The sequence below is a fragment of the Parashewanella sp. 2304DJ23-3 genome (assembly GCF_056591695.1).
Genome location: NZ_JBWQOH010000009.1, coordinates 57,672 through 115,342, shown reverse-complemented (window position 1 = coordinate 115,342; position 57,671 = coordinate 57,672). Strand labels below are relative to the sequence as shown.

Annotated in this window: 36 protein-coding genes and 1 pseudogene (1 of these 37 only partly in view); 14 read left to right on the top strand and 23 right to left on the bottom strand. The window is 39.1% G+C overall.

Features of this window, described 5'->3' with window-relative positions:
• Positions 1-527 carry the start of a curlin gene (locus AC1EU2_RS15195; protein WP_480299132.1) on the bottom strand. 1,345 nt of this gene lie to the left of the window's left edge, so 527 of the gene's 1,872 nt are visible here — the first part of the coding sequence; it begins with the start codon at positions 525-527; the stop codon falls past the left edge of the window.
• Between the two features lie 11 nt (positions 528-538).
• Positions 539-1,006 carry a curlin gene (locus AC1EU2_RS15190; RefSeq protein ID WP_480299131.1) on the bottom strand — a complete coding sequence of 156 codons (468 nt, stop codon included), beginning with the start codon at positions 1,004-1,006 and terminating at the stop codon, positions 539-541.
• Positions 1,007-1,425: 419 nt separating this feature from the next.
• On the opposite strand from AC1EU2_RS15190, the gene AC1EU2_RS15185 reads away from it, so the two are divergent.
• Entirely contained in the window at positions 1,426-3,930 is a 2,505-nt protein-coding gene (locus tag AC1EU2_RS15185; protein ID WP_480299130.1) for a S8 family serine peptidase, read from the top strand.
• A gap of 95 nt (positions 3,931-4,025) precedes the next feature.
• On the opposite strand, the gene msrQ is transcribed toward AC1EU2_RS15185, so the two are convergent.
• Together msrQ and msrP are read right to left on the bottom strand one after the other, a co-directional pair.
• A complete protein-coding gene (gene msrQ / locus AC1EU2_RS15180) occupies positions 4,026-4,637 on the bottom strand; it encodes a protein-methionine-sulfoxide reductase heme-binding subunit MsrQ (RefSeq protein WP_480299129.1) in 612 nt (203 codons plus the stop codon).
• Positions 4,634-5,671 carry a protein-methionine-sulfoxide reductase catalytic subunit MsrP gene (msrP, locus tag AC1EU2_RS15175; RefSeq protein WP_480299128.1) on the bottom strand — a complete coding sequence of 346 codons (1,038 nt, stop codon included), beginning with the start codon at positions 5,669-5,671 and terminating at the stop codon, positions 4,634-4,636. Before msrP ends, msrQ begins: the two co-directional genes overlap by 4 nt.
• 163 nt (positions 5,672-5,834) lie before the next feature.
• Here msrP and rmuC point away from each other — a divergent pair, with 163 nt between their 5' ends.
• Positions 5,835-7,295, top strand: coding sequence for a DNA recombination protein RmuC (gene rmuC, locus AC1EU2_RS15170; RefSeq protein ID WP_480299127.1), 1,461 nt, complete (start codon positions 5,835-5,837; stop codon positions 7,293-7,295).
• 130 nt (positions 7,296-7,425) lie between these two features.
• Here the strand turns inward: rmuC and asd are convergent.
• Positions 7,426-8,304, bottom strand: a pseudogene (gene asd / locus AC1EU2_RS15165) (archaetidylserine decarboxylase); the annotation flags it as partial.
• A gap of 1,829 nt (positions 8,305-10,133) precedes the next feature.
• A complete protein-coding gene (locus AC1EU2_RS15160) occupies positions 10,134-10,805 on the bottom strand; it encodes a cupin domain-containing protein (protein WP_480299126.1) in 672 nt (223 codons plus the stop codon).
• 273 nt (positions 10,806-11,078) lie between these two features.
• Here AC1EU2_RS15160 and AC1EU2_RS15155 point away from each other — a divergent pair, with 273 nt between their 5' ends.
• A complete protein-coding gene (locus AC1EU2_RS15155; RefSeq protein WP_480299125.1) occupies positions 11,079-13,754 on the top strand; it encodes an EAL domain-containing protein in 2,676 nt (891 codons plus the stop codon).
• A 60-nt stretch (positions 13,755-13,814) separates the two neighbouring features.
• Here AC1EU2_RS15155 and AC1EU2_RS15150 read toward each other — a convergent pair whose 3' ends face one another.
• Both AC1EU2_RS15150 and AC1EU2_RS15145 read right to left on the bottom strand, forming a co-directional pair.
• On the bottom strand, positions 13,815-15,023 hold the full coding sequence (locus tag AC1EU2_RS15150) for a glycoside hydrolase family 18 protein (RefSeq protein ID WP_480299124.1): 1,209 nt from the start codon (positions 15,021-15,023) through the stop codon (positions 13,815-13,817).
• Positions 15,020-15,325 carry a hypothetical protein gene (locus AC1EU2_RS15145; RefSeq protein WP_480299123.1) on the bottom strand — a complete coding sequence of 102 codons (306 nt, stop codon included), beginning with the start codon at positions 15,323-15,325 and terminating at the stop codon, positions 15,020-15,022. Before AC1EU2_RS15145 ends, AC1EU2_RS15150 begins: the two co-directional genes overlap by 4 nt.
• Positions 15,326-15,566: 241 nt before the next feature.
• On the opposite strand from AC1EU2_RS15145, the gene AC1EU2_RS15140 reads away from it, so the two are divergent.
• The 5 genes from AC1EU2_RS15140 (at position 15,567) to AC1EU2_RS15120 (ending at position 25,621) form a co-directional block, all read left to right on the top strand.
• Positions 15,567-16,202: a MarC family protein gene (locus tag AC1EU2_RS15140; RefSeq protein ID WP_480299122.1), complete on the top strand. Its 636-nt coding sequence runs from the start codon at positions 15,567-15,569 to the stop codon at positions 16,200-16,202.
• A 90-nt stretch (positions 16,203-16,292) separates the two neighbouring features.
• Positions 16,293-19,682: an exodeoxyribonuclease V subunit gamma gene (gene recC / locus AC1EU2_RS15135; protein ID WP_480299121.1), complete on the top strand. Its 3,390-nt coding sequence runs from the start codon at positions 16,293-16,295 to the stop codon at positions 19,680-19,682.
• Positions 19,679-23,254 carry an exodeoxyribonuclease V subunit beta gene (gene recB, locus AC1EU2_RS15130; protein ID WP_480299120.1) on the top strand — a complete coding sequence of 1,192 codons (3,576 nt, stop codon included), beginning with the start codon at positions 19,679-19,681 and terminating at the stop codon, positions 23,252-23,254. The genes recC and recB overlap by 4 nt, the downstream gene beginning before the upstream one ends.
• Positions 23,251-25,224, top strand: a complete 1,974-nt coding sequence (gene recD / locus AC1EU2_RS15125; protein ID WP_480299119.1) for an exodeoxyribonuclease V subunit alpha — start codon at positions 23,251-23,253, stop codon at positions 25,222-25,224. Before recB ends, recD begins: the two co-directional genes overlap by 4 nt.
• 79 nt (positions 25,225-25,303) lie before the next feature.
• Positions 25,304-25,621 carry a hypothetical protein gene (locus AC1EU2_RS15120; RefSeq protein WP_480299118.1) on the top strand — a complete coding sequence of 106 codons (318 nt, stop codon included), beginning with the start codon at positions 25,304-25,306 and terminating at the stop codon, positions 25,619-25,621.
• A 19-nt stretch (positions 25,622-25,640) separates the two neighbouring features.
• Here the strand turns inward: AC1EU2_RS15120 and AC1EU2_RS15115 are convergent, their stop codons facing one another.
• From AC1EU2_RS15115 to AC1EU2_RS15105, 3 genes are all read right to left on the bottom strand, one after another.
• Positions 25,641-28,088 carry a hypothetical protein gene (locus AC1EU2_RS15115; protein WP_480299117.1) on the bottom strand — a complete coding sequence of 816 codons (2,448 nt, stop codon included), beginning with the start codon at positions 28,086-28,088 and terminating at the stop codon, positions 25,641-25,643.
• Positions 28,089-28,130: 42 nt separating this feature from the next.
• The gene (locus AC1EU2_RS15110) at positions 28,131-28,961 is read right to left on the bottom strand and encodes a hypothetical protein (protein WP_480299116.1); all 831 of its coding nucleotides are present in this window, start codon (positions 28,959-28,961) and stop codon (positions 28,131-28,133) included.
• A 63-nt stretch (positions 28,962-29,024) separates the two neighbouring features.
• On the bottom strand, positions 29,025-32,399 hold the full coding sequence (locus tag AC1EU2_RS15105; protein WP_480299115.1) for a hypothetical protein: 3,375 nt from the start codon (positions 32,397-32,399) through the stop codon (positions 29,025-29,027).
• A 214-nt stretch (positions 32,400-32,613) separates the two neighbouring features.
• Here AC1EU2_RS15105 and AC1EU2_RS15100 point away from each other — a divergent pair, with 214 nt between their 5' ends.
• Positions 32,614-33,615: a D-alanine--D-alanine ligase gene (locus tag AC1EU2_RS15100; RefSeq protein WP_480299114.1), complete on the top strand. Its 1,002-nt coding sequence runs from the start codon at positions 32,614-32,616 to the stop codon at positions 33,613-33,615.
• A gap of 5 nt (positions 33,616-33,620) precedes the next feature.
• On the opposite strand, the gene AC1EU2_RS15095 is transcribed toward AC1EU2_RS15100, so the two are convergent.
• Together AC1EU2_RS15095 and AC1EU2_RS15090 are read right to left on the bottom strand one after the other, a co-directional pair.
• Complete coding sequence (locus AC1EU2_RS15095) at positions 33,621-33,899, bottom strand: peptidylprolyl isomerase (protein ID WP_480299113.1); 279 nt, start codon at positions 33,897-33,899, stop codon at positions 33,621-33,623.
• Positions 33,900-34,337: 438 nt separating this feature from the next.
• Entirely contained in the window at positions 34,338-35,561 is a 1,224-nt protein-coding gene (locus AC1EU2_RS15090) for an RsmB/NOP family class I SAM-dependent RNA methyltransferase (protein WP_480299112.1), read from the bottom strand.
• A 192-nt stretch (positions 35,562-35,753) separates the two neighbouring features.
• Here AC1EU2_RS15090 and AC1EU2_RS15085 point away from each other — a divergent pair, with 192 nt between their 5' ends.
• Complete coding sequence (locus AC1EU2_RS15085; protein WP_480299111.1) at positions 35,754-36,188, top strand: hypothetical protein; 435 nt, start codon at positions 35,754-35,756, stop codon at positions 36,186-36,188.
• Between the two features lie 53 nt (positions 36,189-36,241).
• Here the strand turns inward: AC1EU2_RS15085 and AC1EU2_RS15080 are convergent, their stop codons facing one another.
• From AC1EU2_RS15080 to AC1EU2_RS15050, 7 genes are all read right to left on the bottom strand, one after another.
• Positions 36,242-36,829 (bottom strand): cytochrome c3 family protein, encoded by a 588-nt coding sequence (locus AC1EU2_RS15080; RefSeq protein WP_480299110.1) that lies wholly within the window; start codon positions 36,827-36,829, stop codon positions 36,242-36,244.
• An 8-nt stretch (positions 36,830-36,837) separates the two neighbouring features.
• Positions 36,838-37,338 carry a nitrate reductase cytochrome c-type subunit gene (locus tag AC1EU2_RS15075; RefSeq protein WP_480299109.1) on the bottom strand — a complete coding sequence of 167 codons (501 nt, stop codon included), beginning with the start codon at positions 37,336-37,338 and terminating at the stop codon, positions 36,838-36,840.
• 10 nt (positions 37,339-37,348) lie between these two features.
• On the bottom strand, positions 37,349-39,838 hold the full coding sequence (gene napA, locus AC1EU2_RS15070; RefSeq protein ID WP_480299163.1) for a nitrate reductase catalytic subunit NapA: 2,490 nt from the start codon (positions 39,836-39,838) through the stop codon (positions 37,349-37,351).
• Positions 39,839-39,840: 2 nt separating this feature from the next.
• The gene (locus AC1EU2_RS15065; protein ID WP_129946333.1) at positions 39,841-40,098 is read right to left on the bottom strand and encodes a chaperone NapD; all 258 of its coding nucleotides are present in this window, start codon (positions 40,096-40,098) and stop codon (positions 39,841-39,843) included.
• 56 nt (positions 40,099-40,154) lie between these two features.
• Positions 40,155-40,313 (bottom strand): periplasmic nitrate reductase, NapE protein, encoded by a 159-nt coding sequence (gene napE / locus AC1EU2_RS15060; protein ID WP_129946332.1) that lies wholly within the window; start codon positions 40,311-40,313, stop codon positions 40,155-40,157.
• Positions 40,314-40,590: 277 nt separating this feature from the next.
• Complete coding sequence (locus AC1EU2_RS15055; protein WP_480299108.1) at positions 40,591-41,160, bottom strand: pyridoxamine 5'-phosphate oxidase family protein; 570 nt, start codon at positions 41,158-41,160, stop codon at positions 40,591-40,593.
• 22 nt (positions 41,161-41,182) lie between these two features.
• Complete coding sequence (locus tag AC1EU2_RS15050; RefSeq protein ID WP_480299107.1) at positions 41,183-42,844, bottom strand: isovaleryl-CoA dehydrogenase; 1,662 nt, start codon at positions 42,842-42,844, stop codon at positions 41,183-41,185.
• Positions 42,845-43,002: 158 nt separating this feature from the next.
• On the opposite strand from AC1EU2_RS15050, the gene AC1EU2_RS15045 reads away from it, so the two are divergent.
• Together AC1EU2_RS15045 and AC1EU2_RS15040 are read left to right on the top strand one after the other, a co-directional pair.
• On the top strand, positions 43,003-46,080 hold the full coding sequence (locus AC1EU2_RS15045; protein ID WP_480299106.1) for a hypothetical protein: 3,078 nt from the start codon (positions 43,003-43,005) through the stop codon (positions 46,078-46,080).
• Between the two features lie 435 nt (positions 46,081-46,515).
• Positions 46,516-48,111: a YadA-like family protein gene (locus AC1EU2_RS15040; RefSeq protein WP_480299105.1), complete on the top strand. Its 1,596-nt coding sequence runs from the start codon at positions 46,516-46,518 to the stop codon at positions 48,109-48,111.
• A 69-nt stretch (positions 48,112-48,180) separates the two neighbouring features.
• Here the strand turns inward: AC1EU2_RS15040 and ppsA are convergent, their stop codons facing one another.
• A complete protein-coding gene (gene ppsA, locus AC1EU2_RS15035) occupies positions 48,181-50,553 on the bottom strand; it encodes a phosphoenolpyruvate synthase (protein ID WP_480299104.1) in 2,373 nt (790 codons plus the stop codon).
• A gap of 196 nt (positions 50,554-50,749) precedes the next feature.
• Between ppsA and ppsR the strand changes: the two genes are divergently transcribed.
• Positions 50,750-51,562 (top strand): posphoenolpyruvate synthetase regulatory kinase/phosphorylase PpsR, encoded by an 813-nt coding sequence (gene ppsR, locus AC1EU2_RS15030; RefSeq protein WP_480299103.1) that lies wholly within the window; start codon positions 50,750-50,752, stop codon positions 51,560-51,562.
• A 166-nt stretch (positions 51,563-51,728) separates the two neighbouring features.
• On the opposite strand, the gene AC1EU2_RS15025 is transcribed toward ppsR, so the two are convergent.
• Together AC1EU2_RS15025 and AC1EU2_RS15020 are read right to left on the bottom strand one after the other, a co-directional pair.
• A complete protein-coding gene (locus AC1EU2_RS15025; RefSeq protein WP_480299102.1) occupies positions 51,729-53,756 on the bottom strand; it encodes an ankyrin repeat domain-containing protein in 2,028 nt (675 codons plus the stop codon).
• A 50-nt stretch (positions 53,757-53,806) separates the two neighbouring features.
• Positions 53,807-55,831 carry an ankyrin repeat domain-containing protein gene (locus AC1EU2_RS15020; RefSeq protein ID WP_480299101.1) on the bottom strand — a complete coding sequence of 675 codons (2,025 nt, stop codon included), beginning with the start codon at positions 55,829-55,831 and terminating at the stop codon, positions 53,807-53,809.
• A gap of 264 nt (positions 55,832-56,095) precedes the next feature.
• Here AC1EU2_RS15020 and putP point away from each other — a divergent pair, with 264 nt between their 5' ends.
• The gene (gene putP / locus AC1EU2_RS15015; RefSeq protein ID WP_480299100.1) at positions 56,096-57,547 is read left to right on the top strand and encodes a sodium/proline symporter PutP; all 1,452 of its coding nucleotides are present in this window, start codon (positions 56,096-56,098) and stop codon (positions 57,545-57,547) included.
• Positions 57,548-57,671 lie beyond the last annotated feature (124 nt).

Sequence of the window (57,671 nt, the reverse complement as noted above, 5' to 3'; positions counted from 1 at the left end):
TTACCCTCAACACGGAAAGTAGAAAAGTTGTCATTTCCATCTTGACTAACGACTAACGTGTTTTCATCACCATAGAGCTCTGCCACTGACTCGTTGGTATCCCCAAGCTGAGTCACATCAAAACTGTTAAAGTTACCAATAACATCAGAGTCTGCTTGAGAAAAGAAACCATTTTGAAAAACAACACCTTGGTTTTCATCACCAGTAATATCAATATTACTGATATGCCAAAAAGACAACTGTGTAACTGTTGCAGAGTTAACATTACCCGTTGAATTCAAATATGATTCAGTAAAAATACCATCTTGAGTTACATCGGCAGTTTGATCATCACCTGTTTGGTTAATTCGGCTAACATGATCAAAACCAAATTGAATAGACGTAGCATCTTGGCCAACTGCTGTTTCACCGATTGCTTCGTTAGATTGAACTACAGTAATTTCGTTACCTTCACCGGCAAAAGCACTTACACTAAGTACTGAAGACACGGCTAAAGCCAACATTGATTTTCTTGTATTGATATACATTTAGCTTCTCCCTAATTAAATTGCGAAATCCTTACAACTGCATTATCTGTATTTTGTTGAATGATAAATCCGGTATTTCCCAAAGAATCTATTTCAACTAAGTTGTGATCACCATTTTGGATAATTACATCAAAGTTGTTATTTCCAAGCTGGTTTAGCTCTACTTCATTGTCATTTCCAAACTGATTCACGACTGCAACATTGTTTCTTCCAATTTGAGCAACATTAATCGAATTGTTACTGCCAATTTGAAGAAGAACAGCTTCATTGTTTGAACCTGATTGAAATAACGAAATGAGGTTTTCACGATTATTGCTTGTCAATAAGTTCTCAAGAGACAATGAGATTGCATAATCTTCAGAATTCCACTCATCATTCGCAGAAACGAATGATGTAAACGCAGCGGCAATGAACAAAAGCGTTACTTTAAACGAGGTTTTCACTTTCATATTCCACCAACTTTCTTTGATTGTTCGCATACTCAAAACCTTTTTGAATTTAAACCCAACTCAGCACACGAATACTGACATTAAGTTGCCGTTCAAGTTACAGAGGTTTTCAGTAGCTTCAATCGGAAAAAAGTCGGAATTTAATACGTTGTAAAAAAAATGTTAAATTGATGAGTAATTTGATAACCTCACGTTTTTTAACAGGTTATCAATAAAGAATGCAGCCTTTTACAGCGACTCCACTAACCCAACCCTCTAGTCCATTAGTACTAAAAAAAAATCTACATCTTTAAATAGCCGTTTCACTATGTCATCAATTGCCCTGCTTTAATGTCCGTTATTTGTTTAGCTTTTCTTCTGGTTTAAAAACCAATAATGCAATAACAAGCTGGAATAGCAGGGAATAACAAAAAAGTTTTTTCATGGACTGACAAAATAGGAACTGGGAAATGTTAAAAAAAATCTCACCTTTGGCTGTCGCAATTGCTGGCGTAATGACAGCATCTGCTCACGCTAAAATAGAAACCACACCTAAATTTGAACAAGGTTCTATCCTTGTAAAATATAAGACTGAATCTTCTAAGAAAGACAGAGAGTACGCTCGCCAATCCATTCGTGCGTTAATGGATGACAACAATGCCGACGGTATTGATGACAAGTTTGCTCGCTTTATGGACGGCCGCCTAGCTAAGCTTAAGCTTGGTAAAGGGATGGACGTTAAAACTGCAATTAAGCTAATCAGCAAAAACGCTGCAGTAGAATATGCAGAACCAGATTATATCGTTAAAGCGATCGGTACACCTGATGACTCTGACTTTAATACGCTTTGGGGATTACATAATACAGGTCAAAATGGCGGCACTGCTGATGCAGATATTGATGCCGTTGAAGCCTGGGATACAACTACAGGTAGCCACGATATTGTCGTTGGTGTAATCGATACGGGTGTTGATTACAACCATCCAGATCTTCAAGCTAATATGTGGACAAACCCAGGTGAAGTCCCTGGCAACGGTATAGATGATGACGGCAATGGCATTGTCGATGACGTTCATGGATTCAGTGCAGTTCATAACACTGGTGACCCGATGGATGAAAATGGTCACGGTACTCATGTTTCAGGCACGATTGGCGCAACAGGTAATAATGGCGTAGGTGTTGTAGGTGTTAACTGGGATGTTACCATCGTCGGTTGCCAATTTCTTGATGCTTCAGGTAGTGGTTCAACATCAAACGCCATTGCGTGTATTGATTACATGACAGATCTTAAGGTTAATCGTGGTGTCAATATTGTTGCCACTAACAACTCTTGGGGCGGCGGTGGTTTTAGCCAAGCCTTGAAAGACTCTATTGAGGCTGGCGGTGATGCAGGAATCATGTTTGCAGCTGCAGCTGGTAACGATGCATTTGATAATGATGCAACACCTTCTTATCCAGCAAGTTATGATTCAGAATCCATTGTTGCTGTAGCGAGTACTGATCGTAACGACAACATGTCTTCATTCTCTCAGTGGGGACTTACCAGTGTTGATATCGGCGCACCTGGTAGTGCAATTTTGTCAACGCTACCTGGAAATACATATGGTACATACTCTGGTACTTCAATGGCAACGCCTCACGTTGCAGGTGCAGCAGCTTTAGTTTGGTCTTTGAATCCTGACTTAACTGTAGCTGAAATGAAACAACTTCTTATGGAAACGGGTGACGCTATTCCAGCATTAGATGGTTTAGTTGCTTCTGGTAAACGTTTGAACGTTGCGACAGCGCTAACAGAAGCCGATCCAGAGCCAGGCTATCGCTTAACTGTTCAACCTGCAAGCCAGACAATTTCTGCTGGTGAATCTGCTAGTTATGCCTTCGATGTTGGTAGCGTAGCGGGTTGGACTGGGGACGTTGACGTTTCTGTTGCAGTTACGCCATCACTTGACGGTGTTTCACTGTCTGCATCAACTGTTTCTGCTGGCGGTTCATTCACGCTAGACGTAATGACTTCTGAGGATACAGGCTACGGCGACTATTCAATGGAAGTTACAGCTGTTAACGGTGATATGGTTAAGAGCAAAACGGTTTCTCTTGAAGTGTTACCTGCTGGTCTAAGAGACTTTGATTACAGTAACACTGACGGTATGGATATCCCTGATAACGATGCTACAGGTATTACGAGCACAATCGAAATCGCAGATGACTTACAAGTATTTGGTGTGACAGCACATGTTGATATCACTCATACTTGGAGAGGCGATTTGCGTGTAACTCTTACTTCAGCAAATGGCACAGAAGTCGTACTTCACGATGGTGAAGGAAGCTCAGCTGATGACTTAGTAATGAGTTATAGTCTTGCTGATTTTAACGCTGAAATGGCAATGGGCACATGGACTCTGTCTGTAAGTGATAATGCGAACCTTGACACTGGGCGCTTAAATAGCTGGGGACTTACTATCTCAGGTACGGGTGAAGCCGCTCCTGCTGCTCCAGTAGCTGACTTTAGCTATGATGTGGAGATGCTTGACGTATCGTTCACAAACATGAGTTCTGATGTAAACGAAGATATTGCTAGCTATAGCTGGGACTTCGGTGACGGTAATACTTCAAGCGATATGAACCCAATGCACAGCTATGCTGAAGCTGGTTCTTATACAGTTATGCTAACCGCTACTGATGCAGAAGGTCGTGAAGGTTCTACAAGTATGGTTGTCGATGTGTTTGCACACAGTATTGACGCAGATATCCGTCGTTCACGCATTACTCGTCGTGGCACGGCTTATATTGACTTAACATGGTCAGGTGCAATGGGCGATAACGTAGCAATCTACCGTAATGGTGAAATGGTATCTACAACTCGTAACGACGGCCGCCAACGTGACCGTATCCGCGATGCAGCCGGTACTTATGAATATAAAGTTTGTGAAACAGAATCAAGCTTATGTTCTGACCCTTTCACTGTTTCATTCTAATTCAAGGATGATCAGGGGTTAATTCGATTAGCCTTAAAAAAACAAAAGAGTGATAACTTGTTATCACTCTTTTTCTAATATAACTGCTTCCTGCATCACCGTTTCTTTTGTTTTATCTTCTTCAACTTAGGCACGACTCTAAAGCTCAATAAAACAATTGCGATAAAAATATAAATACTTGGTTCGATGATTTCTGATTTAACAGACCAATAAAAATGTATCGGAATTAAAATGGCGGCCGCATAAATCCAGTTATGCAGTTTTTGCCAATGGCGTCCCATATTTTTCATCACTTTCTTAAATGACGTTACAGTCAAAGCAAACAGAATCAAATATGCTGCGGCACCAACGAGGATGTATGGACGCTTAAATATTTCCTCACCAAGCAATGACCACTCGAAAACTAAGTCTAAAGCAAAGTACGAAGCAATATGCAAAGTAGCGTAGGCAAAAACATATAGTCCCACCAGCCTCCTCGTTTGTACTAACCATCCCATCTTAAATTTTTTTGCCACAGGACTGATCAATAAGGTCAAAAACAAGGTGTTTAGTGCACCAATTCCTGTGTAATGAATGATGTATTGCACAGGATCACCCCCAGCGTTATCACTCACTACATCAAACACTAAAAACATAATTGGTGCTAAAGCAATTAAATGGAAAAGAGCTTTTACCCACTTCAACTGCTTGGGCTTCACTCTTATCAAAAGTTTTTCCTCAAATCTAACCCTGTGTATAGACTTGCAACTTCATCACCGTAACCATTAAACGGCAACGTCGAGATACGTTTCGCTGAAAACAATCCACCAGCACCAATACGGCGCTCTGTCGCTTGTGACCAACGAGGGTGATCAACTTCTGGATTCACATTGGCATAAAAACCATACTCGTGAGATGCTAGTTGATTCCAGCTAGTAGGTGGTTTCTTATCCGTTAAGCGAATGCGTACGATCGATTTTATGCTTTTAAAACCATATTTCCATGGCACGATTAAACGAATTGGTGCACCATTTTGAGGAGGAAGCGTTTTCCCATATAAACCAACGGATAAAAAACTTAAGTCATTCATAGCCTCTGGCAGCGTTAACCCTTCAACGTATGGATAGTGAATACCACCACCTACAAAGCGGTTTCTTTGCCCCGGCATTTGGTTCGGATCGTAAAGAGTTTCAAAAGCAACGTACTTAGCTTTACTGGTTGGATTTGCTTTTTTGATGATATTAGCAAGTGAAAACCCAACCCAAGGGATTACCATTGACCAAGCTTCAACACAGCGAAGCCTGTATGTGCGCTCTTCTAATGCCGCTAACTTAAATAAATCGTCATAGCCTAGGGTTAATGGCGTTTCTACTTCACCATCTACGACTAGTTTCCAAGGTTCAACGTTTAAGCCTTGTGCGTTATTAACGGGGTCGGCTTTGCTTGTGCCAAATTCAAAAAAGTTATTGTGAGTCGTGACTTTAGTTTCAGGTGTTAATATCTCAGAGGTTTGGTATTTCTCATTTTTCGTAAAGGTTAACGGCTTAACTTTAAATTGAGGTTCCGCTTTTTTATCACCAAATACATCAAATAAACCAGCTTGAACATTTGCAGATAAGCTTGCGCCTGCAGCACCTAAACCAAGCGCTTTGATAATCTTGCGTCGAGATTTAAACACGGATTCTGGTGTTACTTCGCTTTCAGGTAAATCCCAAGCTTTTCTCTTTAAAACACCTTTTACAAAATTACCTTTATTAGCCACGATACACCTCTAGCGCAATACTTTCATTTGCATTAATAGACAGCTCTTTTTCGAAGTTTCTTTCAATTTTTTTACGATATACCTCAAATTGTAGCAGCTTATCTTGAAGCATCACTTAGAGCATGACATCCTTATAGTCATCGAACCTATCTTTAATTGAATCATGACAGAATTTGCACCTTTTGCCGACTTTACAACCGCAGAAATCATCGTCTCTGCTGGAGCTTGCATCTTAACTTTTTTCTTGGGAGCTTTAGTTAACCAAAGACTTACCCGTTCACGCTGGGAACAAGTCTTCGAAATGAAACAAGCTCAATCCACTCAAGAGGTGGAAAAACTAAGCGAAGAGTTGTCAGAAACTAGAAATAAACTTGAACAGACGATTCAAGCTTTTGGTAAAGCTGAAGCGATAACGGCACAAGTTCCCTCCCTTGAGGCAAAATTTGAAGATGCGCAACGCAAGCAAATGGAAGCGCAATTGTCTCTATCTAAATCAAATGCGATGCATAAAACACTTACAGCTACCCATGAAGCTGAAAAGAAAGCGTTAGAAGATAAAATCTCATTATTGGAATCTGCAGAGCAAAGGCTAAAGACCGAATTTGAAAACTTGGCAAGCAAAATTTTTGAAGACCGAAGTGAAAAGTTTAATCAACAAAATAATCAACAGATCACAAGTTTACTTTCACCATTCAAACAGCAACTTGAAGGCTTCAGAAAGCAAATTAATGAATCATACAATCATGAACAATCCGAACGCAGCGCTTTAAAGCATCAGTTGGAACAATTGCAAACGCTGAATTTAAAAATGAGCCAAGATGCGATTAACCTGACCAATGCATTAAAAGGCGATAACAAACAGCAGGGTAATTGGGGCGAAGTCATACTCGAACGAGTACTCCAAGAAAGTGGCTTGAGGGAAAATCATGAGTACGAAACGCAATCAGATTTAAAAAATGATGACGGCAAGCGCTTTAAACCTGATGTTATCGTTCATTTACCAGAAGAAAAAGACGTTGTTATTGACTCTAAGATGTCATTAATCGCTTATGAACGCTATTTCAATAGTGATGATGAGCTAGAGCAACAAGCGGCAATTAAAGAACATGTGTTGTCTATCCGCACACATATCAAAGGTCTTGGTCAGAAAAATTACCAGCAATTGCATGGTTTGAAGAGCCTAGATTATGTGTTGATGTTCATTCCTATCGAGCCTGCGTTTTTATTAGCGCTTGAGAACGACCCAGACATTGTTAATTTTGCACTCGAGCAAAATGTGATGCTGGTAAGCCCAACAAACTTACTGGTTGCGCTTCGAACCATCAATAATATTTGGCGTTATGAGTATCAAAACCAACATGCGCAAAAAATTGCTCAACATGCAGGTAAAATTTACGACAAATTATGTGGTTATGTCGCCGACATGGATAAGCTTGGCAGAGCTTTAGAGACAGCAGACAAGAGCTATAACGCTGCAATGAGTAAGCTCTCTACAGGTAAAGGCAATGTGATTAGGCAAGCACACCAAATGCAACAATTGGGTGTTGATACTACGAAGAATTTAGATAAGATACTTATTGATAATGCTTTGAATGATAGTTTAGAAAGTTCTTTAAAAAAATGATCTGCAGAGGCATATTCAAACTAAGGTTTGTTTATGCTGGGCATAGAGCAGGCTCATCATTTAAAGATTCTTCAGAATGAAAAGATACAGCGGACGTATCTTTAGCCGTTTTTTTTACACTATAACCAAACGCCGTTCCCATTTGGGTTTTCATACCTGGCTTAGTCGTCTTTATAAAGTCTCCGAAATCCCCGTCTTCAAGACACACTACGACTGTACTTCCGAGTTTAAAGTGACCCATTTCTTCACCTTTTTTTAAGGTTCGAGCATTAGGTCCAGTTGTGTCATAATCCCAGACACTGATTTTTTCACCTTTTTTGGCTGTTACTGGTTTAGACTCCCATGCAGGTTGCACACTCGATACAATTGTTGCTCCTACCATTACCATTGCCATTTCACCAATTGGCGTATCGAAAATGCAAACAACCCTTTCATTTCTAGCAAACAGCCTTTTCACATGTGCCGCTGTGTTTGGGCTAACAGAGTAGTGATCTCCGGAAACATAAATCATTTTCTTAAGAGTGCCATCTATAGGCATATGCACTCTATGGTAATCACTTGGTGATAGATAAATTGTGGCAAACTTTCCGTTTTCAAAGGGCTTAGATACTTCCTTTCTTCCTCCCAGAAGCTCTTGTACTGAATAATTATGATTCTTAGCTTGGATTATTTGGCCTTGATTAATCGACCCTGCTTGACTGACTGTTCCGTCGACAGGGTGAGTTAACACGTTAGGTTGCATGCAAATGGGCCGAGCTCCTGGCTGTAACCGTCGACAGAAGAAATCATTAAATGTGGGATAGTCTTCTGCATTTTTTTTCAATGCTTCTTCCATATTGATATTGTATTTTCTGATATACCAGTTGATAAATGAATTTTTAAACCATCCTCTTTCAACTCGAGCTACTTTTCCTGCAATCTTGGTTATTGGCCTCTTTAGCGCAACACGCTGAGCGAGTGCTTTTGCTCTATTCTTTTTACCTGAATAATCCTTTACCTCAACTCCTATACCTGGACGAGGTGACTCGATTTCATCAACATCTTTCGTATCCAAAGAATCAGTAGTTGCAAGTGAATTTTTAACCCAAATTCTCTTTTCTTCTGAAAGTCCACTCAAATATTCCTCTTGAATTTCAACAGGAAGTCTGCTGATAAATTGAACCGCAAACACAGGGTTTATGAGATCTAACCTTTGCGCAAGTTGAAGTTGTGATTCGGCTTCTGAAGTAAAAACAGATAAATATCCAACCAAGTCTTCAGGTAGTAAATCAATCCCTTTAAAAATGTGACAAGCAGCGGGGTTTGAAGTAACACAATAGAAAAAATCCAACTGCAGGGCGGGATCTGAAATAATCTTGTGAATCACATGCCTAAGCTTTTCCACATACTCATTGCATCGTTCATCAACCAAGCAAGCTTTAATAAAATCGATTTGCTCTTCTACACTCAACTGGCTCACAAAACTATCATCATTCATTAAGATCAATTTTTGAATGCTAAAGTTCTTATCGTCTTCGAAAACCGATGTAAATTTATCATTTGAAAGGCAATTTAATATTAACTGAGGCTCATCAGGGAAACTTTTTTCAATGATCGCAAATAACTTATTAAAAGAAAGAAGATCTAGTTCTTCGCACTGTTCTCTAAATAGATTCTCAAAGTATTTAAAATGTTCAGGCGCAAGCTCATTCCAAAACTGTCTTCTTAAATTAGCATTATCATTTTGACTCAGAAGTTCAATAATACTCTTTCTTGTATCTTCATTGTTATGAAATAGAGCAGCTAACTCACCCAAAAACTGGCTTCTTATGCTGGAATCACCGCTTTGATTAAAAAACTCAATAATACTTTTTCTAGTATCTTCATTGTTATGAAATAGAGCAGCTAACTCCCCCAAAAACTGCCTTCTTATGCTGGAATCACCATTTTGATTCAAAAGCTCAATAATGCTTTTTCTAGTATCTTCATTTTTATGAAATAGAGAAGCTAGCTCGCTAGCAAGGTTTTGCTTTTCAACAATAACTCTCATCACATCACTGTGTAACCAATGCTCAGAAGTCATGTGTTGAATTGGTCGCTGTTGCTGATGAGAATTCACTCTAGCTGCAGTATTAACTTTTGAATCAATCAAATCACCACACTCTGTTGAATGTGAGTATTCGTGCAAGCCCTGTTTACCAAGAGGGTGTGCTCTAACTGAAGCTGTAAACTGCTCTCTACTTTTACAATCAGAAGTATCTAATGAATCAGTGATATCAGGCTTGCGCTGCAATAATTTGTCACGAGACACGGACTGCGTCTCACCTTTACTTTCATGTGAAGATGCCCTGAACATATTCTTTTTTGATTCTTCTGGTAAAAAATTCGGAGTTGAACGTACATATTCGATCACCGAACTTTTTGTACCATCTTTAGGAAAGTTTTGTGGATCTATTTTCTCTTTTCTATACCACACTGGAGAGAACCATTTTTTATGTTTAAGGTATAAATGATCATCTTTGGGAGAATATACAACTTTGTAATTTCGTGTCGCCCAGCCGTGTTTCTTACTTTTAAAAGTAAGACTTTGAGTATGTTTGCTCTCTCTCTTAGAGACTGTGTAACCAGCAAGAGATGGAGGAAGTTCGGCTAAGGCTAAAGACGCTTCCATAGATTCCTGTAATTAAACTATACCCATATCTTCATTTTAGGCTTGATGGCCCTAGCTCACAGTTAATCCTTGTTCATCTGGCATTAATAACAAAATCAAAAGAGTCAAAGCTGTACGCTTGTTCTAGGGAATGATTAATACCAATTTGTAAGTCGAGAGAAAAATGAGAAAAAAGTATTAAATAAAAATCATGAAATCAGTAAATGGCCAGTTTTTACTAAAATGATTGCGCCGTCTTGCTTAGTAAAAGGCTGATGCCTGCTCAGGTGTGGATTTCTTATCCATGAGCCTTTTGGGTATATGCCATGTTCATCATAAAAGGTACCTGAAACAACAAAAACCTCTTCCCCTCCCCAATGCTGGTGACTCAAAAACTGAGTATGCGGCTCCCATTTCACCAGAGCAACATGTTCACTCTCAAATTCATGCAGAGACATTACCGATAGCCCCTCAACTAAGCCTTGTGACCATGGTTCAACAGAAGTATTCATATTAACTGACTGCGTGTCTTGATCTGAAAACTGATGGAGTTTAACTAAGATGGTTGCACCACTTTTTCCAATTTTTGGCCTATGCGAAGTACCAATGGGATTTCTCACATACGTACCTTGAGCATAGTCACCATGTTCATCAGAAAAGATACCTTCAATCACATAAAACTCTTCCCCACCTGTGTGCATATGCGCAGAGAACTCGCTATTAGGGGCATAACGCACAATTGTCGTCGCCCTTGCAACTTCATCGCCAATTCGATCAAGCATCATTCGCTCAACACCTGGCATAGGAGAGTCTACCCATTCATAGTCTGATGGAAGAATGACGACTCTCTGATTAAAATCACTGTTTAAATGTAAGTTCATTTCACACTCTACTATTTTGATTTAATTTCGCCTGCTTTTTACTTTATCGCCATACTATCAAGTGTACTAAATACTTAACAAAGTTAGTGAGTGAATATTCAGCTTTGTTCATTTCAGACCAAGTTTCCGCAAGTAAAACTTGTATATTTATTGCTCTCCACTAAAGATTGTTTGATTTATAACAATATTCTCAAACTGATTGCTTATTTACCTGAACTTAATAAGTATTGATAATTGCTTATTATAAAAAGGAATTAAAATAAGTAGTCTTAGATGCTTAAACGCACTCGATACACCTCCCTACTCCTGTGCATTTTGTGCACTCTGCTACCCTCATCTTTTGCAAACACAGCGTTTGATACCGCCTTCAATAAGCATCGTTTAGTCATGCTACTGATACAACCTGAAACTGGAAAGATTACAAAAGCTAACACAGCTGCGAGCCAATTTTACGGCTACTCAATTAAACAACTCGAAAATATGAACATTCAACAAATTAATATGTTGAGTACGGCTCAAGTTGCTAAGGAAAGAGAAGCTGCAAAAGCTGAAAATAGAAACTATTTCATTTTCCGACATCAAGCGGCTTCAAGCGTAAAAACTGTCCAAGTTTACTCATCCCCTATAAACATAAATAAACAAACATTGCTCTTCTCCATCGTTCGAGATATGTCATCAGAACGTCTACTTCAAGATCAGCTCTGGCATTATCAGCAAAGCCTAGAAGATATGGTCGACGAACAAGTTATCAATCTTAAAGAAAAGTCGAAACAACAACTCATATACTTTTTGATAGGGCTTACGGCTTTAGCGTTGATGATCATCTTCTTAGTTTATCTCTTAAAGAGAAAAGCCAAAGCCGACTTAAAAATTAAGGCTCTATCACAAATTGTTGAACACAGCCCGATGTCTATTGCGATTTTAAATGATGAGAGCAACATCATTTATAACAACAAAGAGTTTGAGTACCAGCAGTTGCTCAGAAAAAACTCGATCACCTCAGAAAAGCCAAACTTTATTGATTCATACATCAAAACAAACCCTCACCTCGTTGAAGTAGCTCAAAGCATGAAGCAACGAAGTGCTTGGCAAGGTGAACTGATGAGTGTTGACGTTGAAGGTAAAGAATACTGGGAATTCACCAATATCTATCCACTTTCTGCGACGGAAAACAATTCAAGGCACGTGGTAATAAGCCAAGATATCACTTACATAAAAGAGAACGAAAAAGACCTGAGGCTCGCTTCCACGGTATTCCATACCGCAACAGAAGCCGTAATGATATGTGATGCAAATTCTAACATTCTTGCCATAAATAAAGCATTTTCGAAAATTACTGGCTATTCAGAAACTGACGTTATTGGAAAGCAACCTTCTCTTTTAAAGTCTGGACGCCATGACGCTGAGTTTTATAACAACATGTATATTGCGCTTGAAACGGATGGATATTGGCAAGGTGAGATTTGTAACCGTCGAAAAAATGGTGAGCTGTATTATGAATGGCTTTCGGTCACCGCACTCACTAGCCCTACCGGAGAGTTTGAAGCCTATGTATCTCTTTTTAGTGATATAACGAAACGAAAAAAAGCGGAGCATAAGATTTTCCAGCAAGCCAATTACGATAACTTGACAGGATTGGCAAATCGATATTTATTCTCATCTCAGCTAGAACATTGCATCAATGTGGCTCATAGAGAATCTTCACAACTGGCTGTATTTTTTATTGATTTAGATGGGTTTAAACGTATTAATGATAACTTTGGGCACTCTCAAGGAGATCAACTTCTCAAAGGCGTTGCGCAGAGGCTTAATAAAATTTTACGTAAATCAGACACAGTTTCTCGCTTAGGTGGCGATGAGTTTGCCGTTATCTTGCCCAATAAAAATGACATTTATGCCATCGATAAAGTCGCTAATAAAATCATCGAAGAAATCGCTAAGCCATTTACTTTGGGTGAACACAAAGGATACGTTACAGCAAGTATTGGTATATCGATTTACCCAGAAGACAGTACTCAGCCTGAGGTTTTAGTCAAAAATGCAGACATCGCCATGTACCGAGCTAAAGCCAAGGGGCGCAATAATTTTCAATTTTTCACAAGAGAAATGGACGAAGCCGTTCGCCTTCGTTGCCAGTTAGAAACTGAATTAAGAGAAGCCATCCAAAAGAACCAGCTTTCTGTGTGCTTTCAGCCCATTCATCATAGCAATTCAGAGCATCTATCCTATGTTGAAGCGCTTGTGCGTTGGAATCATCCAGAGAAAGGCGCAATCTCTCCGATAAAATTCATCCCAATTGCAGAGGAAGTTGGCTTAATTAACAAAATTGGTGAACTTGTACTCGATAGAGCTTGCCATGCAGCCGCTTCTTGGAAAACTATGGTATCGAACTCTCCTGGAGTCGCCGTAAATATTTCTTCAATTCAATTTAAACAGGGTAATTTCGTAGAACAAGTAGTTAAATACCTTAAAAAGTATGACCTTCCTGCCAATAAGCTTATTTTAGAAATTACAGAAAGCCTGCTTATTGATGATGACATCCAAGCTTACAATCAGCTTCTCAAATTTAGTCAAATGGGTATAAAAATTAGCTTGGACGATTTTGGTACGGGTTACTCATCATTAAGTTACTTAAAAAGATTTCCCGTAAAAGTACTAAAAGTCGATAAAAGTTTTATTCAAGACGTAAGCCAAGAAAGCTGTGACACTCGACTTATTGGTGCCATTTACTCCATTGCTGATAGCCTAAAATTAGATATTGTTGCTGAAGGTGTCGAAACTGAGTTCCAACTTGATCAAATCAAGCGCTTTGGTGATGGCTTTATTCAAGGTTATATTTTCAGTAAGCCTCTTTCTTACCAAGCGCTGACTGAATACTTGCTCACCCAACCATTAAATAAAACATTCGATAAAAGCGCCACAAAAGAACATGAAACGTTAGCTGGATAAACGAACAATAGGAAATAGGCAAGGTGCATTGTACATTTTTACAATGCACTCATTTAAGATTTACTGATTCGTCATAGCACGCAGCAGAGAGTTTGAATCTTCATAGTTCACATCTTGGGACAATTCCCACATAGACATCCCAGCCAATTTTTCGTGTTTAGCAAATTTCACTTTGTTCGCAATAGAATTCGGTGTTTCACAGCTTAAGAATTGATACTTCGCTGTACCAGTTGTGCCATGAATTTTACTCAAGCTGTAAGCACTGCCATCATTGAAGTGTGCTTTTTTGCCTCGCTCCCAAATACCCGCTGCCTGATTGAAAGGAATTTGAGAGCTAATATTCGCATCATACACTCGCTGGCGATATCCTCCTGCATCAGCTGAATCAGTGTAATAACTGTGGCAATAAAAAGGCACGCCTAAAATGATCTTACTGGTGGGTAGCCCCTGATTTTTGTAGTGCACAACCGCTTTAGCAACCGATACCGACTCAGGGTAGTTATAGTGATACTCATTATCTGGGACTTTAGCTTTCTTCTGCTCGTACAAGTTCGACGCTAACTCAGTGAACGGTCCAAATGTACCATAAAGGTCGTAGCCCATGACAACACTCCAATCCACATTGTCGTGCCATGCTTCAGCACTTGGAAACTGGTTCCAATAAAAAGGCGTCGCTGGAACAGCGTTAGAAACACATGCACCAGAAGGTAATTGATTTTTTAATTGTCTCATCAATTTAGACACACCTTTTTGCTCAGTTTTAGATGTCAACGAAACATTTTCCCAATCAACATCGATTCCATCTAGGTTATTGTTGTTTACTAGCATACTTGCCGAATGAACAAAAATACTGCGCTTGTTTGGATTGGTTAAAAAAGTGGTAAAACGGTGCCTTCCTCCCCAACCACCAATCGATAACACCAGCGCAAACTCTGGCTCCCCATTATCTCTGGCGTTTTCCCATCGCCATTGATTCAGCAATTTAATATTGTGCTTATCAATTTTCGAAAACTCTAAGAGGTTATTTCTTATGGTTCCAAAGCCATAACTGATTACATCAACATGTTGTAATCTCGCTTGCATATTTTCCAATTCATTTCGGCTTATAAGGTGCTCCGGAGAAAAGTAAGCATCAACCAAGTTGCTTTTAGCTACAGCCTCCTTGAAACCAGCTGAGTTACAATACAATTCTTGTGCATACACATGACTAGCAAAAAGAATTAACGAACCTTGAATTACTCTACTCGCTTTAATCAATCTCGGTTTCATAACGGACACTCTACTTTTTGTTGAGGTACATTCCACGCCGTTGAGAAAATAGAAGGTAATTTTTCTTGATCATTAAATATCAAGGAAACTTGTTTAGATTCTCCTGGCATTAAATTTATATAGCTCTCACTCCAAAGTGCGAACTTCGACTTTGATGGTTCAGGCTGATTCAGTCGCAAATGGATTAAAAATGCTAGATGATGTGAGTCTTCATTTTTTACATCGATTTGAAACTTATCATTTAAAGTTTTTGTGCAGTGAAAGTTCAAATGAACTTGAGGAATACGTTTAAATAATTGCAAATTTGCATACTATTTAACGGGTGTGTAAAACCACTGCGATTGTTCGTAATCCTGTTGAACTGTATTACCAGAAGCTGTTAGCCAATAAGTATTTTTATTCAAATTTAGAATTTATTATTTTCGCATGATGAGTCATCTTAACTACCTACAACTTAATACCTGCTGAATCTTGAAAGTGAAAACTTATTCTTTCTAAGGTGATGTACTAAGCTGGATAAAGGAACAGTTAGCAGGTAAACCCATGCTTGATTTTAATGAATACATCAAATTAACCGTTAGCTTAACGGCTATTACAGCACCAATGGCAGCAGCCGCTGTTTATTTGGGGATATCAAAAGGCTTTGCACCAAAAGAGAAGCGTCAAACCATTTATACAGCTTGCCTAATTTATGTTGTTATTCTGGGTAGCTTTGCTTTTTGGGGCGAACAAGTTTTATCGTTTTTTTCTATCTCTATCAACACCTTTAAAATTGCAGGAGGAGTACTGTTATTTTTGAGTGCACTAGATATGATGAGTTCGAAGCAAAATGGCGACAGTGAATCATCTGCCAGCGAAAAAGCGTCTCCAATCAGTTTGGCTATTGTTCCTTTAGGGCTCCCATTACTCGCAGGCCCAGGTACCATCAGCACCATTGTGGTCTATACCCACATGCATAACAGCTTCAAACATGAACTTTTTATGTTTGCCGTTATCTGTACTGCAGGTGTAATTATTTTAAGCCTGTTTTTACTAACAGAAAAGCTTAGCCATAAAATCAATGGTCATGTTACTTTAATGATAAATCGACTCATTGGCCTCATCGTGGCGGCACTTGGAATTGAATTCATTTTTGCAGGTGCAATTGCTCATATTATCGAAACCACTGAGTTACTTTAAAAATATTTAACTCTCTATAACGGCAATATTATTGAATCCGTTAAATCAACTACATAGAATGCTTTATCTGCTGAATTTAAAGAGCCAAATATGTTCTATCTTATCCAATCAAACCGGATGGAAAACTTAAGCCAACAATTGGCCGAGTTATTATCAACGCCTTCTCAAGGGCACTCAATTCTGCAGCCTGAACAAATTCTTGTTCAAAGCCCAGGCATGTCAACATGGCTACGGTTAGAAGTAGCTAAACATAACAGTATTGCAGCGGCTATCGACTTCCCATTACCTTCGAGCTTTGTTTGGCAACTTTGTCATGACTTATTGCCAAATGTGCCTAAAGAAAACGCATTTACTAAAGCAATGATGACTTGGAAGTTGATGACTCTGCTGCCAAACTTAATTGGTTTACCTGAGTTCACCCCATTAAAAGCCTACTTAGAGAAATCTATCGAAGGTGAAACCGCAGCCTCAGTTAGAAGCTATCAACTGTGTAACCGTATTGCGGATATCTTCGATCAATATTTGGTATATCGCCCTGACTGGATTTTAGAGTGGGAACAAAATGAAGTGCCAATCAAACTCAGCGATGAACAGGCATGGCAACCCATTTTATGGCGCCAACTTATTGAGTTTAACGATCAAGTACTTGAACAAAGCCATTATCACAGAGCGAATCTACATCAAAACTTATTAACATCACTTTCTAACTTGCAGTCTGCACCAGCAAATATTCCTAACCGATTATTTGTATTCGGTATTTCATCCATGCCCCCGCAATTACTTGAGATTTTATATCACCTATCTCAAAGCGTTGATGTTTATATGTTTAACCTCAGCCCTTGCCAACATTATTGGGGAGACATTCTTGACCCTAAATTACGAGCTCGAATGGCGGTGAAGTTCTCTGAAAAACAACAGCTTGCTGAACATTGGGAAGATAAGCTTGAAGTCGGCAACCCCATTCTGGCCAACAACGGTAAAATGGGTCGTGAACTATTAGATCTTATTCTCGCCTTACCTGAAGCACACATTAACCTTGATCATGAAGACTATTTCAGCCCATTAAACGAGGTAAAACCAAAACTACTTCATGGAATTCAACACGATATTCTAGAAATGGAAACCTTAGGTGAACCATTAGGTCCTGATGCCAATTTGTATCAGAATCCAGAACAACGTCGAGTGTTAGCTAAAAATGATAATTCGATTCAACTGGTAAGCTGCCACAGTCCATTAAGAGAATTAGAAACGCTTCATGATTATCTGTTATCCCAATTAGAAGCGACCCCAGAATTAAAACCAAAAGACATCGTAGTAATGCTGCCAGATGTTGCCAGCTATGCCCCTTATATTGATGCTGTATTTTCATCAAAAAAAGGCGACCATTACATTCCTTACGCCATTGCCGATAGGGGCGCAGCGCAAGAATCTCCACTGGTCAATAGCTTCTTAAGTTTATTGACCATAAATATCAGTCGCTATGCGGTTTCTGATATTTTAACGATTTTAGAAGTGCCTGCTATAGCAAGACGTTTTGATATTGATAATGACGAATTACAGCGCATTAAACGTTGGGTAAACGAAGCAGGTATTCGCTGGGGACGTGATGAACAAAACCGTGAACAAATTGGCGTCCCCGCCTTTGAGCATAACTCATGGAAATTTGGCTTAAGGCGATTATTGCTGGGTTACGCTCTAAGTGATGACAGTCCGCTTTATCACGACACATTAAAAGTCGAAGGTATTGAAGGTATGGAAGCTCAGGCGCTTGGTAAGCTGATGAGCTTTATTGAAACCATTGACGAATACCATGAACGCTTTTCGCAAGATGCGAGCGCTAATGAACGCTTACAACAACTCGAAAGTTTAGTTGATGACATCTATACCATCACCAATGATGAACGAGCGCAGCTGCAAGAAATTCGAGACAGTATTGCGAAGCTTAAAATCGAACTCACTGATGCAAGTTTTTATGAGGCTCTGCCCGTTCAAGTGCTTCAAAACTGGTTTACATCCAGCCTAACCGAATCCAAAGTGGGACAACGTTACTTAGCTGGTAGCCTGAACTTTTGTACCTTGATGCCAATGCGTTCAATTCCATTTAAATATGTTTGTTTATTGGGTATGAACGATGGCGTTTACCCGCGTAACCAGCATCCAATTGGTTTTGATTTAATGGCGCAATTTGGTGCTCGCAAAGGTGATCGCTCTCGCCGTCTGGATGACAGGTACTTGTTCTTGGAGGCTTTACTCTCAGCGAGGCAACAGCTGTACATCAGCTATATTGGCGCCAGCGAACGAGATAACAGCGAACGCATTCCATCAATGTTAATCTCGGAGCTGATGGAGTACTGCGAGCTTTGCTATCAGGCTGCGGATGGTCGCTCTATAAAATCCGATCTCTTCAAAATACAGCCACTACAGCCATTTGATGAAAAACTGTATCAATTCGCCGTACGCAGTAAACACATACAAAGCTATGACGAACAGTGGTGCCCACCAATAAACAAACAAGATTCAAAGCCTTTCTGCTCTGTGTCCACCAGCATTGAAAACGACAATGACGATCTAGCTGAAATCGATATTTCTGCGCTAGTACGTTTTTACCGCAATCCGGCTCAGAATTTCTTTAATCGTAGCTTGAACCTAGATTTAAGTTTGCATGTTCAAGAAGATGAAAATGATGAGCCGTTTAAACTCAATGCTCTTGAGCGTTATCTACTACAAGATACATTGATAAAAACCGCAATAGATAATGGCGTTGAAGATATCGATGATGGTATGACGGCACAACTCAAGGCCACAGGCGAACTGCCAGTAGCCCCATTTGACCAACTTCTCATTGACCAATATCAACATGACATTGCACCGATCATAGGCCGAGCGATTTATCTAAAAGGTGAAACTCAAGCAACGACTAAAGATATCGATTTAACCCTAGATTCTGGCATCAAATTAGTTGGCCGTATTGATGATGTCAGTCCAAAAGGGTTAATTGGCGTGCGTCCGGGCCGTGCTCATGGGCGTGACTTTATTCGTCACTACATTCGACATCTCGCCATCAATGCCATGGGAACTAAAAAGCACAGCTTTTTGTTGGATATCGGCCACTATCATGCCCTAGCCCCCATGAAAAAAGATGACGCTAAAACACAGCTCGAAGTACTCGTTAATCACTACCTTTCAGGCTTAAAGAAACCATTTAAATTTCTGCCAAAAACCTCGTTCGCTTATGCCACCGAAGACGGCTCGCACGACGATAAAATGCTTGCAGCACAAAAGCAGTGGCTGGACGAACAAAGTCAGCTAGGTGAAGGTTTAGAGCCACATTATCAACGAGTATTTACTTTCCCGGAGGATTTTTCTGCTGATGACTTTGGTCGAATTGCGACACAAATTTGGAATCCAATGATAAATATCTATCACTCCGACACGCTTGCCGAACTTAAAGCCTTTGTTGAAGCGGAGGTACTAGCATGAGTCAATCACAACTACTGAACCCATTAACACTTCCGCTTGCAAACCGTGGGTTAATTGAAGCCAGTGCAGGTACCGGGAAAACTTACACCATCTCAGGTTTGTATTTACGTCTGCTACTGGGACACGGTTGCAAACCTTTAACCTGCGAGCAAATCCTGGTAGTAACCTTCACCAATGCCGCAACAGAAGAACTCAGAGACAGAATCCGTAATCGAATTCGCACTGCTTACCAAGCGTTTTTAGGTTTGGCCTGTGAAGATGACTTCATCAAACAGCTGATCAGTGACATTGATGAATCTGAGCATATGATGGCGCTGCGCCGATTAGATTTAGCATTAAAATCGCTCGATGAATCGTCGATTTTCACCATTCATGGTTTTTGTCAGCGTATTCTGTCGGATATGGCCTTTGAATCAGCGACCTTATTCGAAACTGAATTTACCCTAGATGATAGTGAGTACGTTCATCATGCAGTTCGAGATTTTTGGCGACAGCATTGTTACACCTTAGATTCAACCTTGGCGCAGGTCATACAACAAGAATTTGGTGAACCTGAGAACTTACTTAAACAAATTCGCCCGCTATTAAATGCAAATAACGTTAAGGTTCTGACAGACACAGATACATTTGAACATATCTCTGAACGACTTAATCAAAGCCTAACGGACTTTAAAGCCAAGTGGACATCCAAGCATAACGATACACTAGAAATGCTTAAAGCGTTACCACTTAACGGTGTACGATTTGGTAAACAAGCGGATAAGTATCCCAAGCTTCAAGCTATGTTTGAAGGCATAGGTAACTGGGTAAAACATGGACGTGGTTTACCTCCGAAAAAAGTGATGGAAGCGTTAGCCTATGACAATATAAAATTGAACAAAGGCGGCGAGTTACCTTGCAAAACGACGAAACAAGCTAAGCTACTGACTCACATTGAGCGCATTAATGAGTTAATGAGCCAGCTTAAACCTGCATTTTTACAACAAGCAGTGGCCGAAATTAAGCTACGTTTTGATGATCAAAAAACTCAACATAATGTACTTACGCCAGATGACTTACTGTCTAAGCTTGCGGGCGCTCTAAAAGACAATGACGAAACATTACCATCAAGTATTTTAAAACGTTTCCCAGTAGCATTAATCGATGAATTCCAAGACACCGACCCGATGCAATTTGAGATTTTCTCGACCATTTATCAAGCAACGGATGCATCAGGACTATTGATGATCGGTGACCCAAAACAAGCGATTTATGCTTTCCGTGGTGCTGATATACATACCTATTTACAGGCTAGAGAACAAACCAACGACCACTATTTTTTAGGTCGTAACTGGCGGTCCAGCGAATCAATGGTTGATGGTGTAAACGAGCTGTTTCTCGCTAAGGACGATCCCTTTATCAGTGAAGCAATTCCCTTTGAAAAAGTAGACACTCCTAACGCTGCCAAACAAAAAATCATTAAAGATTCCTTAAACGATGAAAGCGCTTTGCGTTTGCGATTACTCAGCGAAGAACCAGAAAAAGGCTTAAACAAAGCGACAGCAAGAAAGCTCCTTGCTGAAGATGCTGCCGCTGAAATTGTTCGCCTATTAAATGAAGGGCAAGCTGATACAGCATTGATTTCAGGCGAAGCGATACAAGCCAAAGACATTGCCGTATTAGTACGTGATAGAAACGAAGCGGCCATCATCAAGCAGTCATTAGCAGACCGTAAAGTCGGTGCCGTATTCTTAAGCCGAGACAGCGTTTATCATTCAAATGAAGCCGTTGAGTTAGCCATCATTTTACGCAGCCTTGCTGAACCTAAAAATGAACGTTTACTCAGAAGTGCATTGGCAACCAAACTGCTGGGGTATACGGCTGAGCAAATTCATCAATTCAATTATGACGAAAATCAGCGCCAGCTCATTTTAGATTTATTTGATGCGTTAAGCGCTCAGTGGCAGCAACGTGGCGTAATGCCTGCGTTGCTGAATATGGCAGCAAAAACTCAGCTTATCTCGCGTCTATTAAATGACGATGATGGCGAAAGACGTTTAACTGATTTCAGGCACCTTGCTGAATTACTCCAGCAAAAATCAACTGAGTTAGATGGTATCAGCGCCCTACTTTCTTGGTTTGAGCAGCAGCTCATTGCTTCTGCATCGGGCGAAGATCAACAGTTGCGTTTAGAAAGCGAGCAGAATCTAGTTCAAATTGTCACTATCCATAAAAGTAAAGGCTTAGAATACCCAATTTGCTTTATTCCATTTGTAAGTTTGGCCAGAGATAACCGTCGACGTCCTTCTCCTATGCTTTATCATCAGGACAATGCATTAGTTTGGGATGTTGAGCAAACCGATGAAGGTTGGGATAAGCAGAAAAAAGAAGTATTAGCCGAAGATTTACGCTTACTTTATGTGGCACTTACCCGCCCAATCTATCGCTGTTACCTTGGTGTAGCAAATCACAGTCGCTTTACCAAACGCAGCGGTCTGGCCAGCCAGTTACACGAAACTGCGATTGGTTATCTGTTAGGCATTGATTCGAAAGATTGTGATTTTGCTCGTATTCAAGAGGCAGCCGCTAGTTTAGCGTGTGAATCCATTTCAAGCGCAGAAATTCAATCCGCAGCTATTGATAATAAACCATTGATTCAGCCTCAAACAGAAGGTTTAGAGCTGGCACCAAAACCGCTTTGTAGAATCATCGATACACCTTGGCGTGTGGGGAGTTATTCTGGACTGGTGAAAAACTTAGCTCATGCCAACCATCATCCGGGCGCCGATGATGAAGGTACTGACGTTACAGAAGCTTTTGCTGACGTGATTCATCACGAGGAAGTCGACCCATATCAAAGACAAGATAGGTTTAACTTCGAAAAAGGTGCGAATGCAGGTAGTTTCTTACACTTAGTATTAGAACTTATCGACTTCACCAATCCATTACCGGACCTAGAAAAACACCTACCAGAAGCCATGAGTCAATATGGAATTGACGAAGAGTGGTACCAGATCTTATTAGAATGGTATCTCGATTTGTTAGCTGCACCAATGAGCAGAGAAGGGTTGAGTTTAGGGATTATAAAACCAGAAAAGCGCTTGGTAGAAATGGAGTTTTATCTCCCGATTGAAAGGCTCACAGCAGAAGATTTAAATCAAACTCTAGAAGATTTTGGTTACGGTATCAATTTAGATTTTGAGTCGCTACAAGGCATGCTAAAAGGTTTTATCGATTTAACCTTCGAACACGATGGAAAATTCTATATTGCCGACTATAAGTCGAACCACTTAGGTGAAGACTTTGAGTGCTATGAGTTCAAGCACTTAATCTTAGCCATGATGGATCATCGCTATGATCTGCAATATATCCTGTACTCATTAGCATTACATCGTTTCTTAAAAAACCGTTTACCAAATTACGACTACGATACGCACTTTGGTGGTTGTTATTACTTATTTTTACGAGGCATGTCGGTGAACCACACAACCAAAGGGGTTTATTTTGATAAGCCGCCAAAAGCCTTAATCGAGCGACTCGACAGACTGTTTTCGGGAGACGTTATTAGCAATGCTCAGGAGCAAGCATCATGATTTATTCCAATAAGCCAATGACAGAGCTTCTAAAAATTTGGGAACATCACGGTACACTCACACCGCTTGATAGACATTTTGCGTTAGAAATGGCAAGGATGCACAACATTGACTCCCCTTTGTTTTTGTTTATTTGTGCACTCTTGAGTAAACAGTTGTCTAATCAGCACAGTTGCTTAGCGTTACATCACCTTGATTACGGTAACCCAATGGAAGAGTCGCCGAGACTCTGCAACTTGAATTGCAACGATGTTGAGCTTATCGAAGAGTTGCTTAATTTCCCCGCCATCAGCTTGTATCAAGAGGGTCAGCCTTGCCACACTCCAATCGTCATTGATGGCACCCGTTTGTATTTACAACGTTACCATCAGTTTGAGCTTCAAGTCGCTGACACACTCACCAAGCTCTCACAGAACAAGTTTGAACTAGATAATGCGCAAATTGCTAAAGAATTGGAGATCGTTTTCCCAAAGCTTGATGATAAAGTCGATTGGCAAAAAGTAGCCGCAGCTACAGCGTTAACACGAAAATTATCGGTCATTACGGGTGGTCCGGGGACGGGCAAAACAACAACCGTAACCAAACTCTTATATGTAATGCAGCTACATAATGATTTAAACATCAAGCTTGTGGCTCCTACGGGTAAAGCAGCAGCGCGATTAACTGAGTCCATTAAAGCTTCAAAAGTTCGCTTGCGCGGTCATTTATTACCGCATCAAAACGACATTGATATTTCCGCTGTTGATCGTATTCCAGAGGATGCATCGACCATTCATCGTCTGCTTGGCGTCATTCCTAACTCAAATAAATTCCGCCATAACAAGGATAACCCTTTACGCTTGGATTTATTGATTATTGATGAAGCCTCAATGGTCGATTTGCCGATGATGCACAAAGTGCTGTCTGCTCTGCCAAGTAATGCCAGATTGATTTTGCTCGGAGATCAAGATCAGCTCGCCTCAGTCGAAGCAGGTGCGGTACTTGCAGACATATGTGCAGGTTTAGCAGAAGAAAACTTTGCTAACGACCCAATGAGCATGCGTTATTCAAAACAGCAAGCACAGGTATTGTCTGAACTGACACAAACGGATTTATCACAGTTCATCGATGAAAACTCTCGCTTTGGTGACAGCTTGTGCATGCTCCGCCACAGCCATCGATTTAAAGGTGATGCAGGTATTGGTAAGCTGGCTGAAGCGGTAAATCACGGCGTAATTAACGATATTTTGGGTATTTGGCAAAAGCAATATGACGAGCTTTCATGGCTCGGACACGGTGTAATATCCGCTAACCTACAAGAGAATATTGGCTTAGTCACCTTGGTCAATCAGTCGGTCGAGTATTATCGCCCATACCTACAAATGATCGAGCAGTTATCCGTTGCTTATTCAGTTGGCATGAATGATGGTGATCAAACTGCCATTGAAGTGATAGAGAAGTTCAACGAGTATCGCTTACTTTGCGCCACACGCTCAGGTCACTACGGTGTGGAGGGCATCAATAAACAAGTTGCCGATATTCTAACGAAACGTAAGTTAATCGATGCCAAACATGAATTTTACTTAGGCCGGCCTATCATCATTCAAGCCAATGACTATAACCTTGGTTTATTTAACGGTGATATCGGCATTATTTTGCAAGACTCAGCCAAGCCAGATCGCTTAATGGCTCACTTTGTTCAAGCTGATGGCTCAGTATTGAAAGTTTTACCCGCACGTTTACCGACTCATGAAACATGTTTTGCGATGACCGTCCACAAAAGCCAAGGCAGTGAATTTGATCGAGTGGCCTTTGTGATGCAACCAAAGCCTACCCCCGCACAATGGCAATTATTAACTAAGGAGCTTCTCTACACAGCGGTTACTCGTGCTAAATCACATTTTGTATGCTTAGGTACTCGGCAAGTATTTGAGCACTGTTCCGGTAACCCAACAAAACGTGCTTCTGGATTGGCGGAGAAACTTTGGTAAGGGTATACAACTGATTGAACTTATGTTGGAATTGAAACTCATAACTCCATGGTATGAGTTTCAATTTAAAGGGATTTTTATGTTAGTCAAAAAAATAACAACAATCGGGCTACTGCTTTTTATTTCTGCATGTTCAAGTAACTATCTACCTAAATCATCATGTACTGCAGCACCGCTGCCAGATGAAGATGGCCGCACTCCGACGGACATACGCAGTGAGCACAACAAAAAGCATGGCTGCAGTAAGTTTGATGCCACATTAGAAGTTACAAGGGCATTACTTGCTGAAAGTTCAAAAGGCCGTTCTTGTAAAAGTAAATCAGGTCAAGCTCGCAAAGAGTGCGAGCAACAAGTGCAAGCAATTACTGACTCGATTAAGAACAGGATTAAGGACTAACCATAATCTCAACGTTATTTTAAGCTTGAACTGCAACTTCAACAGATTCGACGTTGGCTTCTTTATGTATCGATTCAAGAAGCTCTAGGCTTTCGTTATAAAGCCAACCAATTATTTCTTTTTGTAAGTGTGCAGGTTGTTCCAATAACATCAACATCGCCTCATGAGCCGTTTTACTCGATGTTTCTAATAAATTTTTAACCACCTCTTTTAGTTTTTCATCATTTCGAGCACCTTGATAATATTCAGATTCTGGTTCGGCCTCATTTTTTCTTTTAATGACGTCTTGGATTAATAATTTGAGAAGCTTTTTATTTATATCAGGAAAGCTAACTTTCGCTTTTTGCAACGCAAAAATTGCTAACCCTACTGGAATACAACGACACATACAAAGCACTGTGTACTCTTCATCTTTCAGCTCATTGATATACTTAACTAGCAATGTATCTGTAGAAGCATTCATTATCTCACGAAGAGCATTAACGTGTTTCTCCTCTACAAGTAATTTTAACACTTCTTGTCGTCTCTCAGAAGGAAGCCAGTTTAACCACAAATCGCCACCTAAACGTGGGCTATCATCACTGATAAGTGCAAACTGTTCATCAAAGCTAAGTGCATTAAACAATGAAGTTTTTTGAGAGGCATCGCAGTAGTAAGTCATTACAGAAAACAAATCTGCAGGGAGCTTAGCAATAGAACCAAATGATTGAGCTGCTTTCATCATTCGCTCTACATAAAAAGGATGTTTTGAAAGGAGTCTTTTTATGCAACTTTTGAGCTGTTCGGGTTCTAACTGACCAAGAACTTTAAGAGAAACCTCAGGTTGAACCCTCTCAAGAAATTTTTGAGTTTGTTCGATTGAGGTCCCTGTTATCATGAAATCAAAAAGTTCGTTTTGTTTTGGCGTATCTATAATATCAAGAAGTTTAGACAGGTGCCTACTATGATTCTCTTTACATAATCTGATAGCATCTTTAAGTTTCATAGCCGCCAGCATTTTACCAATTTGATAAAAACCTTTATCAAGTATAATTGACGTTAAGTCGGCGCTATGTTCGTGTAATAGCCCCCATAATTTCAGAGCCTTATCTGGGTTCCTTGCCGCTATCCGGGTAATTAACTCAGCTTGTTTTTTTGACTCCATGTAATAGCAAGATGCTGCAGCTTGTTTCAAATCCAAGCGAGAAGTAATTTTTATTAGGGACTCTAAATCCATCTCGGAGAGAGCAAGCATCCAGCCATGTTTACTTTTGTCTTTCGATTGAATTTCTCCACTTAATAATTCAGACATTATTTCAGTAGCTTTATCTGGATCCATAATTTCTAATATCTGGATTAAATCGGTTTTATTTTCAATGTTTTCTAAAAGTGATAAACAAACTTTAAAATTTAATACTTCAAGTAACTTAGCCAGCTGAACATGTTCTTCATTTAATAATAATTCGGAGAAAAAGTCTCTCAGAGAACCGCTGCCAATTTCAGCAAGTATTTCATTCTGAATATCTTTATCTAGCTTTAAAAAAACGTCTAGATTAAGAGGTTCACTTAATGGCGTGAGTGATTTGATTAACTTAGATTTATCTACCTTACCCAGAATGCTACATAGCTTTGTATTGAAAGAACAATTTAATGCAAACTGTTTGATAAATTCTACTTGGACCCTGTCATCATTTAAAATACTTGCAGCCGTAGATGGAGAAAGCTCTAAAAGAAGGCCGGAATGATTAGAAGGATCTAATTCTATTAACTCAAAAATGAGTTCGAAGCCAATGGCCTCAATGATTTCAGCTTGTACAATTCTCGGCGCTCTTACAAAGACCTCGCTAATGCCTTTTATCGCTTGAGGCTGTTGCTGAAGCTCTTGCTCTACATCATATTCAAGTAGACACAAAAGTACTTGTCTATCATTGGGATATATGTGATTCATAATCAAACGAATCATATTATCATTCAACTCTCTAACCGCATCCATAGCCTCTTGTTCAGATTTAACTATAACAAAAGAGGACAACTCTCCTTTTTCTTGTAGGGCATTTAATCTACTGCATAATGACTGTTCGCTCTTCCCAAAGAGCTCAATAACTTCTTGCTTTGTTGCGCACTTTAATAAGCTGATTAATGGCGCACCGGCTTCTTCTTTTTGAAGTCCATATAAAACGTTATAAGCCCTTTTAATATTTTCGGAGCATGCTTTTTTAAAAAAACCAAATAGTATCTTATGTTGGTCCTCTGATGCTAAAAACATGAGTGCAGTAAATAGTTCATAATAATCTACTCTGGTAGACAATATTTTATCAACAGCTTCAGTGTTCGACTCTAAGTATGCTAATAGAATCGTAGCAGATGCCTTTGGAGAACATCGGGAAAGAATACTCATACGCCGTTGATGTTCATCAATGCCCAAGGTAAGTTTCTTTTCTTGTTCTGGCTCTTTAATTTGTGACTGTGAAGGTGAAACTAAATCCATCGCTACTTCGTTTTTATCACTGGTGACGTGACTTTTATCTGTTTATGCCTCAATGCTTTCAAATGATTCTAATTCAATTTCAGGTGCTGCAAGCTGCAAAAATTCATAAGCTCTCTCTGGTATAAAACTACAAATACTACTGATACTTGTTACAGGTACAAGAGGAAGCAGTTTTGCTTGAGTCGACGGGGTCAAACCTATTACTAATTGCCCTAAAATTTCTTCATCTTGTATTTCATTGCATAACCATCTCCCACTTTCAGGATCCCCATTAAGCATCCTCTCTAACGCTTCAGGGGTAGTGACTTTTGGGTTAGAATTAATTACTGAGCCTGAAGGTGTAGCTCCCTCTTTTTCTTCATTTTGAGCCTGTAAATTCTGCTCAGATGGAAAGAGTAATTCTCGAATGTAAAAGGTAATATCTTTAGAGTTTGAAGACTTGAGCAAACTCAATAATCGATTTTCATCCATGTGTCGCAAAATCTGCTTTGCTCGTTCAGGCGATTTAGCTCTTATTTGCTTGTAGACATCTAAAAAATCTTTATTACTTACAGCGCTTAGCGTTGACACCGCTAGTTCTGTAGATAACTCGTCACAAGCAATGAGCTCTTTCAAGCACTCATTTTCATCAGAATAGCCCTGTAATTTTTTATCTCCTAGGCGTAGCATTTCACTCATGAACCGACCAATTTTTACTGAAATGCCCTTTTCATCAACGCCAAATTCATAACATTTAGAATTATTTTGAGAAAAACTAACTTGGGCTTTGAAATGAACTTTGTTTTTTAGAGGGGCTGGAGCATCAAAAAGCGCTGCAAGCGCAGGAATCGTTATACCTGAATTGACTTCACTTGCTATTTTTAACCACCACATCACCTGAATTACTTATAAAGTAGTTATATTCTCAGTGAAGCGTTGAATAAGTACCAATTAAAGTTAGTTAACGTCAAAATAACCTATTGGAGCGGCTAACTCTACATGGTCTTCTTTTGGTTTGACCAAAAAGGGGACCTGACGTAGTTCTGCTTCTTCTGACGTACTTGGAATGCCAAATTGTATATAGAGTGCATTACCGATTCTATCTGGTAAATAACTAAACAACATTTTTTTGTCAGCTTGCTCGTCGCCATCAAGCTGATACTCTCGACACGCTTTCTCTAAACCTTGCTCCTCAAACAAATTAAACCCACTTTCAGTAACACATTTCTCTAAAATCAATTCGGCAGCACTATCCAAACTAAAATCTTTTCCTTCTTTTGCCGCTATAACAATTAAGAAACTGGCTTGATTTTCACAGCCCTTTAGAGCAGTCCTAATTGCTACTTTTATGTTATCGAAAATTCTTTCTTCCTTAAGTTTATGATAGATCTCAACGGAAGATTTTTGATTTGATAACCATGTTTTGTCTTTTGTTCTAATCGCTAGTACCCCCCTAAAGAAGCAAGACCCATCACCATACGTTGTGTGCCTTTCATATCCATCTGGTATTGTAACTTTTAGTTCTCTTGCTCTTTGAACTGGAGATGCCTGTGGCAGAGCTCGAGCGCTTTCAGTGGCTCCCATAATAGGTTCATATGATGTTTCTATTTCTTCAAACATCCTCACCATTAAATCGGTTGTTTTTTGCCCAAAAATTTCTTCAGCTTGCTCCATGAGCATATTCTGGCTCTTCCAAACTGCTATCGTAACCTCATCGCTATTTAGTCTATTTAGAATAGTATTTATTAATATTGGAGCGCCACTCTTATTTGGGACTTTACTGGATAGTGATTGTAGCCACATGGTTTGAATACTTGTACCTAGATCGTAAAACCGTCCTCCAACACCAAATATTTCATCATTTTTTAAGAATGAAAGTATTTCGAAATAGCTTAAGTCTTTTAATTGTTCGCTTGTAATTGATACTTCACGATTTGAATTAATGACAATCAAAATATCTGTTAAACAATCTTTATTTTCTATAGCACTAGCTTGTGGCAACCTTGGAGCTTGTGCCTGTACAGAAATATCTCTATGCTTTTGAATAAGATCATTTTGCTGACTTGCTATAACAGACAACATATAACTATCTGCAAAATCTTTCATGGCAGGGTCTTCCGCACATTTAGCAAGTAAATCCTCACTGGCCTTCCAACAATCAAACCTTACTTCATTTTCAATTCTTGCATCCGCAAGTAATTGGACAGCCACATAAGGATTGATTTCATCTAGTTTTAAAATTAATTTGACTTGCTGAGCACTTTCGGGAATTGCTTCGATAAATACTATAGTCGCTTGGCCATCGGTATTATGAAAAAGTAGTACCTGTAATTGCTCTTCAATGTCTAATTTTTTGAAGGTAAGCATCGCAACTTCAAATTTACCCTCGTCTATTAATTGCCTAATTTGTTCTACAGGCCCATTCGACTCCAATGAAGTGATTTCAGACCGAGCTTCTATTCGAGGTCTTAATGATTCCGAGGTACCAATTACTCCATAAAGTGGACTTAAACCGAACCGCCTGATTTCAAACTCTTCAAATATTGCACCTCGTTTACCTACTTCGACCTCTTTAAAGCATTCGCTTTTAAGATTGTCAGACATTAATGCAACAAAATCTGTAAATTCTTCCGCATTTAAGTTTTTCAAAGCTTGCTGAATGCTTTCGTTACTATTTATGTATCGACGAGCAGAAAGTTCATTTGTAGTTGAAAGTCCCTTAATCAGTTTCAAGCCTAACTCTGAATCATTAGCAATGGCATCGAGCCAATTAGAACCCGCTTGACTACAAATTTCCGCTAATAATTGATAACTCATTTTTTCGGGAACATTGTTTCTCAAATACGCAATTAGTGATAATTCAATTTTAGGTATCCGAGCAAAGAAATGGTGACACATTGGTTGATTATATAAATTTACTAAAAAATTGGATTGTTGCTCTGGAGTCCAACCTGCATAAACCGAATCAAAAACCATTGCGATTTTTAGCTGATAGTTTCCAGGGGTTGAATCATTCAGGCATGAAATGATAAATTCACCTTTTAGATCTTGAGGGATTGTTGTAATAACAGCCTTATCCATTGAAAATAATTTCTTACATGAACTAAAACCTGATTTTGAATCAGCGACCATTTGTTGACTTAGATGAGACGGATCCATTTTTGTAATGATTTGATAGAAAGCTTGAATAGAACACTCATCAACTATTAATACTAACCTCTCCAAAGTTAAGCTATCAAAATCTCCTGCTTGAGCTTGATATTCACTCAAACATTCAGAGAAGTATTTAGGTCTTAGGTTTTTCCAGAACTCTTTTCGAACTTCTGTAGAATCACTACTTTTTATCGTGTTTAAAATTTCTGTTCTATGTTGTTCAGATGAATGATATTGACTAGCCAGTTCGAGCCCAGACATTTGTGACGGGTTAAAAATATTATATGAAGGCTCCGATGTGGGACTTTCTTGAGCAGTATATTGCTGTTCTTCTAATGATTTTTCTACAAGTCGTTGAGAAATGGAAGACATTAACGATACAGTTTCAGGTATTACACCAATATGAGAATTATGACCTAAAAGTGAAGTTCCCGAGGCTTCAGGTGAAGGGGATTGCATCCTTGCAGAGGAAAGCAAAGATGCTCTCTGCTCTGTATAGGCTTGGTCGTCAACCTCTATCTCGACAGGAGCAGTATGTATAAAGTTTGAATCCCCAATATTAATCGAGCCTTGAACGGAAGTTGGTCCCTCTTTTTGTGAACTACTCAACTGAGATTCGGGTTTTCCTCTTTGGACTTTAGTCGCAATTATTGGCACTGCATCTTCAACCAGTATATGTGCACCTGTTGATGAATGGCTTGCTGCATCGTCCATAAAGGCTTTTATTCTTTGAGCTTTTGAACTTAATATTTGTGAACTGGGGTCGGTAGAACGTTCTCTATAACCATCATCAGGAATCTCTTGAGGTGTATCTGACATCGAACCAATAATTTCACTAGCGACCGTTTTATCTGCCGCCCCTAAAACGCCTGCTTTTTGACTCTCATCAAGAAGATTTAACTGAGCAATAAAAGTCCTTGCTAACCATCTACTTGTTCTATGCTGGCGATCATTTTCAAAGTCAATTTTTACCTCTTCTTTCCAGCCTGAACCAAACCAGTTTTTACGTTGGACAAAAAACTCATGTGAAGTTGGATTATAAGAAACTCTGTAAGTATGCTTTTTAAATCCGTAGCCTTTTGTTCTAAACGTTTTTCTCTGAAATCCGTTATTACACTCTGATTCATTTGAATCAAATCTTAGGGGAGCTAGATTGCTTGCACCAACTGGATTTGGCATATGTCCCCCTTTTTAACTATAAATATCTAGTTAAAATTATATCTCTAAAAGCAGCTAAACACTGTTAAACGTTGTTCATTAAAGAATAATTCTCTTTAAGCTCTGTAGATTAAACATCCCTTACTAATTGAGTACTTTAATTTACGTCAACTTAACTTGCTTCAATGCTCATAGCCCCCTAACATGAATAAAATTTTTAATTATAAGGACAGGAATGTCTCAATATAATGTAGTTTTACTTTGTGGTGGTGGTAGTGACGAGCATGAAATCTCTTTAATTTCGGCAAATTACATTCAATCCCAGCTGAAGCCTTTTTCTCAAGTTAATTTAAAGAAAATTACTTTAAACAGTAACGGTTCATTTACTGACAGTGACGGTCAACAAGTTGTGTTTAAAGGAAACCAATTGGTTGGAACAAATGAAAATTCAGACGTTACTGATATTGATTTCGTTATTCCGTGTTTTCACGGTTTTCCGGGAGAAACTGGTGACATTCAGTCTTTTTTAACGCTAAATAACTTACCTTTTCTTGGCTCTAGCGCAGAAGCAAGTGTTAACTGCTTTAACAAGGTGACGGCGAAGCAATGGTTCACGGCTTTAGGGATACCAAATACACCTTATCTTTTTTTAACAGACTTTAACGAAACCAGTGTTAGGCAAACAGAGCAAGCTCTTTCAGAGTGGGGGTCCGTATTTATAAAGGCAACCAATCAAGGATCTTCTGTGGGCTGTTACCGTGCAGATACGATTGAAGAAATACAAGAAAAGTTAAAACGGGCTTTCGAGTATAGTCCTTATGTTTTAGTTGAAAAAACAATTAAAGCTAGAGAGCTCGAAGTTGCTGCTTATGAATACAATGGAGAGCTAATGATCACTCGTCCAGGTGAGATCATTTGCGATGCTGAGCATTTTTATGATTTTGATGAAAAGTATTCGAAAACCAGTAAAGCAACCACTGATGTATTAGCCAAAAATATAGATGCTCAAACAGAAAGTAAAATTATTGAGTACAGTAAAAAGGCGTTCGAGGGGTTAAAATTACGCCACCTATCAAGAATCGATTTTTTCTTAACCGAAAATAATGAAGTGCTATTGAACGAAATTAACACCTTCCCTGGTATGACACCGATTTCAATGTTCCCGCAGATGTTAATCAACAACGGACATGATTTTGGTGAATTTCTAATGCAGCTCATTATGAAAGAAGCTAAATAAGAATCTTAGGTCCGGTAAACTGTTTGGATTAAGTGATAGCCAAATTGCGTTTTAACCGGACCGTGAATTTCCAACACAGGCTTTTTAAAGACCACATTATCAAACGCTTTAACCATATCTCCAGGTCCAAACTCGCCTAAGTCACCTTGCTTTTTTTTAGAAGGACAAATAGAGTGTTTTTTAGCTAACTTGCCAAAATCGGCTCCTTTATCCAACTCTCGTTTCAGTTTTTCTGCTTCTTCTTTTGTTTTAACTAAAATATGACGCGCACAAGCTCTAGACATTTCATCAACTCAATAACTCAACGGATAGATTGATTTTCTCATTCTCTGTATCTTTCTTCAAATGTGAAAATTTTTAATTAGGGTCAGTTGATCTTTTAGGATTAAATTTTGTGCTATTTTAGCGTTTACCTGTTCTAGGCGTGAGCAGTGAAGCTTACTCATCTAAGTAAGCTTGTCACAACACAGAAGAAACGAAAAATCGAACACAAAAGAAGCCTTTGACATTCTCTATAATCGACTTTCAAGGTGTTTTGAGCAAATTGATTTGGCGAACGAGAATGAATTGCTTTCAGAATCATTTTTGAGTTATTTTTTCAACAGCTCGCTCCATTAGCAAATAAGAACTTAAGCCTTATTTGCATGGAATTTGAACGAGTAACTAGTGAATTAGTAAAAAGAGCATCTGCTAAAAATATATTGAGAAAACGTCATGCACTATCAGTTAACACCGATATCCTTGCGCTTTAGTCTTGCCAAATAAAACCCATCAAAACCAGTGTTAGCTGGCGTAATGTTTTCATCGTCAATAAATTCAAATTGCTCGTTATTTGCTAAAAACTCATCAACTTGATTGCGGTTTTCTTCTGGCATAATTGAACAAGTTGCATAAATTAGCATGCCACCCGGTTTAACCATACGACTATAACTTTGCAAAATGTCTTTTTGCAACTGAACCAGAACAGGTAAACGCTCCGAAGTGTCACGCCATTTTGAGTCTGGATTACGTTTAAGTACTCCTAAGCCTGAACAAGGTACATCCAATAACACTCTATCAGCGGTTAATTTAAGACGCTTAATGGTTTTACTGCTGGCAATAATTCGAGTTTCAACATTATGTGCACCAGCACGCTTAGCACGCTCTTTAAGCGCATCAAGCTTCCATTGTTCAACGTCCATGGCTAATAAACGCCCTTTACCCTGCATTTGAGCAGAAATATGTAGTGTTTTACCACCAGCACCTGCACAAGCGTCAATCACACGCATACCTGGTTTTGCATCAACTGCTGCTGCAACTAATTGTGAGCCAGCATCTTGTTGCTCAAATAGACCAGCTTTAAATGCTTTACTGCGAAATAAAGGAGAGTTTGATGTTACTTCTAATGCAGAAGGCACATCTTTCACTACAACGGTTTCAATACCCTCTTTCGATAATTCTTTTTTTAGTGAATCACGATCAGTTTTAAGCGCATTAGTTCGCAAATAGCGCCTCGCCGGTTCAAGCAGTGCTTTGCGTTCTGCTGGCCATTGCTCACCTAATTGAGTTGAACCAATATCCTCAAGCCATTGCGGACAACCATCCCACAGCACTTCGTCTTGCTTAGCTTTTTTTAGCAGTGTTTCAAATTCATTTTTATTGAATACACCTATTCTAGGCAATTTCGCTGGATTCAGTTGATGAAACTGATGCCACACAATCAGTAACTTCTCAGTGTTTTTAGCCGCATCTTCGAGCGGGATGTTAGCCAGATAAGCGTATAAATTTAAACGTCGCATTAAATCACCCACAACAACAGTGATTCGAGCTTGCTCATTGGGTTGAAGTTTAACTTCTGAGAAAGTAATTGAGTAACCTCTGTCTAATGGTTTTCCTTGCTCTAAAACCAGCTTTAAAATGTTTGTGACAAGTCGAGCTGACTGTGAAGATAGAGGGTGTTTGAGCATTGTTTTAAACCTAGAGAATTACGTCAAGGGAGCGGATCATAGGGGGTTTGACAGAAAAAATCCATTGAAATTACTTTCTATTTTTCGAAACTAAGATACTTAGTATCTTCATAACTTATCTTTAATTTTCTTTTAATTAATAAATAAACCGATTTTGTTAAGATTAATCATAGTATCTAAGAAAGTATCGATATGTTGCCCAAAATTCCGCCTTTCCCTTACAAACAACTGCCAACTGTTGAAATATTTGAAGATCACAACTCGTATGCAGTTTTAATCACTGAAGAAGAGACACAGAAGGCTAGGACTTTAGTTTTAAAAAACTTTAAAGATAATGATAACTGGAAGCTTCCTTGTCTATTCAGTGTTTCTATTTCAGGAAAGGGAGCTTTAATGAAAGACAAGCTATATGGATTTATAAGGTTTCATAGCGAAGGAAACCGAATTCATCATGATGGTATAACTCCTATTGAACGCGGAGCTAAGACCCCCATAGAAAAAATAAATTATGGCGAAATAAAGGCCTGCTTAGATACATTAGAGAACCGTTTCAGTTCTGATATCGAACAGAAGATAATTAAATTTATGACCCCTTCCTCAACACCTAACAAGGCTCTCTCTGCATAAAAAAGCCCCTAAACTTTCATTTAGAGGCTCTCAACAGTTTCAGTAAAAGCAGATTAGTACCCTTTCACACCCTTCATATCAGGAAGATGGTGAGCAACACCTTTGTGGCAATCAATACAAGTCTTTTCACCGCTCGCTAGTGAAGTCGAGTGAGCTTCAGCAGCTCGTGGCGACTGTCTAGTAAAGTCCATATAATCGAAATTATGGCAATTACGACATTCAAGCGAGTCATTAGCTTTCAGTCTTCGCCATTCATTTTCAGCTAATTGAAGACGATGTGCTTCAAACTTCTCACGTGTATTAATGGTTCCGAAGATTTTGCCCCAAACTTCTTTAGAAGCCTGCATTTTACGAGCAATCTTATCTGTCCATTTATGAGGAACGTGGCAGTCTGGGCAAGTCGCTCTTACACCACTTCGGTTCGTGAAGTGAATAGTACTTTGCAACTCTTGATAGACGTTATCTTCCATTTCGTGACAACTAATACAGAACTGCTCTGTGTTAGTCGCCTCTAGGGCAGTGTTGAAACCACCCCAGAAGATAATACCTGCAATAAAACCGCCGATGGTTAGAAACCCTAAGCTGTAATGAACACTGGGTTTAGCTAAAATACGCCAGATTTTTTTCATCTTATCTAACATCTTGCCTCCTAGTGCTTAGCGGCCTTTTTAGCTGCGTCAGCTTCAAGCAACTGATCAACGTCGATGAACACGTTTTCAACTAGTGGTTCAGCATTGTCTTGTGGTGCATGACACTGAGTACAGAAGTAACGGCGTGGTGAAACCTGTGCCAACATCTGATTATCACGAGTCATATAGTGAGTAATACTTACCATAGGCGCTTTCGATTCTTTGATACGAGAACGATCATGGCAGCTTAAACACTGATTCACCTTAATGTTGATCTGATATTTATTCGCCTTATGAGGGATCATAGGTGCTTGAGTAGGAAACGCTCTACCATAAGTACCTTCGTGATCCACCTCATTTCTTAATGCTGGCGGAGTTGGCTCGATATTAATCGGCTGTTGACGTAACGTAGCAACCTGATCCGCCGGAATCGCTTCATTTTTCGCTGAAACAGAAATCGCAGAGCAAGTTAACGCAATAAGTGCAGCCGCTTTCAACGCATTTTTTGTGATTGATTTCATGACTGACTCCTTATGCCTTTATCACTTTCACAGCACACTTTTTAAAGTCTGTCTGTTTAGAAAGTGGATCCGTTGCATCAAGTGTAACCTTGTTAATGAGCTGACTTGCATCGAAAAACGGTACGTAAACTAAGCCTACTGGTGGTTTATTACGGCCACGAGTTTCAACACGGGTACGAATTTCACCACGACGAGATTGTACAATCACTTCGTCACCACGGCGTAAACCACGCTTCTTCGCCTCTTGAGGATGCATAAAGCACACTGCATTCGGGAATGCTTTGTAAAGCTCAGGAACACGTTGAGTCATAGAACCTGTATGCCAATGCTCAAGTACACGACCTGTACATAGCCATAGGTCATATTCTTCATCTGGCGATTCAGCAGGTGGCTCGTAAGGTAGTGCCCAAATCACGGCACGGCCATCAGGCTTACCATAGAATTCAAAACCTTTACCCGGCTTAACATATGGGTCTGAACCTTCACGGAAGCGCCATAATGTTTCTTTGCCGTCAACCACTGGCCATCTTAAACCATGTGCTTCATGGTAAGCGTCAAATGGGGCTAAATCATGCGCATGACCACGACCGAATGTGGCGTATTCTTCGAATAAACCTTTTTGTACGTAAAAACCAAAATCTTCAGATTCTTCGTTATCATACTTTTCATCCATATCTGCAAGTGGGAACTTGTTCACTTGGCCATTTTGATAAAGCACTTCGAATAACGTTTTACCTTTGTACTCTGGGTTCGCAGCAAGTACGTCTTTTGGCCATACTTCATCAGTAGTAAAGCGTTTTGCGAATTCCATTGTCTGCCAAAGATCAGACTTAGCTTCACCTGGTGCTTTAACCAATTGATGCCAGAACTGAGTACGACGCTCTGCGTTACCATAAGCCCCTTCTTTTTCTACCCACATTGCCGTTGGTAAAATTAAGTCAGCAGCTTGAGTCGAAACTGTTGGGTATGGATCAGAAACAACAATGAAGTTTTCAGGATTACGCCAACCCGGAAGCATTTCTTCGTTTATGTTTGGGCCCGCTTGCATGTTGTTGGTTACTTGCGTCCAGTAACAGTTCAACTCACCGTCTTTCAATTTACGGCTTTGCAATACCGCATGGAAACCAGGTTTAGGTGGAATGATGCCCGCAGGGATCTTCCAAATGTCTTCAGCAATTTTACGGTGTTTAGGGTTTTTAACGACCATATCTGCAGGTAGACGATGCGAGAATGTACCCACTTCACGTGCAGTACCACACGCTGATGGCTGGCCTGTTAATGAGAACGGGCTGTTACCTGGAGTCGCAATTTTACCCGTTAGTAAGTGGATGTTATATAGCAGGTTGTTACACCAAACACCACGAGTATGTTGGTTAGCACCCATTGTCCAGAATGAAGTGATCTTCAAGTTTGGATCAGCATACCACTTAGCCAGTTGAATCAATTTATCTTCTGGTACACCAGAGATTTCACTGGCTTTTTCAACGGTGTATTCTGAAACGAACTTCTTAAATGCTTCAAAATCGATAGGTTGAGAACCACCAGCGTTTTTAGCATTTTTAGCGTTAATTTCACGAGGGTCTGTAGGACGTAGACCATAACCAATATCCGTATTACCTTTACGGAAATTAGTATGTTTATTCACAAAATCCCAGTTCACTGCATCGTTTTGAACAATGTAGTTCGCAATGAAGTTGAGAATGGCTAAATCGCCTTGTGGTGTGAACACCATAGGCAAATCAGCTAAATCAAAAGAGCGATGTTTATAAGTAGACAGTACGCCAACTTTAACATGAGAAGCACTTAAACGGCGGTCAGTGACACGAGTCCAGAGAATCGGGTGCATTTCTGCCATGTTCGAGCCCCAAAGCACGAAACGGTCCGCTTCTTCCATGTCGTTGTAACAGCCCATTGGCTCATCGATACCAAAGGTACGCATGAAACCACCTACCGCTGATGCCATACAGTGACGAGCATTTGGGTCGATGTTATTTGAACCGAAACCAGCTTTCATCAATTTAACAGCGGCATAACCTTCCCAAACTGTCCATTGACCAGAACCAAACATACCAATCGCTGTTGGACCTTTTTTCTTAATGGTTTCTTTCCATTTTTCAGCCATGATATCGAAAGCACTATCCCAAGAAATTGGGGTGAACTCGCCGTGCTTGTCGTATTTTCCGTTTGTCATTCGCAGCAATGGCTGTGTTAAACGGTCTTTACCGTACATGATTTTAGACAGGAAATAGCCCTTAACACAGTTAAGACCTTTGTTTACTTCACTATCTGGATCACCATTTGTTGCAACGACTTTGCCATTCTTAGTACCGACCATAACAGAACAACCTGTTCCGCAGAATCGACAAGCAGCTTTGTTCCAATCAAGCTTTGTTTGTTCTGAGCTTGTTATCAGGTTTCCTGCGCTTACTGGCAGTGCTAAACCGGCTGCACTGGCCGCAGCAATAGCAGCATTCGCCTTCATAAACTCACGTCTATTCATTTTCATATCTCGCCCTCATCGAGCACTTCACTTTGGTGATAGACCATTGATGATGAAAGCACACCGGGTAAATTACTCACTGCGTCTACATCTGCTACTAGTCCACGTCGGCTGGTTCCTTCAATAATCACCACCAACTTAAACTCGTCGTTCACCGACAGCTCAGCATTTTCCATGGCCATTATGGCCTGACGCACGGCGGACATTTTTTCAGGAATAACTTGGACAACCAAGCTGGTCACGTGAAGTTCTTTGCTCATTTTGCCACTCTAAAATTTTAAAATTGCTTTTGATTATTTGTGCATTTCGTGGGGCTTTAACCTGGACCAGGAGGTCCAATTAAAATCTGGCTCATCCACACTAAAAAGCCATAGCCACCGACGATTAACACAGAAAGTAACGGCGCTAAGAATACGGTTAAAAAAATGAAGATTTTTAATTCCGACTTCTTTTCATCGCTCGAAGTGTCACTCATGCATCCTCCTTTCGGATTGTTGATGTTTGTTCTTCGGTACGAAAATATTATCTTGAATGGGGTTTAAGCTATATAGCAAAAACCCTTTAAAGTTAAGGGTTGATTGATCCAGATCATTCAATCGCTACGTTTAACCTTGTTGAAAAGACAACAAGCTAAACAGTATGGTTTTTAGACAGTTATTGATGTGATATTAATCACATTCTTCAAGCTGGCAATTAGTACGGTATAGAGTAAAAAATCTATTAAAAACCAGCCATATCATAACTTTTAGCAGTTACCCTTGATTTTGATCAAGTCCGGATAGAGATAAGATATTTGTGTCATATCCATCAATGCTTTGTTGATTGGCTTTTTTCCAGTAATCTTCAATTTGTCTTTTTGACTTTCTTTTGTGAGATTGGTTAAGGTCGTCTCTTTGCCCAACAAAATCAAACAAGGGAACACCCATTCCACATGAAGATTGGGTATTTTCAACCTTAAGGACAAAAATTTGTCTTGCTCCAGCAAGAGGCTCAAATAAGCAATATAGCTCATCCCATTCAGAATCAGCCTGATGAACAGCTCTGGCTTGACCATATAGCCTAAGAATTAATGGTTGATCTTTAAAAGCACAAAACATTATAGTCATTCTAGAATTTTGCTGAACATGAGCCGATGTTTCATTGCCACTACCAGTAACATTAAGCCAAACGACAGTGTTCTCATCTATAACTTTTAAGCTGTCCATACCTTTTGGTGAGACATTAACGGTTCCCTCTCCTGCAGCTGTTGCTACAAAAAACATTTTTTGTTCTTCTATAAAGTCTTTTTGAATTTTATTTATATGCGTGAATAGCTTCCCCATAATATTCCTCAATTTTGATTGATTACAATTTGGATCTATGAATTAAATAATCCACCCATTTTGTGGACAAAAAAGTACCGATACTGTCAGTGTTCCTATATAACTTCTCTTCACAATAAGCTTCGGCAACTTGCGCTTCTCCATACTTAATTAATGTTGCCGCAACAACGGCTTTAGCAAGGTGCTCAACAATGGATCTTAAACGGAACTCAATGTCTTCCGAAATAGCTAACAATTGAGATGTTTCATCAATAAATTGATCGTATTTCGAATATGTACCCCTTTGACTATTTAGTTCTAGAAGTAGATGAGCGACAGCTTCTGGCTCTTTAAACATTACCCTTAGTAAGTCCAGACATTGAACATTACCAGAGCCTTCCCAAATTGCATTCACGGGTGCTTCACGATACAAGCGAGGTAAGAAGTTATCTTCTACGTAACCTATACCGCCAATTGATTCCATTGCTTCATAAATAAACTGTGGAGTGCGTTTACATATCCAATACTTACCCAACGCCGTCACAATCCTAATGAATTGCTTTTCAGATTCATCGTCTTGATTATCTAACGCATATGCAACCCGCATAGACAAAGCTAAAGCCGCTTCTGACTCCAAAGCTAAATCCGCTAGTACATTTTTCATCAATGGCTGCTCTATGAGCAGCTTACCAAACGCTTTACGTTGTGATGTGAAATTTAATGCGTGAGATAAAGCGTTTCGCATTAACGCTGAAGACCCAACCATGCAATCAAATCGTGTTAAAGAAACCATATCAATAATGGTTCTCACGCCACGACCTTCATCACCAATCAACCAAGAAAAAGCACCTCGAAACTCGATTTCTGAGGAAGCGTTAGACTTATTGCCTAACTTATTTTTTAATCGCTGAATGTGAAAATGGTTCTTTTGTCCGTCGGGTGTCCAGCGCGGCATAAGAAAACACGATAACCCGTTGTCAGTTTGAGCTAAAACTAAAAAACCATCTGACATGGGCGCCGAACAAAACCACTTGTGACCAACAATCCGATAAGCTTCACCATTGCCAGCTTTAGTAACTGGTTTTGCATAGGTTGTATTTGCCCTTACATCTGATCCCCCCTGCTTTTCAGTCATCGCCATACCGATAGTGAGGCCTTGCTTCTCATAGTAAGGTTTATCTTCACCATCATAATGATCAGCTGTAACTTTAGAGAGCCATTTTTGCGCAATTTTGGGGCTATGTTTCAATGCGGCAACGGCGGCAAATGTCATTGTTAGAGGACAACCAGAGCCTGCATCAGCTTGCATATGTAGATATTCCATTGCCGCCCGAACCACATGCGCACCTTGTTTGTTTTCTTGCCACGGTAAAGATGGGATCTTATTTGAAATCGCAAAGTCCATTAACTGATGATAAGAGGGGTGAAACGTCACTACATCAATTCGGTGACCATTTCGATCATGAGAAACAAATTCAGGAGGGTAATTATTGGCTAACTCACCATGCTCGATACCTTGATCGCCATAAAATTCTCCAAGTTTAACCAGTCTGTCTTCAGCCCAGCTCCCATTAAACTTTTTTAACCAAAACAGTAATGGTTTATCCATTTTAAAGAGATTGAATTTACCCCATTTTGGTTGATTTTCGACTTTATGAGTATTCAACGTACTCAAGAACTCATTTGAAAGCGTATTTTGTGGCATGAAAGTAGACCTTTAAGGTTAAATAACTTAAATGGTTTTGACGAGCATATTAAAGTTACTTAATTAGAGCAAATATTGCGCAATTCTTCCTCTAAGATGAAGTATGTTTTTATTTTTAACTAAGCGCATTAATGGCCTCACCAGGAATAGCTCCAACAGTGTCTCAAACAATGTTTACTCTTGCTGTAGAGCAACATGTTGACATTGATAAGTTACTTTCTGGTGAGCAAGTTAAAATTCCTATTGAATTACCAAGTAAAGGAAGGCAGTGCTACTTACTAACTCTTGCTAAAGACCGACATGGAATTGATTCAAAGTTAGCCGAATCAATGCTTCCTTTCAGGCAGGATAAACAAAACAGCAATGAAAAAATAAAACCAAGCTCTACATCAAGCCAGCTACTTTCTGCAATTTATGAATTGAGAACAGTCAAACCTAGTGAATATGTCAAGCTCATTTTACTTTCTACCACTCTGTGCCCTAGAGCAATCAATTCATTAAAGAGTGCATCGGAACAACAAATAATAGAAATAGTCAGAACCTTAACTGATGCAAAGACATCTTCAAAAGATAAAAAACTTCTTGAGCAAGCTCTAAACTACTGCCCAAAGGGAGCTTTAAATAATGTGATTTCGAGTTTTGCTAACAAAGAACCAAACGTTTTTAAACTGTGTGTAAAAGAAATGAATGAACACGTTATGGAAGACTGGTTAACTTCAGATGATCCATACTCAATGGCAGTATTATTGCGTTCACTTCCGAACGAACCGTTTTTCGAATCGCTAAAAGTAATACTACAACTACAGCAAAACGATTATGTTGTTATTGGTGATGAAGGCTCAAGCTCCCGCACCATTAAAAATTTGATTATTTCAATAGGCAACAGTGCATTCGCAGGCTATGAGCTCTCAAAATTCAAAAGAGTACTGAATATTCTTTCCGACAGAGAATTAGCGGTATTTATTGGTTCAATTAAACCTCAACAAAAATGCCTGTTTTTAAGCTTGATAAGCAATTTAAGACAAAAGCAAAAACTCGCACTAACGCTCATCGAACCAAACCAGCAGCGACATTTTGATCTTATGAGCATTGATCAGATAGTTGAGTTTTTAGCTATTCTGCCCAAAAAGTACAGGCTTAAAACAATTCAAGAGTTTGAGCCGGAGGTTCAAACCCAAATATTCAAAGCGTTACCAAATCAAATAATGTTGGAGCTATGTTCAAGTACAGATTTTTATAACCTATCCCAACTATTTACAGCGAGTGGCTCTCAACATTTGAGTCAAGTGGTAATTGATAAAACTATAGCTTGTAGATATTTTGAGAGGTTTACTAAATTTATTTATAGAGAGTTAAGTGCGAGTCAATTTAGCGATTTTTTACTTAAGTTACCTAAGCCACTACGGAAAGCAGCATTATTTCAGCTTGATAGTTCCCAGCTACTCGATGTTGTTCCAAGCCAAACCTTCAACGAACCAACATCTAATGATCAGTGGCTTCCACTGTTACCAAAAGCATTTTTAGTACAACAAATCAAATCTCGATACCCAAATACTGAACTATTAGTATGCCTTCCTTTTGACGTAAGAATGGAGGCCAACAGGCAGCTAGATTTAGTCGATTGGAAAGTGATGTTCGCCAGTACACAAGAAGATAAAAGGCACCTCTTAATTGATTTTTCAAACCAGTTACAAGTTCAACATTGGGCTGAACAGCATTCAACACCCAATTTACTTGAAGCATTTACCTCTGTGCCTTTAGCCTTTCAACATCAACTGATGAATTTTGTTCCAAAAGCCTTTTTAACTGAATTACTTATGAAGCTATGGACAAATAACATGTGGAAGGAACTCCAGCATTTTGCTTCAGTAACACAAAATCATAGCCGTGCAGGTGAAATTTTAATTGCCCTCAATATGAGGAATGCATGCTGTTGCCGAGAGCTAATTGGCCGTCTCACTAATATGGAGTTCATTCAATTAGAGCCTTTGCTATCAGCAATACAGATGCAGAATCTACAAGCGGTTTCATCAATGTTAATACAAACAAATGTCTCTCAAGATGTAGCCGCAACGCAAATTCAAAGAACATATAAGCGACATCGGATTCACCTAAACAAATGGATGGTTAACTCTAAAACACACAAGAAAACGACAAATGGGGCTCAAACTTTTTATCATTCAAAAGATGGAGATCACCCTCCTCTACGAAGGCCATTGGTGAAAGATAAGCCATCACCGATAAAAAATCAGAAAAGTCGACTTAAAATGGTGAAAGGTTCCGATGGTCAGTACGTTCATATTGAGGCATTTAATGAGAGATGGAAAAGGGACTTAAATAAGCCTCAAGAACGAGAGTTTTTTCCAACCCCAAAACCCGATAGACCGCTAGCAGCATCGCCTGTATTACGCTCACTCATTAATGAACTTGGTCGTGGCAAAGTAATAACAGGAGAAACACCTATCAATTTGGGCGCTTTGGGTGTTTTTATCAAAGACGGCGAAATGGTAGCCACTGATTCAGGCGTTAATCTTCGCATTTACCTAAAAAATCATCGAATAGATAAATCACTACTACAAGAGCTCTGCAATATGCTCGATAAAGCTTGGTCACAAGGGTTTTATTTCAGAGACTTAAAACTAGAAAACATACTGATTCAAGAATTCGCTACAAAAAGTGATGGTTCAGTAATGAAATTACATCGCCCTAAAATTAGTTTAATTGATTTAAATGAACTCTGCAGAGTTGAAATTAACGCCAGCGGACAAGTTGTTAGTGTCTTAGGTAAAGCAGATCTATGGTGTGGAACATACAGCTCGATGACTCTTGAGTTATTAGAGCAAAAAATCACTGGAAAACCTTCAGGACTAGCACTATCTGACAAGTACAGCGCATGCCTTATGATGATTTCAGCCTTAAGTAGACATGTAAGCGAAATACCTTATGCACCCAAATATTGTAAAAGTGGCTCATCATTTAGGAAACCAACAGGTTCTACGAAAACCTTCTTTGTTGGTGATAGACAGGAAAAGTACATACTAGAGCTTGATAAAATATTTGAAAAAGGTATTTATCACCCTACCAGTATTTCAAAAGAACACAGAGCGAGCTTTAAACAAGCTGTTTTGGAGAATGTTAATCCAAAATATCACAGTGGATTTCTAGATTTCATGTCCGATCCTGTTGGTGCACCATTAAATCCTAACTGTACAATGAGCAATCTCTTTTATTGGTAAGTCGACCTGAACTCTACGTAAGCACACCTCTACAGCACAGATATTTATTCGAATTTCAAGCTATGCAGCTTGTTTTATATCAAGAATCTGCTTATGAAATAACATAAAGATCTTTCATATTTGATAATAAATTATATAAAACATGCATCAGGATTTTTAGGTTTAAAAGTGAGCTTTGGTAGTTTCTAATTAATTGAGAACAACTGTTTTTGCAGAGTTATTTGCCGATTTTAAGCTTAATAAATGAAATCTAGATAATTCGATTAAATTAGTCACCCTCCGCATCACTTAATAACTTTCAGTGCTTTTAAGCAATTGCATCTAAATACTCTTTAACCTGTTATTCGAATCAGTAAAGAGTCACTGAGGTGCTACTGAAGGGAGAGGCTTTAAAGCGCAGAAATATTTTTATTTAATATTAAATAAGGTACCCACATGCAAAAGTCTTTAATTTCTATTGTTCTTTCAACCATCATTGGTACAGTCGCTTTTAGTGCAGGAGCTGCGAGTGTCACTCCTTACTCTAACTTAAAAAAAATCAACAAAAACAAAACGAATATAGCTTCAAACTATGCGCAAATTCGTCAAAATAAATATTATAATAAAGCAAATTATTACGATATTAAAAACAACAAAAGTGACATAAAGTCCAATAAATACAATATCAAACAAAATAATGAAGATATTGGTCTTAATACTCAACTTATCGATCATAATGCAAAAGATGTTGTTGCTAACAAACAGCAAATTGCGGAAAATACTTCAGGTGTAGAAACCAATACAGCCTACATTGAGCATAACCATCAAAGTATTAACTCAAATAAAGATCAAATCGAAACTAATTCTGATGGCATGATTCAAAACGCAGACAGAATCACCCATAATCATGGTGATATTACTGCAAATAGAAAGAGCATTAACGATAACTTTGGGCGTATAAGTTACAACACTGAACATGTTGGGAAAAACACTTTAGACCTTCAAAACGCCAATAAAAATATCGTAAAAAATGGCAATAAGATTGATGTTAACACTTATAACATCGACAATAACAGAACCAATATTGATACAAACTCAACAGATATTGCCGCCAACAAGGCTGGAGTAGATTCCAATGCTGCACAAGGCGCCCAAAATGCACAAGACATTTCTTCTGTTGCAAACGTTGCCAAGGGTAACTCTGATAATATTGGGCTGAATAAAAACAATATTTCGAATAACACACAAAATATTGGCGCTAATACTGAAAAGGTTTCTGAAAATAGCTCTAATATTGCGAACAATTCCACCAATATTGATACTAATAGCGCCGATATCACTACTAATAAAACCGATATTAGCAACAACAAAACTGATATTGCTTCAAACAAAGAAGCCATAGGTACAACCAACCAACAAGTAGCATCTAATAAAACCGATATTAGCAACAACAAAACTGATATTACTTCAAACAAAGAAGCCATAGGTACAACCAACCAACAAGTAGCATCCAATACAACATCAATTGCAGACACTAAAACAGATGTCGCCCAAAATAGAACCTCTATCGTTTCTAACACTAAGAACGTATCTCAAAATAAAGCCGCTATTAGTACAGAAACACAACGTAGCGAGACTGCCGAGCAGCAGGAAAATGGCAGAATTGATACTGCAATGGGAGATATAACGCAAAACACGAGTAATATAGGCCAGCTTCAATCAGAAGAAACCAATAACTCAGCGCTGATTCAAGGCAATACAAATCGCCTAGATAAGATCGACTTCCAAGTTCAAGATATCTACAGTCAGTTAAAACGCCTGGATGGTGCTATTGCAGCGAGTGTTGCAGTTGGCTCAATGGCAACGACTCAAGCTCAAACTGACTTAACATTGTCAGTAGGCGCTGGTTATTACAACAATGAAAGTGCATTAGCACTTGGTATTGTCGGTAACGCTAATAAATACGTTTCATTAAAAGCAACGCTTTCAATGTCTAGCGGTGACGATTGGGCTAAACCTATTGCAGGTGCATCAATTAACTGGGCACTTTAATATTACCTCATAAGTGTTAACCATAAAAAAAGCGCCAAATTGGCGCTTTTTTTATTATTGAATAACTAATTACTTAGTGTGTTCTTCGGCTAAATATAACCATGTATCAATTACTGTATCAGGGTTTAATGATACTGTATCAATACCTTGCTCAACCAACCAAGCTGCAAAGTCAGCGTGGTCTGATGGACCTTGACCACAGATACCAACATAAGCACCTTTCTTCTTAGCTGACTGAATCGCCATTGCTAGAAGCTTCTTAACGGCAGGGTCACGCTCATCAAATAAGTGACTGATGATACCTGAATCGCGATCTAGACCTAATGAAAGCTGAGTTAAGTCATTTGAGCCAATTGAGAAACCATCGAAGTATTCTAAGAACTCATCGGCCATCAATGCATTTGATGGTAGCTCACACATCATGATGATACGTAAACCATCTTTACCACGCTCTAATCCTTCTTCTTTAAGAAGTTCAATAACTTGTGCTGCTTCCTCAAGTGTTCGAACGAATGGGATCATGATTTCAACGTTCTTCAAGCCCATTTCATTACGAACACGTTTGATAGCTTCACATTCAAGTGCAAAACAATCACGGAACGATTCAGAAATGTAACGGCTTGCACCACGGAAGCCAAGCATTGGGTTTTCTTCTTCTGGCTCGTAACGGTCACCACCGACAAGATTAGCGTATTCATTTGACTTAAAGTCAGACATACGAACAATCACTTTCTTCGGATAGAAAGCGCTGCCAATCGTTGCAATACCTTCTACCAAACGGGCAATGTAATACTCAACAGGTGAGTCATAGCCTGCAATCATTTCGTGAATTTCTTGCTGGAGCGCTGCATCTTGTTGATTGAACTCAAGCAATGCTTTCGGGTGAATACCGATCATACGGTTGATGATGAATTCAAGACGAGCTAGACCTACACCTTCATTCGGTAGGCGAGCAAAGTCGAATGCACGATCAGGGTTACCAACGTTCATCATGATCTTCATTGGAAGTGCAGGTAAGGTATCAACGCGGTTAGTAACTACGTCAAACTCTTGCTTACCTTCATAAATGAAACCTGTGTCGCCTTCAGCACAAGAAACCGTCACTTCTTGACCCGTTTTAATTAGGTCCGTTACGTCACCACAACCAACTACAGCTGGCACACCTAATTCACGGGCAATAATTGCTGCGTGACAAGTACGACCACCACGGTTAGTAACAATAGCGCTCGCACGTTTCATGATTGGTTCCCAATCTGGATCAGTCATGTCAGTAACCAGTACGTCACCCGGCTGGATTTGATCCATTTCATCAATAGAACCCAGTACTTTAGCAACACCAGTACCAATCTTATGACCAATTGCACGGCCTTCGCTTAATACGTCACCTTTTGTTTTTAGGTGATAACGTTCGATTAACTGAACATCTTCGCGGCTACGAACGGTTTCTGGACGAGCTTGAACGATATAGAGCTTGCCATCATTGCCGTCTTTAGCCCACTCGATGTCCATTGGACGACCGTAGTGTTTTTCAATGATCATTGCTTGTTTAGCAAGTTCCATCACTTCATCGTCATTTACTGAGAATTGACGACGCTTTTCAGCTTCAACATCCTCGATCTTAACTTGCTTACCATGACTTGAATCATCAGAGTAAACCATTTGGATCATTTTGCTGCCGATATTACGACGAACAACCGCTTGATGACCTTCAGTTAAAATTGGCTTATGAACGTAAAACTCATCAGGGTTCACTGCACCTTGTACCACCATTTCACCCAGACCAAACGATGAAGTGATGAATACAACGTCATTATTACCTGACTCGGTATCCATGGTGAACATTACACCTGATGCAGCTTTATCAGAACGAACCATGCGCTGAATACCAGCAGAAAGCGCAACACCACGGTGGTCATAACCTTGATGAACACGGTAAGAAATCGCGCGATCGTTAAATAAAGAAGCGTAAACATGTTTGATGGCAACGAGAACTGCATCAAAACCTTTTACGTTTAGGAAAGTTTCCTGCTGACCTGCGAAAGAAGCGTCCGGCATGTCTTCAGCAGTCGCTGATGAGCGAACAGCAAAAGAAGCATCTTGAGTTTCAGACGATAACTTCTCGTATGATTCACGGATCGCTTGTTCTAATTCAGGTTGGAAAGGTGTGTCGATAACCCACTGTCTGATCTGTGCACCAACTTTAGCAAGTTGATTTACATCATCTACATCCAAAGTATCTAGGATGTCATAAATCTTCTGGTTAACTCCACTTTGCTCAAGAAACTCATTAAAAGCATGAGAAGTTGTTGCGAACCCACCAGGTACTTGTACACCAGCATTAGATAAATTGCTGATCATTTCACCTAAAGATGCATTTTTACCGCCAACTGTGTTGACGTCGCCCATGCCTAATTCCTGATACCAGAGTACATATTGTTGCACAGTTCTATCTCCGCAAATATTTATATTAATTCCGATAGCAGTTTGTTCGATATTTGAAACAAAGCACACTGCTATCGGAATTAATATAAGCGAATGAAACAAGTCCTTCACATTCGCTCGGAGGCATTCTACACTCCGTCACAACAGGCGTAAATCTATAATTTTATTTGTAATTTTATTACTACAAGAGGCAGTTATGGCACCAAAAGTATTCTTTATTTCTGATGGGACAGCAATTACCGCAGAGGTGTTTGGTCATGCAGTTCTTTCTCAATTTCCTATTGAATTTGAACAGGTTACAATTCCATTTGTTGAGACAACTTCAAAAGCGAACGCAGTTAAGCAACAAATAGATGATTGTTTTATTACAACAGGTGTTCAGCCATTAATATTCCATTCCATTGTAAAATCAGAAATTCGTGAAATTGTTACCAGTAGCAAAGGCGCTGATTATGACTTTTTAAATACGTTTGTAGCACCGCTTGAAGAGCAATTGGGCATGCAAGCATCGCCAAAACTTCACCGAACTCATGGTAAAGAGAATGCCAGTTATGAAAACCGCATCGATGCGATTAATTACTCGATGGATAATGATGATGGACAAACACTAAAGCATATGGATAAAGCCGACATCATCCTACTGGGTGTGTCTCGTTGTGGTAAAACACCATCAAGTTTGTATCTTTCAATGCAATTTGGCGTAAAGGCAGCCAATTATCCATTCGTTGAAGATGACATGGATAATCTTAAACTTCCTGAAGCTTTGAAGAGAAATAAAAAGAAACTGTTCGGCTTGACCATCGACCCTCAACGATTACATGAAATTCGCCAAGGACGTTTAAGCAATAGTCGTTACGCCTCACTGCGTCAGTGCCGTATTGAAGTGAAAGAAGTTGAAATGTTGTATAAGAAAGAAAAGATCCCATTCATTAATACGACTAATCACTCTGTCGAAGAGATTTCTACCATGATTCTTGATAAAACAGGCCTTGAAAGGCATATGTTTTAGTCAGAGTAGATAGTCATCATAGCCTTTTAATTGTAATGACCATTTGTGCCTTACAATTGAACTGCTAATGAACAGCTATTAATTAATACTGTACCAATTTAAAATAATAAAAATGCTTCTTTAACCAACTGATTAGGAAGCTTTTTTAAAATTCACACCTAAATTCTCATAGGTCATCATCGCCATCGTCAGATAAAGTTTGCGGCCCAACTTTTCTCACTGATGCTGGGAATTTAAATTCTTTTGTACCAGCCTTAAACTCAGAACTGTCCTCTGGTACAGGACCTTCTGGTATAGAGTCTTCGTTGACAACACCAGATGCTTCAGATTCAAGTTCATTAGGCAAGTCAACATCTTCACTCACGTCAACCCACTCAACACTCGAACCACCAAATTGAGCATTGATAAGACTGCCGTAATGGTGCTGAAAAAGTGCTTGTATAGGTTCACTGCATTGATATATCGCTGATTTTTTGGGTTTCTTCTTATCAATTACAGCTTCTAGCATTTCTATATCTTTATTTTTCAGCGCAACATTAAGCAAAAAATACAAGATATATTCACGCTGTATTGAATTTGCTTTTGTAATAGCAAAATTTAAAAGCTGACTTGAATCGAAAGATTCATCATGTTTTATAGAAAAAAGCTGTTCTAATATTTCTGTATGAATCGATTCATCACAATTTAAAGCTATTGCTTGCTCAAGCAAATTATTTGGGATTGCTATTGGTGCTTCATCGGACTTTTTTTCTATATTTTGTTTTTTTATAGAATCTACGCACTGTTTTATCATCTCGATATCTTTGTTGAAAATGGCAACATCTAAAATATCAAGTACTTGTTCATCAAAAAACGAACCTAACAGCTGAGAAAGGATTTCATTAACGATAGCGAGATTTTTAACTTTGACAGAGTCATTAAATGCAGCTATGAAATGCTCTTTTTTTACTTCTTTTGTTGCGTCACTGTTAGCTGCAATTAATTTTTTTAATAATCCTAAATCTTTTTTGATGACAGCCAAACGGATTGGGCTATGAATCATATTTTTGCTAGAGAAAGGATCGGCACCTTTTCCAAGAAGTAAGTCAACGGTACCGTGTTGTGCTTGTTTGCTGTATTCAACAGCAACACTTAATGCGTTGCCTTTAGATTCAACTTGTTGATTGATATCCACATGAGGTAGAAGTAAAGAAACAATATTCGTGTTTTGTTTAGAAGCAGCAACCATTAAAGGCGTAAAACCTTGTTTATTAACTATGTCAAGCCTAGCCTTAGCTTCAATCAGCTTTGTTGTAAGTTCCACATAACAATTACGTACAGCAACATGTATGGCTGTATTATCTTTCTCATCCTGAGTATCAATGTCTCCATCTTTACATGACTGAATAACCTCTTCTCGAAATTCTCTAAATCCAGTTTCGGCGAGCACATGTAATGCAGTTTGGCCATTTGCGTCTTTTATATTAGGCCGAGCACCGGCTTCAATTAACTTAAGAACAATAGACTTTCGGCCAGTTAAAATAGCAATATGCAAAGGTGTTAATCTTTGTTCTACAAGTTTTTCATATTCATAAGCGTTTTTGCTTCCCCATCTAGCATGCTTCTCACCATTTTTACATTCAATGGCTTTATGGTTTTGCCAATCACCCCATGAGTAACAATCGCACTTCATACTTGGTTTGAATTCATGAGAAATTGTAAACCCATGAGCTTTTGAAGCATCTTTTAACGTAACGGTAAAATTATCATTTGATATGACACAATTTACGTTTACTCCACTCTCAATATAATTTTGAACTTCGTCTTCACTGCCTTTTAAAATAACTTGAACAAAGTCACTCCCAACATTAAGGAGGTTCAATTTATCATCTATAAACCTAAGCACTATTAGATTTTCGGATGATTCTTCACTGGCAGAAATCTGCCAACAATGGTTATCTTCCGGCACAAATTTCAAAGTTGCTTGAGTTTGTTTATCAGTTGGAGAAGAGGATGTCTTATAGCAATGAAAATGAACAACAACCTCTCTAGATTCTTGAATGGCAGTAACATAAGAGAGTGGCACACCTTTTTTTTGTCCACCATCTGCAGGGTTAACCTCTAGACATTGCACTTTGATATAGTCGACAGGATTAGAATGCTGATAAACATTAAAATGTATTGAACTAGATCCTAGTTGTGGTTGTTGTGCCATAGTAATTCCAATAAAAAAGTTAATAAGTCAGAAAGTTGCAGTTAAGCTCATTAGAGTTCATCAGCATTATCTGTAGCTTCTTGGTAAGTAGGCTCTGGTATTTCTCGGGAGAATTTTAGCGTCGTCAGATTTTGCCCCACTATACCGCCAGTATCTTCTTCAAGAGTTGTATTTTGATAGGGACCTACTTCAAGGGTAACCTTGTGACATGCATCCAAAAATAGAAGTGAAACAGAGGGGGTACACTGTTTATCTATTACACTATGAACGGTTTCTTGTTCATATGTATGGTTAAGCATTTCGGAATCATTTTTATCTACCGCCCAATCAAAGAGGAATTTCAAAACATAATTAGGTGCTACGGCTTTTCCTTGTGTAATAGCAAATATAATTGAGCCTCGACCTCCACCTATCAACTTTTCGTATTTTCCTATCGAATAAACTTGCTCTAAGATCCTTAGGTGTTCCTCTTTCGAAATACCCGTTTTGAGTAAAGCTGCTTCGTATACTTTACAAAATTGACTTGAGCTCGCTTCAAAGTCACTCGAATTAATCAAACTGATACATTGGGTAATAACTTCCATATCACCCAGCTCTATTGCGCTGTGTAGCAATCCACATATCCGTTCAGAACATGAACTTTTTGCAATCGCTTGTAGGTTCAATCTTTTAGTTTCTTTTTCTGTAGCCTCTTCTCCTGAAACTGGTTGAAGTTTTTCTTTACCTCCTTCAAGTTTAATTAAAGGCTTGAACAGCTCAAGCATCATATCTGCTCTGTTATTCTTTTCAGAAATATCTAATGCATAATTTAAACTTTCTTCTCTAGTCAGACTTTCTGTTTTGACTTCTAATAGTTTTTTAAGTAAAGGCAAATCGTTTTTTTCTACCGCTTCAGAAACAGCGCTCTTTCCGTCTTTATCTACTGCATAAGGATCAGCACCTGCTTCGAGTAACTTATCGATAACTTGAGTGCTTTTCTTAAGTTGGACAGCTAGAAATAACGCTGTCGAACCGGATTTATTCTGCTTGTCGATCTGACAACGTTTAGCTAGCTGAGATATAAATGTAACATTTCCCTTCTTAACAACTAAGTGAATAGGAGCATCTCCTTTTTTATCTGGCAAGTTGATATCGGCCCCGCCCTTTATTAGCATCTCTACATATTCAGTATCTGGTTTATTTATAGCTAAATGTAACGGGCTCATTCCGTCATTATTATGAATATCTAATTCACCATGTTTACTGGCATCAACCAAACATTGGCGCATTTCTTTATACTCTGGTTCGCAAACGATGTGTAATGGTGTATTCCCTGTTAAATCTTTAAAGCCAGGACTGGCTCCCCCCTTAACTAGCAACTCCATCATTGATTTATTACCCGATAATACAGCAATATGGAGAGGCGTTTTTTGAGAGTTATGTAGCAATTCTAGTTCTAGTTTTTTACTTTTACCCCACCTAGCATGCCGAGTATCATAGTAGCACTCACCAGGAGCGTGCCTATCATAACAAGTCTCACTCCTGTCAAATTCAATTTTAAAGCCATCTGCAGAAGTGGCTTTTTTTGTTGTCAGAGGGTAATTTTGTTTTGATATACGGCAATTTAAATTGGTGTCTGCATCAATCAAGGCCTTAACTCTAGTTTTGTGACCATTTAAAAGCCCAGAAACTAAACTGGTTGCATTTATTTGCCCATTTTTTGTCGATAAAAGATTTAACTTTGCTTCCAAATATTCAATCGCTTTCGAGTGGGCTCCTCCCCACCTACCTCTATCTTTTGAAGTATCTTTAACTTGCCAGCACTTATCAGTTGAGTCTTGAAACTCAATTGCTGCATCAAACCTATACTCTAAAGTTCTTCCAGATTTTGACTGCTTATAAAACTGAACTACAACAGGTTTAGTTTCTTTCGAGGATGTAAGATAAGTTAAATTTTTTTTCGAAGCTTCGTCGGCTCCATTCCCACAAGAGATTTCAAAGACCTGTAAATCTAACATTGGTATTGTTTGGTTCATTTCATCCAGTATGATTTCTATAGTTTTTGGCTGTACAACTGGAAAAGCTTCTGTAGTCATTACAACTTTCCTTACAAACTGAATAAATGAAATAAATGAACACTGATTAAAGGGAGGATTAACTTTATTATACGAATGCCATACTACTCTCATGCATATGAAGCAATAGTTTCCAATGGATTAATGTTTATTCATATACCCATTATTTTTAATAAGTTGCCTTAGAAATAGATACAAATGGCCGAATAAATTTCATTTCCCAATCCCTCTTTAATTTTTGTTACCATATAGTGCTGGAATAATAACTATTACATGAGTAACTCTATGAGCATTAGCCTCCCTATCCTCATTACCTTTTCAGCCTATTTGATTGCGATGCTCGCAATTGGTTTTTGGGCTTACAAAAAAACCGATAATGTCGATGACTACATTTTAGGCGGCCGTAAAATGGGCCCTGCTGTTACTGCACTGAGTGTAGGGGCTTCAGATATGTCAGGTTGGCTACTGCTTGGCTTACCTGGTGCTGTTTATGTTGGCGGTTTAGGTGAAGCTTGGATTGGTATTGGCTTATTAGTCGGTGCTTGGCTGAATTGGTTGTTTGTCGCTAAACGTCTTCGTATATATACCCAACTTACTGATAATGCACTGACATTACCTGACTTTTTTGAAAAACGCTTCAATGACAAAAGCGGTATTTTGAAACTCATCTCAGCATTGACTATTTTAGTATTTTTCACCTTCTATACCTCTTCAGGCATGGTCGGCGGTGCTATTCTTTTTGAGAAAGTGTTCGGTCTTGATTACACTTATGCGCTATTAATTGGCAGCGTTATCATTGTTTCTTATACCTTTATTGGCGGTTTTTTTGCTGTTAGTTGGACAGATTTTTTCCAAGGTTGCTTAATGCTAATCGCATTATTGATTGTTCCCGTAGCGATTTTTTCTCAACCAGAAAATCAACAAAATTTGTCAAACCTTGATCCAAGTATGTTGTCTATATTGCATGAAGACATGACTGTTATTGGTCTTCTTTCATTATTGGCTTGGGGATTAGGCTACTTTGGTCAACCACATATTCTTTCTCGCTTTATGGCAATAGGTGACCCGAAAGACTTAACTGTTTCTCGCCGAATTGGCATGAGCTGGATGATGGTTTCGTTGTTAGGTGCACTAACAGTTGGTTTAGCAGGTGCAGTACATTTTGCAAATTCCCCATTAGAAAACAGTGAAACGGTATTTATCTATCTAACTCAAGCCGCTTTTAGTCCTTGGATTGGTGGTTTGCTAATTGCTGCGATTTTATCTGCCATTATGAGTACCATTGATTCACAACTACTGGTGTGCTCTAGCGTCGTCACTGAAGATTTTTACAAAAAGTGGCTAAAACCAAGTGCGAGCTCAAAAGAATTAATGATTATTGGCCGTGCAAGCGTCCTTCTTGTTGCCGTAGTTGCAGCATTGATTGCATTAAACCCTGAGAGTAATGTCCTTGAATTAGTTAGTTACGCTTGGGCTGGCTTTGGTGCGGCATTTGGTCCTGTAGTGATTTTATCTCTATTTTGGCAGGGTTACAGTAAAGCTGGTGCGATTGCGACTATCTTAACAGGCGCATTAACGGTAATCATTTGGAAGCAACTTGAAAGCGGAATTTTTGACTTATATGAGTTACTTCCTGCCTTTATTTTTGCAGCGGCCGTTGGTGTGATTGTAAGCTTTATTTTTCCAACAGACGAAAGCAACAAGTCTAACTTCGACTTATTTAAAAAGCATTTATAATTAATAAGATATCGGCATAAGTTCATACGAGCTTATGCTGATTAACAAAGATTAATTAACAATACCTTTAACTTTGCTTATTAAAAAAAACAAACAACGAAAAAACATAAGACAGTGTTTTTAA

Excerpts from the sequence above, each read along its gene's own strand:
- AC1EU2_RS15075 (WP_480299109.1), bottom strand. The coding sequence starts at position 37,338 with ATGAAATCAATCACAAAAAATGCGTTGAAAGCGGCTGCACTTATTGCG.
- AC1EU2_RS15110 (WP_480299116.1), bottom strand. The coding sequence starts at position 28,961 with ATGTGGTGGTTAAAAATAGCAAGTGAAGTCAATTCAGGTATAACGATT.
- recC (WP_480299121.1), top strand. The coding sequence starts at position 16,293 with ATGTTCTATCTTATCCAATCAAACCGGATGGAAAACTTAAGCCAACAA.
- AC1EU2_RS15025 (WP_480299102.1), bottom strand. The coding sequence starts at position 53,756 with ATGGCACAACAACCACAACTAGGATCTAGTTCAATACATTTTAATGTT.
- AC1EU2_RS15140 (WP_480299122.1), top strand. The coding sequence starts at position 15,567 with ATGCTTGATTTTAATGAATACATCAAATTAACCGTTAGCTTAACGGCT.
- AC1EU2_RS15085 (WP_480299111.1), top strand. The coding sequence starts at position 35,754 with ATGTTGCCCAAAATTCCGCCTTTCCCTTACAAACAACTGCCAACTGTT.
- AC1EU2_RS15105 (WP_480299115.1), bottom strand. The coding sequence starts at position 32,399 with ATGCCAAATCCAGTTGGTGCAAGCAATCTAGCTCCCCTAAGATTTGAT.
- recD (WP_480299119.1), top strand. The coding sequence starts at position 23,251 with ATGATTTATTCCAATAAGCCAATGACAGAGCTTCTAAAAATTTGGGAA.
- AC1EU2_RS15040 (WP_480299105.1), top strand. The coding sequence starts at position 46,516 with ATGCAAAAGTCTTTAATTTCTATTGTTCTTTCAACCATCATTGGTACA.
- ppsR (WP_480299103.1), top strand. The coding sequence starts at position 50,750 with ATGGCACCAAAAGTATTCTTTATTTCTGATGGGACAGCAATTACCGCA.
- AC1EU2_RS15020 (WP_480299101.1), bottom strand. The coding sequence starts at position 55,831 with ATGACTACAGAAGCTTTTCCAGTTGTACAGCCAAAAACTATAGAAATC.
- napA (WP_480299163.1), bottom strand. The coding sequence starts at position 39,838 with ATGAATAGACGTGAGTTTATGAAGGCGAATGCTGCTATTGCTGCGGCC.
- AC1EU2_RS15080 (WP_480299110.1), bottom strand. The coding sequence starts at position 36,829 with ATGTTAGATAAGATGAAAAAAATCTGGCGTATTTTAGCTAAACCCAGT.
- AC1EU2_RS15090 (WP_480299112.1), bottom strand. The coding sequence starts at position 35,561 with ATGCTCAAACACCCTCTATCTTCACAGTCAGCTCGACTTGTCACAAAC.
- AC1EU2_RS15050 (WP_480299107.1), bottom strand. The coding sequence starts at position 42,844 with ATGCCACAAAATACGCTTTCAAATGAGTTCTTGAGTACGTTGAATACT.
- rmuC (WP_480299127.1), top strand. The coding sequence starts at position 5,835 with ATGACAGAATTTGCACCTTTTGCCGACTTTACAACCGCAGAAATCATC.
- recB (WP_480299120.1), top strand. The coding sequence starts at position 19,679 with ATGAGTCAATCACAACTACTGAACCCATTAACACTTCCGCTTGCAAAC.
- napE (WP_129946332.1), bottom strand. The coding sequence starts at position 40,313 with ATGAGTGACACTTCGAGCGATGAAAAGAAGTCGGAATTAAAAATCTTC.
- AC1EU2_RS15100 (WP_480299114.1), top strand. The coding sequence starts at position 32,614 with ATGTCTCAATATAATGTAGTTTTACTTTGTGGTGGTGGTAGTGACGAG.
- AC1EU2_RS15115 (WP_480299117.1), bottom strand. The coding sequence starts at position 28,088 with ATGGATTTAGTTTCACCTTCACAGTCACAAATTAAAGAGCCAGAACAA.
- AC1EU2_RS15095 (WP_480299113.1), bottom strand. The coding sequence starts at position 33,899 with ATGTCTAGAGCTTGTGCGCGTCATATTTTAGTTAAAACAAAAGAAGAA.
- AC1EU2_RS15055 (WP_480299108.1), bottom strand. The coding sequence starts at position 41,160 with ATGGGGAAGCTATTCACGCATATAAATAAAATTCAAAAAGACTTTATA.
- AC1EU2_RS15185 (WP_480299130.1), top strand. The coding sequence starts at position 1,426 with ATGTTAAAAAAAATCTCACCTTTGGCTGTCGCAATTGCTGGCGTAATG.
- AC1EU2_RS15120 (WP_480299118.1), top strand. The coding sequence starts at position 25,304 with ATGTTAGTCAAAAAAATAACAACAATCGGGCTACTGCTTTTTATTTCT.
- AC1EU2_RS15065 (WP_129946333.1), bottom strand. The coding sequence starts at position 40,098 with ATGAGCAAAGAACTTCACGTGACCAGCTTGGTTGTCCAAGTTATTCCT.
- putP (WP_480299100.1), top strand. The coding sequence starts at position 56,096 with ATGAGCATTAGCCTCCCTATCCTCATTACCTTTTCAGCCTATTTGATT.
- AC1EU2_RS15150 (WP_480299124.1), bottom strand. The coding sequence starts at position 15,023 with ATGAAACCGAGATTGATTAAAGCGAGTAGAGTAATTCAAGGTTCGTTA.
- AC1EU2_RS15155 (WP_480299125.1), top strand. The coding sequence starts at position 11,079 with ATGCTTAAACGCACTCGATACACCTCCCTACTCCTGTGCATTTTGTGC.
- AC1EU2_RS15190 (WP_480299131.1), bottom strand. The coding sequence starts at position 1,006 with ATGCGAACAATCAAAGAAAGTTGGTGGAATATGAAAGTGAAAACCTCG.
- AC1EU2_RS15160 (WP_480299126.1), bottom strand. The coding sequence starts at position 10,805 with ATGAACTTACATTTAAACAGTGATTTTAATCAGAGAGTCGTCATTCTT.